Raw genomic sequence first — 57,671 nt, 5'->3', positions numbered from 1 at the left:
CTCCGGTGACGTCGAAGGCGAAGATGCGGCCGTTCTCGCCGTCCGGTGCAGTGAGGTCGTAGCCGGCCAGCAGCGGTACCACGGCCAGGCCCTGCATGGCCTGCCCGAGATTCTGCCGGACCATGGTGGCCAGCCGGGTCGCCTTCGCGTTGAGGGACATCGGAATGCCCTCGACCTTCTCGAAGTGGGTCAACTCCACCTGATAGAGCTTGACCAGATCCTTCGCCAGCCCCACCGTGCCCGCGAAGGCGACCGCGGTGTAGTCGTCCGCCGGCTGCACCTTCTCCAGATCGCGCTGGGCGATGAGGTGCCCCATCGTGGCCCTGCGGTCACCGGCGATCATCACTCCGTCACGGTAGGTGAGCGCCAATACCGTGGTGCCGTGCGGGAATTGACCGGGCGCGGCCTGGACTCCCTCGGGCAGCAGTCGGCGCGTGCTCAGCAACTCCGGGCGGTGCGCCGTCAGGAAGTCGAGGAAGGAGGAGCTGCCCGGGGTGAAGAATTCCTCCCCCAACAGGCCGTTGGTGTTACTCCGTGCCATGCCGCGCCTCCCTCAGCCGTATGTCCACCGTCAACTACTACCATGATCAGGCTGTGCGAAAACTCCCGTTGGGCAGAACCTGTCGGCCCCGGAACGGGGCGAGGCGCCCACCCTCCCGGTACGCGGTTGCCCTGCCCCGCGTGCGCTTCCCCCTTCTTCCCCGGCGTCTTCCCCGCACCCCGCTCGACCAGGACCCCACCCGGCTTCGTGACCGCCGGGCGAAATCCCGGTATGCGCGGAGCCGGTTATCACGCGAAGTGTTCCCTTGCATCGACAAAGTGCGTTTGAACATGTCCCGGTTTCTCGCAAATAGTTGGGCCAGGTGATTCGGGCGGTGCACGCCCGATGCCCCTGTGATGACGCCCGGTCACGCTTTGTCAGGTGACGTGGACAGCCTTCGTTGCTCAGACCCGCCGAGGAACAGATATGCCCGCTGCCCCCGGTTCACACGGTTTTCCCGCGATCGACGATTTTCTGAATTCCCGGCTCGAGGCCCTGCTCGGTGTGCCGCGCGATGACGTGGACCGCTGGGCGCCGCTGCACCGGTACGGGCTGGACTCGCCGAAGTCCGTGGCGCTCGCCGCCGACCTCTCGGAGTTCCTCGCCCGGCCGGTCCCCGTCACCACGGTGTGGGACCACCCGACGCTGGAGTCGCTGAGCCGGGCCCTCGCCCACGGCCCCGGCGCCGGCCCCGGCAACGGATCCGGACCGGCCGGCCGGGGAACGCACGGGACCTCCCGTCCGCCGCGGGACCCCGGCCCGTACGACGAGCCCGTCGCGCTGGTCGGTATCGGATGCCGGCTCCCGGGGGCGCCGGATCCGCAGGCGTTCTGGCGGCTGCTGGTGGACGGGCGGGACGCCGTGCGCACCATGCCCGCCGAGCGGCGGGACCTCCTGGAGGACGGCGGCCGGAGCATGGGCACCGCCCCCTACCGCTGGGGCGGATTCCTCGACGGCGTCGACCTGTTCGACCCGCTGTTCTTCGGGATCTCACCCCGCGAGGCGAGAGCCATGGATCCCCAGCAGCGGCTGGTGCTGGAGCTGGCGTGGGAGGCGCTGGAGGACGCCGGCATCCCGCCGGGCGGCCTCGCGGACACCGACACCGGCGTCTTCCTGGGGTCGAGCTGGAGCGACTACGCCGCGCTGGCACATCACGGCGGAGTACCGCGGGACATCGGTTCCCATGTGGCGACCGGGACGCACGACAGCATCATCGCCAACCGCGTCTCCTACGCCCTGGGGCTGCAGGGCCCCAGCGTGACCCTCGACACCGCCTGCTCGTCCTCGCTCGTCGCGGTCCACCTCGCCTGCCAGGCGATCCGCACCGGCGACAGCGGGCTCGTGCTCGCCGGCGGAGTCAACCTGAACTGCTTCACCGGCCACTTCGAGGCCATGGAACGGATCGGCGCGCTCTCGCCCGACGGCCGGTGCAAGACCTTCGACGCCCGCGCCAACGGCTATGTGCGCGCCGAGGGAGCGGCGGTCGTCGTCCTCGCCCCGCTCGGCACGGCGCTGGAACGGGGGCTGCCCGTCTACTGCCTCATCCGCGGCAGCGCGGTCACCAACGACGGCCTGAGCAACGGCCTCACCGCTCCCAGCCCCCGCGCCCAGGAGGCCGTGCTGCGCACCGCGTACCGGCGGGCCGGCCTGTCGCCGTCACTCGTGGACTACGTGGAGTGCCACGGCACCGGCACCCCCCTGGGGGACCCCATCGAGGCCAGGGCCATCGGAACCGTACTGGGCCACGGCCGCGGGCCCGGGGACCCCGTACGGATCGGATCGGTCAAGACGAACATCGGGCACCTGGAGCCCGCGGCGGGCGTCGCCGGGCTCGTCAAGACGGCCCTGGCGCTGCGCAACGGCGTACTGCCCGCGAGCCTGCACTACACCAGCCCCAACCCGCGGATCCCGTTCGCCGAGGCGAACCTGGCGGTCCAGGACCGGACCACCGCCTGGCCCCGGCGGTCCGACGCCCGCCGGGCCGGTGTCAGCGCCTTCGGCTTCGGCGGCACCAACTGCCATGTCGTCGTCGAGGAGTTGCCGCACCCCGACGGCACCGTGCTGCTCCTGGCCGAGGACTCCCAGCAGGCGCTCGCCGACCGGGTGACGCGCCTGCGCGCGGAGCTGGCGGACCCGGCGCGGGTGACGGACGCGGAGCTGCCCGCCTTCTGCCACCGTGCGCTCCGCACCCGGGGAGCGGGCCCGTTCCGGCTCGCAGCGGCGGCCCGCGGCGTGGCCGAACTCCGCGAGCAGCTCGACGCGTTCGGCGCCGGACGGGCCTGCCCCGGTCTGGCCACGGGGGAGAGCGGGACCAGCCGGCCGCGGGTGGCGTTCCTGTGCTCCGGAACCGGCTCCCAGTGGCTGGGCATGGGCCGGCAACTGCTCGCCGGGCTGCCCGCGTTCCGCCGGTCCCTGATGCGCTGCGACGCGCGGATGCGGGAACTCCTCGGTCTCTCCGTGGCCGACCGGCTGCTCGCCGCCGAGGAGCACGCCGGGCTCGACGACATGGCCGTCGCCCAGCCCCTGCTGTTCAGCATCCAGGTGGCCCTCGCGGACGCCTGGCGCTCCCTGGGGGTGGTACCCGACCTCGTACTCGGCCAGAGCATCGGCGAGTTCGCCGCGGCCCACCTCGCCGGAGCACTCGACTTCGACGACGCGAGCCTGCTGGCGGCGCGCCACGCGCGGCTCGTACAGCGGCTGGCCGTCGGCCGCGGGGACACGGCGGTGGTCGCCGCCGGCGCGGATCTCGTCCGGCCCCTGCTCGCCGCCGCGGACGGCCGCCTCACCCTGGCCGGCCGCAACGGACCGGCGTCCACCCTGGTCTCCGGCGACTCCCCGGCGCTGGACGAACTGGCCGAGCGGCTCGGCGCGGACGGCATCGCCTGCCACCGGGTCCGGATGGGGTACCCCGCGCACTCCCCGCTGACCGAGCCGGTCCTCGCCCCGCTGCGGGCCGCACTCGGCGGGATCACCCCGAGCGCGCCGCGCACCCCGCTGATCTCCACCGTCACCGCGGAGGAGATCACCGACGACTCCCTGGGGCCCGACTACTGGGTGCGGAACGTCCGGGGGGAGAGCCGGCTGATGGACGCCGTGCGGACGATGGCGGCGCGCGGCATCGACGCCGTCATCGAACTCAGCCCCCACCCCGTCCTGCTGAAGCCCGTCCGCGAGACCCTCGAAGGGCGCCCGGTCGCCTGCCTTCCCTCGCTCCAGCGGGGCACCGACGACGCGTGGAGCCTGCTCTCCTCACTCGGCGAGCTGTACGCCGCCGGACACCCCGTCACCCCCGGCCCCCTCCTCTCCGGTGTGCGGGGCCGCCACCTCACCCCGGACCGCGGCGGGGCGCCGCTCCGCGCCGTACGCGCACCCGAACCGGCACCCGGACCGGACGAGCCGGTGCACCTGGTGCCGGTGACCGCGCACTCCGCGGAAGCCCTGCTGGACACCTGCCGTGAGCTGTCGAACCACCTGGAGCGCGAGCCCGGCCTCCCGGTGCCCGACCTCGCCTACACCCTCGGCACCAGGCGCACCCACCGCGGCCACCGGGTCGCGCTGCTGGCCCGCGGCCGCCAGGACCTCCTGGACGGGCTCGCGCGGGTGGCCGACGGGACCCCGCACCCCGACCTCGTACGGGGCGCGGTCACGGGGCACCGCGACCGGCGGATCGCCTTCGTCTTCTCCGGCAGCGGTACGCACTGGCCGGGAATGGGGCGCGACCTGCTGGGGTGGCACACCGGTTTCCGGGAGCGGATGGAGGACTGCGACGCCGCCGTACGTGCCGTGGCCGGCTGGTCGGTACTGGACGCACTCGCGGCCTCCCCGGAGGCGTCACGCCTGGACGACGTGGACGTGCAGCAGCCGGTGGTGTTCGCCCTCCAGGTCGCGCTCGCGGGACTGTGGACCGACCTCGGCGTCACCCCGGCGGCGATCCTCGGGCACAGCCTCGGCGAAGTGGCCGCCGCGTGCGCGGCCGGCGCGCTGTCGGTCGAGGACGGCGCCCGGGTGTCCGTCGCCCGCTCACACCTGCTGCGGCACCGGGCCGGCCCGGTGCCATGATCGCCGTCGAGCTGCCCGAGGCGGACCTCCTCCCGTGGATCGCCCCCTACGACGGACAGGTGGCCGTCGCGGCACTCAACAGCCCCACGAGTTCCGCCGTATCGGGACCGCCCGAGGCGATCCGGGCCCTGGAGGCGGCGCTGCGGCGGGCCGGGACACCGACCCGGGCGGTCCGGATCAACCGGCCGTTCCACAGCCCGGCCATGGACCCGCTTCTGCCGCCCCTGCGGGACGCGCTGAAGGACATCGAGCCGCTCCCGTTCGCCGTACCGTTCCACTCCACGGCGCTGCCCGGCGCGGTCGACCCCCGCCTCGGAGCGGACTACTGGGCGCACAACCTCCGCGACCAGGTGCGGTTCGGGCCCACCGTCGCGGACCTCGTGGCGGACGGGGTCGACACCTTCGTCGAGATCGGCCCGCACGGCGCTCTGCGCGGCGCCGTCGAGGAGACCGCGCTGGCGCACGGGACCCGGGTGCACGCGGTCGGCTCCCTGCGGCGGGGCGAGCCCGGCCCCCGCGCTCTTCTGGGCGCCGCGGCCTCGCTGTTCGCACAGGGCGTGCCGGTGTCGACGGAATCGCTGTTCCCGTACGGCGGACAGGTGGTCGACACACCGCTCGTCCGCTGGCAGAAGGACCGCTACTGGCTGGACGCGCCGCCGCGGAGCAGCACCGGGTCCGGCACCGGCACCGAGGCCGCAGCCCCGGCGGCCGGTGCGGCGGAACCGGCGGCCGTCCCCGCCCCCCGGCCGCCGGAGGAGATCATCCTCGGGGAGATCGCCGAGGTGCTCGGCGTACCGGCCGGGAAGTTCGGCGAGGGGACCCGGCTGCGGGACTTCGGCCTCGACTCCATGCTGGCCATCCGCCTGAGCACCAGGGTGCAGACCCTCTTCGGCCACCGGATCTCGCCGGCGGAGTTCTTCGGCGACGGTACGCTCCCCGAGCTCGTCGGGCGGCTCGCGGACCTCGTCGCCCGGCCCGGGGACCCCGGCACGGGAACCGGGCCCGGCGCGGCGCACGCCGTCGGAACGGACCGGACCTCTCTCCTCGAAGAGCTCTCGGACATGGACGCGGAGGACCTCCTCGACGAGCTCGCCGCGCGGCAACTGCTGGATCCCCCGGAGGCGGCGGACGGGGCGGCCCCGGCACGCGAACACCTCCGGACGCTGCCGGCCCGCGAGCGGTCCTTCCAACTGGCGCCGTGCGCGCACGGACAGGCCGGGATCTGGTTCATGCAGCAGCTGGCGCCCGAGGCCGTGCCGTACAACCTCATGATGGCCGCGCGGATTCCCGGGGAGGTGGACGAGCCGGCGCTCCGCCGGGCCGTACGCGCCGTGGTGGAGCGGCACCCCGCACTGCGCACCGCCTTCGTCGAGGCGGGCGGGCGGCCGTACCAGCTCATCCTGGACGAGCCGGTGCACGAGTTCCTGGCGGTCGACGCCACCGGGCTCGACACCGAGGCGGTGCACGAGGCCCTGGCGGAGCACGGCCACCGTCCGCTCGACCTCGACCAGGGCCCCCTGCTCCGCGTGGTGTTGATGTCCCGCGGGCCGCGGGACCACCACCTGCTGCTGGTGATCCACCATGTGGCCGCCGACGCGGCGTCCGTCGACATCGTCGTACAGGATCTCCAGGAGCTCTACGAGGAGGCGCGGCGCGGCGACCTGGCGCACCAGGAACCGGCGGCCTGCTACACACGTTTCGTCGAGTGGGAACGCGAGTGGCTCGGCGGCGCCGACGCCGAGGCGGCGCTGCGCTGGTGGTCCGAGCGCCTGGCGGCGCCCCCGCCCCACCTCGACCTGCCGCGTCCGGCCGAGATGGGCACCCCGGGGGCCGGGCGGCCCGCCGCGGACCGGCCCGCCGGGGTCGTCTTCGAGGGCGAGGACCTGACGTTCCGCTGGAACGCCGACGAGGCGCGCCGGCTGAAGGCCTTCGCCGTACAGGAGGGCGTCTCGGTCAGCACCCTCGTCCTGGCGGGCTTCTTCGCGACGCTCCACCACACGGCCGGTGCCGAGGACGTGGTGCTCGGCACGGCCGTCGCCCAGCGCGGCGAGGCGGGCCGGGAACGTGCCGTGGGCTACTACCTCAACACGGCACCGGTGCGCGCCCGGCCCGCCGCGCACCGTACCTTCCGCGAACTGCTCCGTGAGGTCCACGAGTTCACGCTCGGAATGCTGGGCCATATGAACTACCCGCTCGACCTGCTGGCCTCGAAGCTGAACCCACCGCGGGCCGAAGGCCGCGCGCCCTGGTTCGACTTCGCCGTCAACTGGCTCTCGGACGACGCGTTCACCCACGTCAACTCGCTCTTCCACGGGATCGGCGAACCCGAGCCCAGCGGCTCGCTGCGGCTCGTCCCCGTCCCGCTGCGGCGGCGTATCGCCAAGTTCGACCTCGAGATCACGATGAGTGACGTCGCCGACGACGTGGTCGGCCATGTCCAGTACAAGCCGAGTTTCTTGGAAAGGGACACCGTGACGACACTGCTGGAGCACTTCCGCTCCGTACTCCTCACCTCGGTCCGCCGGCCCGATCAGGCGCTTGAGCACCTCGCACCCGTCTCCCGGCCGCAGGAGGCGGACCAGTGACGGCGACGACGGAGGGCACCCTCCACGAGGGGTTCCTGGCGTGCGCGGCGAAGGACCCGGACGCGCCGGCGATCCTGCACGACGCGGGCGTGGTGACCTACGGCGAACTGGACGAGCGGTCGCGGCGGCTGGCCGAACGGCTGGCGGCCCGGGGCGCCGGCCCCGGCGTCCCCGTGGGCATCTGCGCCGAGCGCACCCCGGACCTCCTGGCCGGCATCCTGGGCATCCTGCGCTCGGGCGCCTGCTATCTGCCGCTCGACCCGAAGTACCCGGCGGAGCGCCTGAGCTTCATGGTGGAGGACAGCGGCACCCGCCTGCTCCTCACCACGCGCGCGTCCCGCGACCGCTGCCCGCCGGGCCCGGCCGTGCTGGCCGTCGACGACGAGACCGCGACCGCGTCCGGCGCGCCCTCCTCCGCCACCTCCGCCACCGTCACCGTCCCCGCGGACGCGGCCTACGTGATCTACACGTCCGGCTCGACGGGACGGCCGAAAGGTGTGGTGATCCGGCACGGCAACTGTGCGGCGATGCTCTCCGAGATGGACCGCGTCTTCGCCGGATGCGATCTGAGCGGTGTCGCGGCGGTCACCTCGGTCTGCTTCGACCTGTCGGTCATGGAGATCTTCTCCGCCCTTGCGCGCGGGGGAGCGGTGGTCCTGGTGGAGAGCACGGTCCACCTCCCCGAGAGCCCGCACGCCCACCGTGTCACGCACCTCAACACCGTCCCCTCCGCTATGACGGGCCTGCTCGACGCCGGGGGCCTGCCGGCCGGCCTGCGGACCGTGGTGCTCGGCGGGGAAGCGGTGCGCCGCCGGCTGGTCGACCGGGTCTACCGCGAGACGAACGCGGACCGGGTCTTCAACGGCTACGGCCCCACCGAAGCGACGGTCTTCGCCACCTTCAAGCTGGTCGCCCGGGACGAGACCGGCGAGCCGACGATCGGCACCCCGTCGTCCACCGCCCGCGCCTATGTGCTGGACCACCGGCTGCGGCCGGTCCCGGCAGGCCGAGCGGGCGAGCTGTACCTCGGCGGCGCGGGCCTGGCCTGGGGTTACCTCAACCGGCCGGCGACTACCGCGGAGCGGTTCGTACCCGATCCGCGCGTGCCCGGGGAACGCATGTACCGGACCGGCGACCTCGTCCGGTACACCCCGGACGGCGAGCTCGCGTTCGTCGGGCGCGCGGACCACCAGGTCAAGGCGCGCGGGTACCGCATCGAACTCGAGGAGGTCGAGGCCTGGCTCGCCAAGTGCCCCGAGGTGCGGGCGGCGGCGGCCACGGTCCGTCGGTACGGCGGACCGCAGGACGCCGGCCGGCTGGTGGCCTACGTCGAGCCGCACGACGAGGCGTACGACGGGGCGTACGGCGAGCCGCACGGCGCGACGAGTGCGGCAGCCGACGCCGGGCCGTGGCTCGATGCCGGACTCCAGGCCCGTATCACCCGGCAGCTGGCCGAGTCCCTGCCGGACCACCTGGTCCCCGAGACGGTGGTGTTCCTGGCCGCGCTGCCCCTGTCGCCGAACGGCAAGCTGGACCGCGCGGCCCTGCCGGAACCACCGGCACCCGGTGCGGCACCGCCGGCGGAGCCGGCCACCACCCCGACGGAGACCGCGCTCACCGAGATCTGGGGCGCGCTGCTCGACCGCGAGCCGGAGACCATCGGCGTGCATGACGCGTTCTACGACCTCGGCGGGAACTCGCTGCTGCTGGTGCGTCTCGCCAAGCGGATGAGCCAGCGGTTCGACCGGAAGGTCGGGGTGTCGGACCTGTTCCGCTTCCGCGACATCGCCTCGATCGGCCGCTGGCTGGACGACGGCCAGGGGAGCACCCCCGAAGCGGTGGACCAGGCGCGGCGCCGCGCGGCCGCCCGCCGCTCCGCCCTGCGCGGCCGCGGCGGCCCGACCGGCGCTTGACGCCTGCCGGAGAGACAAGCCCGTGCACCATCCCTGCGTGAACCATCGATCAGAGTGGGAGGCCCGGAGCCCGATGCATACCGCCCCCGAGCAGGAGTACGACCCCGGCGACGTCGCGATCATCGGCATGTCCTGCCGGTTCCCCGGCGCTCGCGACAAGGAGCAGTTCTGGGACAACCTCGTCCATGGCCGGGAGTCCATCACCTTCCTCCAGCGGGACGAGATAGCGGTGGACGAGACCGTGATCAACAACCCCGCCTACGTACGGGCCGCCGGACTGCTGGACGGCTATGACGAGTTCGACCCCTCGGTCTTCGGCATCTCGGACCGCATGGCGCGGGCGATGACACCCGAACACCGCCTCTTCCTGGAGAGCGCCTGGGAGGTACTGGAGGACGGCGGTTACGACCCGGAGCGCATCCGGGGCGAGGTGGGCGTCTACGCGTCGGCCAACCCGCAGACCGCCGCGCTGTACAGCTCGCCGCCCGACTGGGTCTCCGTCGGTCCCGATGTGATGGACCGCAGCAACGCCTGGTTTCCGGACACCCTCACCTCGAACGCCCTGTTCCACCTGGGGCTGACCGGTGAGGCGTTCACCGTCCAGGCGGTGTGCTCCGGGTTCCACTACTCGGTGCACCTCGCGTGCCAGTCGTTGCTGCTCGGCCAGACGGACCTGGCCATCGCCGGCGGCGTGATGGTGCGCCTGCCGCATCGCCGCGGCTACCTGTGGGAAGAGGGCCGCATCCTGTCCCGGGACGGCCACTGCCGCGCGTTCGACGCCAAGGGCACCGGTACGACGCTGGCCAGCGGCGTGGCGACGTTCCTGCTCAAGCCGCTCACCCGGGCGGTCGCCGACCGCGACCACATCTACGCGACGGTCAAGGGGACGGCCATCAACAACAACGGCGCCAGCGCGGTCGCCTACGGCCTCGCCCAGCCCGAACGCCTCAGCGCCTGCATCGCCGGTGCCCTGCAGGCCGGCGAGGTGACCCCGGACACCGTGACCATGTACGAGGCCAACGGGTTCGGCCTGCCGCTCACCGACGCACTGGAGGTCCGCGCCGCGCAGCTGGCGTTCGGCAAGCGGACCGGTACCTGCTCCATCGGTACGGTCAAGAGCAACATCGGCCACGGGGGAGTGGTGGCCGGCGGCTCCGGCGCGGTCAAGGCCGCGTTCTCCCTCTACCACCGCCGGCTGGTCCCCACGATCAACCTGACCGAGCCCAACCCGGACATCGACTTCCCCGGCACACCGTTCGTCCCGCAGCTGGCGGGCGCGGACTGGGAGCCGGAGTGCGGCATCCGCCGGGCCGGCGTCACCGCGCTCGGCGGGGGCGGGTACAACTCCCACCTCGTACTGGAGGAGCCGCCGGCCCGGCACCCCCGGACGCCCGAACTCGGCGCACCGCGGATCGCGACCCTGTCCGGGCTCGACGACCGGGCGCTGGGCAGGCAGCGGGCGGCCCTGCGGGAGTGGATCCGGCAGCGGCCGGAGCTCCGGCTCGACGACATCTGCTTCAGCCTCAACCTCGGCCGCAGGATCATGGCACGGCGCTGGGCGGCCGTCGTCAGCACCAGGGACGAGCTGATCGAGGCCCTCTCGGACGACACCGCCCACGAGTGGGTGTGCGCGAGCGGCGAAGCGCGGCAGGCGGACCCGGCACGGTTCCGGCAGACCGACGACGGGCTCGCTCCGGCCGGGGCCGGCGAAGTCCGCGACGAACAGGCGCTGTTCCGGCTCGCCGTGGCGTGGACACAGGGCCGCCGGGTGGACTTCGCGGCCCTGCACGCCGGGGAGGACAGCCACCGCGTCCCCCTGCCGGGCTACCCGTTCGAGCGCCGGCGCTTCTGGCGCACGGACTGGTGACCAGGCCCCATGCCGCCGTCAGAAGCGCCCCGACCCACCCGAACGGGAGCACCGGAATGAACCCCACCCGGACCACCGCCGGCACGATCGACCTGGCCGACCCCGACACCTTCGCCGAGCACGATCTCACCGAGTTCTGGCGCACATTGCGGGACACCGGTCCGGTCCACTGGAACCCGCCGTCCCAGGACCGCCGCGGATTCTGGGTGCTGTCGCGCTACGACGACATCATGGCCGTCTACCGCGACGACACCACCTTCACCTCGGAGCGCGGAAACGTGCTGGTGACGCTCCTGGAGGGCGGCGACTCGGGAGCGGGCAGGATGCTCGCCGTCACCGACGGGCCGCGCCACTACGAACTGCGCAAGATCCTGCTGCGGGTCCTGTCGCCGCGAGTGCTCCGCGAGGTCGGCGCCGCCGTCCGCGACAACACCCGCCGCCTGCTGCGGGAGGCCACGGAGCGCGGTGAGTGCGACTTCGCGCTCGACATCGCCGGACGGATCCCGATGACCACCATCTCCAACCTGTTGGGGGTGCCCGAGGGCGACCGCGACTTCCTGCTGGAGCAGACCAAGACCGCGCTGAGCGCCGACGACGCCGATGTCGACGCGCTCGACTCCGAGATGGCGCGCAACGAGATCCTGCTGTACTTCCAGGACCTGGTCGAACAGCGGCGCAGGCACCCGGGCGAGGACGTGGTGAGCATGCTCGCCGGCAGTACGCTCGACGGGGTCCCGCTCAGCGACGAGGACATCGTCCTCAACTGCTACAGCCTGATCATCGGCGGCGACGAGACCAGCCGGCTGACCATGATCGACAGCGTGTACACGCTCGCCGAGCACCCGGAGCAGTGGCGGCGGCTGAAGAACGGGGAGTGCGCGATCGGCACCGCCGTCGACGAGGTGCTGCGCTGGGCGTCCCCGTCCATGCACTTCGGCCGGGCCGCGGTGCGCGACACCGTCCTCCACGGGGTGCCCATCGCCGCGGGCGACATCGTGACCCTGTGGCACGCCTCCGGCAACCGCGATGAGCGGATCTTCCCCCGGCCCGAGGTCTTCGACCTGGGCCGCACCCCCAACAAGCACCTGTCGTTCGGCTACGGCCCCCACTACTGCATCGGATCCCACCTCGCCAAGATCGAGATCTCCGAACTGCTCCTCGCGCTCCGCGACTTCACCGCCGGATTCGAGCGCACCGGACCGGCGCCACGGATCCGCTCCAACCTCCTGACCGGGTTCTCCGGTCTGCCGGTGCGGTTCACCCCGGACCCCGTCGGACTGGCGCACGCCGAGAGCTGAAGCCCGAGAGCCGAAAGCCCGAGAGCTGAAAGAAGGACACGATGACCGGCAACCCCTTCGACCCGGACGACGGCGACGACTGGCAGGTCGTGGTCAACCTCCTTGGCCGGCACGCACTGTGGCGGTCGTTCCTGGAACTGCCCGCCGGCTGGCGCGTCGTCCACTCCGGTACCGACCGGGACGGCGCCCTGGCCCATGTCGAGCGGCACTGCTCCGGTCCACGGCCGGCGGACCGTGACACGGCCGAGCCGGCGGCGCCGTAATGCCGTTCGTCTCCGTCAACGGGATCCGGCTGCGCTACGAGGAACACGGTACGGGCGACCCGGTGGTGTGCGTCGGCGGCGCGGGCAGCACCGCGGAGTCCTGGCTGCTGCACCAGGTGCCCGCCCTCGTGGAGGGCGGCTACCGGGTGTACGTCTACAACAGCCGGGGAATGCCGCCGAGCGACGAGTGCCCCGAAGGGTTCACCGTGACCGACCTGGCCGCCGACCTGGCCGCGCTGATCGAGCGCTTCGGCCTGGCGCCGGTGCGGCTGGTGGGCACGTCGATGGGCGCGTACGTCGTACAGGAACTCGCCCTGGAGCGGCCGGAGCTGGTGCGCCGGGCGGTGCTGATGGCCGGCCGGGCCCGCCCCGACGCGGTGCGGTCGCAGCTGGCGCGGGCCGAGGTCGAACTGGGCGGCTCGGGCGTGGTGTTGCCCGCCTCCTACCGGGCGGCGGTGCGGGCGCTGCAGATGCTGTCGCCGGCTTCGCTCGACGACGAGGCCGCCGCCCGGGACTGGCTGGCGCTGCTGGAGCTGGCCCCTCCCGACGGCCCGGGGGTCCACGCGCAGCTGGCCCTGCAGCCCATGCCGGACCGGCGTGCGGCGTACGCGGGTATCACGGTGCCGTGCCATGTGGTGTCCTTCGCGCACGACCTGATCGCTCCGCCGCGGTACGGCAGGGAACTCGCCGAGACCATTCCAGGAGCGACTTTCGAACTCGTCGAAGATGCCGGGCATTTCGGCTACCTTGAGCGGCCGGAACGGGTGAACGAACTCATTCTGGCGCACTTTGCGGGGAAGGATCCCGCCGCGACGGGGGCTGCAATACCCAACGGCAGGTGAACGCAAACCCGCTGACGTGGCGTCCGCCGGCCGACTGTGTCATGAACTGGACTGCCGCGAGTTCCCCTTCAGTCGTCTGACAACTATCGACTTCGTGGCTAATTCCGTATACCTTTCACAACATGGGCACGACGCCGCATCTGGTTTCGTTGACAACAACGGTTATATCGGTAACTACTTTATTCGACGGACTTCCGGAATCGGACACTCCGAAGGTGGGGCCGGAGTGTCGTGTTGACACTGAGGCAGGTCTGGGTCCTCCGCAAGGGGTGACGGTGGATATGGCCTTCCTCGGGGGAGTGCGGCGCGAGTGACCGTCGTGCCGAGATGGGGCGCACCGCCAGGTTGCGCGACTCGACGACGCCATCCGCTGCCACGGACGACACCACTCCACTCCCCGCCTTCGACATTCTCCGAGGTCAATTGCGATGACCCATCATGCCGATTTCACCCTGACCCAGCTCCGGTATTTCGTCACCTCTGCAGAAATGGGAAACATCTCGGATGCGGCGCAGTTTCTCCATGCCTCACAGTCCGCGGTATCCATGGCGATACAGCGCCTGGAAAAGCAGTTGGGTACTCAACTGTTCGTCCGGCACCGGACCAAAGGCGTGAGTCTGACGCCCTGCGGACGCGCATTCTTCGTCGATGCGCGGTCCTTGCTGCTGCACGCACAGGAAGTACAGGTCCGCTGCCGGGAACGGCAGGGTGAGGTATGGGGAAAACTCAGCGTCGCTTTCCTCCATTCGATAGCCTCGCCGGTCGTTCCCGCACTGCTGAGCAAACTCCGCCGGCTGCACCCGCAGCTCACCGTCACCGTGCACGAAGGAACCGTGGACGAATCCCTCGACCTGCTCCGCTCGGGAACCTGCGAACTCGCGGTGACCGGCGAGATCGAGGACCAGTCGGTCACGTTCACGCGGCTCGCACGCGTCCCCCTGGAAGCGCTCGTGTCGCAGACCGACATGCTGGCTCCGTCGGGGCGCGCCACGTTGAAGGAGCTCGCCACCCGGCCGCTCCTGGTGGTGGACACACCCGCCGACCACGCGGTGGTCACCGCCGTACGGACGCGGTTCGCCGCGGCCGGCGCCCCCGTACCGCAGGTGGTCGAGACATCGAGCGTCGGCACCATGCTCGGCCTGATCCGCGCGGGGGAGGGCTTCGCGCTGATGCCCCGGGGCGTGGCCGACACCATCCTGCTGGGCGACTGCATCGTTCCGGTCAGCATTCTGAGCGAACGCCCCTGCGCGTCCGACATCGGTGTCACCAGACTGCAAGGCCTCCCGGCCAGCAAGCGGGTGGAGGAGTTCGTCCTGGCCCTGTGCGACACGGTGCGGGAGATCTACGGGGCGGCGGACGACGAACCGGAGCCCGCCCGCCGGGCCGCATAGCCACGGGCCGCGCCACCGCACAAGGCACGCAACCACCGCACAAGGCACGCACCGACGCAACGCCGCCGGTGCGTGCCGCGGTGACGCTGACCGGGCCGCGGCTATGCGGCCCGGCGGGCAGGTCACAGGCAGATGGTGCCGCGGACGCAGGTCACGCTCTCGCCGCCGACCCACACCTCGTCGTCCTGCGCCCGCACCGTGAGCACCCCCCGCCGCCCCAGGCGGGTGCCCTGCCCCGCCCGGTAGGCGCGCGGAGCGGTGCCGTCGCCGATCAGCCACTGGGCGATGCCCGCGTTGAGGCTGCCGGTCACCGGGTCCTCGCGCACCCCGGCCGGCAGGCAGAAGGCACGGACCTCGTACTCCAGGGGCGAGCCCGCGGGGTATGCGCCGACCACGCCGAGCATGAGGTCCCGCATGTGCTGGTCGTCCGGTTCCAGGGCCAGTACCTCGTCCGCGGAGGCGAGTCGGACGGCGGCCCAGCCGGGTCCGTTGTCCACCCACCGGCCGGCCACGATCCGTTCACGGGCGATGCCCAGGCCCCGGGCGATACGGTCCAGGTGTGCACCGTCCAAGGGGCCGTCGCGCAGCGGCCGGGGAGCGCGGAAGGCCAGCCCGGCACCGGACCGCCGCACCTCGACGAGCCCCAGACCGCACTCCTGCACCACTCTCTCCGCCGACCTGGGCGCCCCGCCGGCCTCGAGCCAGGCGTGCGCGGAGCCGAGCGTCGGATGGCCCGCGAACGGGATCTCCCCGCCGGGAGTGAAGATGCGCAGGCCGTAGTCGGCCCCGGCGGACGCGGGCGGCACGACGAAGGTCGTCTCGGAGAGGTTGGTCCACCTCGCCACCGCGGCCATGTCGCGGTCGGACAGCCCGTCCCCGTCGAGCACTACCGCCACCGGGTTGCCGAGGTACGGCGTGCCGGAGAACACGTCGACCTGCGAGAAGGAGCGGGTCCGCCGGCCGGGCGCGGCGGCGGACGGACGGGACGGCGCTGTCATGATCCCTCCACCAGGATCAGGTCCATGGGGGTGCCGTCGCGGAGCGGAAGGATCTCGCGGTACTCGGGCGAGGAGTACCAGCGGCGGGCGTCCTCGGCCGACGGAAAGCCCATCACCGACAGGTGCGTGGGCCGCCAGTCGCCCTCCAGGACGGAGAACTCGCCGCCGCGGATCACGAACCAGCCGCCGTACCTCTTCAGCGTCCCCTCCACCTTCGCGCGGTACTCCGCCATGCCCCGCGGATCGGCGAGGGCGCCGACGTTGCCGATCAGTAGTGCTGTCATCAGAGAGCCTCTGTTCCCGGTCGGTTGCTGCTGCCGTCAGAAGTCGCCGCTGCGGTCAGAAGTCGCCGCCGCGGTCGGAAGTCGCGGCTGCGGTCGGAAGTCGCCGCTGCGGTCAGAAGGAGAAGTCGGTCTCGGTACCGATGCCCAGGCGCCGGGCGGCGCGGACGATCGCGAAACCGGATGCCACGTCCTGCGCGGCCATGCCCAGCGACTTGTACAGGGTGCGTTCGGCGCGTCCGGTGCGTCCGGGGCGGGTGCCCAGCAGCACCTCGCCGATCTCGGTCAGCCTCCGGTCGGCGGGCACCAGGCCCTCCTCGGCCGGCATGGTCACCTCGGACGACTCGCGCAGCGCGCCCTCCCGGCTGTCCACGAAGACCGAACAGGACGCCACCGCCGCCGAGTCCAGTTCCCGCTTGCCGGGCACCGACGATCCGACGGCGTTGACATGACACCCCTCGGCCAGGTCGCCGGTGCCCACCACCGGCTCGGTGGTCCCCAGCGTCGTGCACACCAGGTCGGCGCCGTGCAGCGCCTCCGCGGGAGTGCCCGTCAGCTCCACATCGATCCCCGCTTCGGCCCGCGCCCACGCCCGGAACTCCTCGGCCCGGCCGGCACTGCGGTTCCACACCCGTACCCGGCGCAGCGTCCTGATACCGCGCATGGCCAGCAGGTGGCTGCGCGCCTGTGTACCGGCGCCGAGCAGCGCCAGATCCCCCGCGTCGGGCCGGGCCAGCGCGTCGGACGCCACGGCGGACGCGGCCGCGGTACGGATCGCCGTCACCGCCGCCCCGTCCATCATGGCCAGCGGCCGGCCGGTCTCGTCGAAGACCGTCACCAGCCCCACGTGGGTGGGCACTCCGCGCCCCTCGTTGCCGGGCATGTGCAGCACCGCCTTGAGGCCGTAACCGGCGTCGTCCTCGCCGGTGACATGGCACGGCATGGCGGCGAAGAGCGAGCCGTCGCCGCTCCCCAGCACGGTGCGCACCGGCTGGACCACCTGCCCCCCGCTGTAGCGGCGCATCACCTCGGCCACCACCTGGTGGGCCGCGGCGGGCGGGAAGACCTCCCGTACGTCCTTTCCGCTCAGCAACAGCACGAGAACTCCTTTCTCGGACGAATCTCTCGGACGAATCTCTCAGGCGAATTCCGCAGGGGAATTCCTCAGGCGAACCGGTCGTACCGGCCGGTGGCCGCCGGTCCGGTGAACACCGACCAGACCATCCGGATCGGTCTGGTCCGCGAGACGAACTCCAGCCCGTGCAACCGCGCGGCCGGTGCCGTGGTGAGCGCGAAGTCCGCCGCCCCCGCGGCCGCGGCGCGCGCGGCCGCGCTGGTGGAGTCGGCGGCCAGCACGGTGTGCGAGGTGTGCTCCGGCGGCAACAGCTCGGCGATGAGCGGTACGGGCGACGGGTGGCTGGCGATGACCGGCGTGCCCGGTGCCGGTGCGGCGTCGCGGCGCCGGGCTATGCCGTACAGCGGGGTATCCATCACGAACACGTCGGCCAGGGCCAGGGCCGGGTCCATGTAGAAGTGGTGCACCGCCTTGTATGCGTTGGCCACGACGACATGGGTCACCAGGCCGGCCCGCAGGGTGTCGCCGGCCTCTTCGTAGGTGTCGAAGAGGCGGACGGCGGCCGGCTCGCCGCCGGACGGGGCGAGCCGGCGCGCGAGCAGGCCCGCGGCCAGCTCGCTGCTGGTGCCCTGCGGCCCGAGCGTGCCCACGGTCGCGAGTACGCCCAGGGTCGACAGCCCGCCGGGATCAGGGCCTGGAAGGTCGAGGAAGTGGGGCAGCGTCATAGTCGTGTCCTCAGCGTCATCATCGTGTCCTCAGCGTCATGGTCGTGTCCTCGGATCAAGGGGGCGAAGGAGTGGGTGCCGCGGCGTCCGCGTAAGCGAATGGCGCCGGAACTCAGCCGGCGGCGACCGGGGTGCGCCACTCCGGATGGGCGCCGCCCCCGGTGCGGGTCGCGGTGTCGTAGAGCGCGGCGGCCCGCGCCGTGACCGGCCCCGCGGTGCCGGGGCCGATGTCCCGGCCGGAGACGGCGAGGACGGGCACCACGCCGTGGCCGGTGGAGGAGAGGAAGACCTCGTCGGCGGTGAGCAGGTCGGCCGGGCTCACCGGGCGTTCCGCCACGTCCAGGCCCGCCTCCCGGCACAGGGTGAGCAGGGTGTCCCTGGTGATGCCGGGCAGCAGGTCACCGGTCGCGGGCGGGGTGACCACGCGTCCCCCGAGGACGGCGAAGACGTTCGCGGTGCTCGCCTCGGCCACCCGGCCGGCGCGGTCGAGGAGGATGGCGTCGTCACAGCCGGCCGCACGGGCCTCGTCGGAGGCCAGCGCGCTGTTGACATAACCGCCGGTGATCTTCGCCTGTACGGGCAGCGCGTCGCGGGCCGGACGCCGCCAGGAGCTGATCGCACAGCGCACGCCCCGCGTGGGTCCGCCCGCCGGAAAGCCGAACGTGGTGACCGACAGGGCGTCCGACACGCCGGCGAGGGAGACCCCGGGCGGCGTGCCCGGCAGCAGGGAGAGCTTGTGCGCCACCGGACGGATATAGGTGTCGTCGCCATGGCCGTTGCGCCGCAGCAGGTCGACGGTGATCCGGACCAGCTCCTCGGCCGTCGCCGGTACGTCGATCCGCAGGACGCGGCAGCCGCGCAGCAGCCGCGCGTAGTGGTCGTGGGCCCGGAAGAGGGAGAGCCCGGTATCCGTGCGGTACGCCCGGATGCCCTCGAACACGCCGGTTCCGTAGTGCAGTCCCTGGGTGCTGAGCGGCAGACTCGGGCCGGCCGACGGGACGAACCGGCCGCGGTCGTAGGCCCACGCCCCCGGACCGAGGACAGCGGCCGTGGTCCCCTCGGGGGCGCCGGCGTCCGGATCCCGGCCGGTCTCATGGCGTGCGGTCGTCATGCCCGCGCCGCCGCGATGCGCTCGGCCGCCGAGTCCTCGGTCGACCGGCCGGCCCGCAGGTCCACCACCCGCGCCGCCTTCCAGCTCACCATCGCCCCCGTGGTGGTGATGGAGCCGGGGACGCCGAACCGCACGGACAGCGGTGTGCCCAGCTCGTCCAGGCACCGCCCGGCCGCCTGCTCGATGCCGTCGCGGCAGTCCGCGGGGTCGGCCCGCAGCGTCAGGGTGAGCCGGTCCCGGCCGAGGTCGTCACGTTCCACGGTGATCTGGTAGTCGCCGTAGCCGCGGAACGAGGCGAGCAGGAGGTTCTCCAGGTCGTAGCCGTTGACCAGGCGGCCGTTGAGGAGGAGCCGGTCCCGCACCCGGCCCACCGCCGCCACGGCCGGTGCGGGCACCGCGGCGCCGGGCGCGGGGTCGGTCATCCGTACCAGGTCGCCGGTGCGGTACCTGATGAGCGGCTTGGCGCCCAGGTACAGGTTGGTGACGACGAGTTCGCCGTAGCGTACGCCGGCCGCGTCGGGCCGCACCGCTTCGAGGGTGTCGGGGTCGATCACTTCGTACAGGTTGATCAGCGGTGCGGTGCGGAGCGCACCGTCGGCGGTGGCCGCGGCGAGCACGGACGCCTCCTGGGACGCGTAGAGGACGTTGTGCACCTCGCAGTCCCACAGCCGCCCCAGATTCTCCAGCAGGCTGGGGGACATCAGCTCACCGGTGAGCAGCAGCACGTCCAGCGCGAAGTCCTCCCGTGGCCGCAGTCCCGCCTCGGTCGCCTTCTGGAAGAGGCTCATGGCCATCCCGGGGGTACAGAACAGCCCGGTCACCGGCAGCAGCCGCATGACCTCCAGCGCACGGTCGAAGCCGATCACCGGCGAGTGCGGCCACATCTTGGCGACCGCGTGGCCGAGGTTGCGGCAGACGTCCCCGAAGGTGTCCCCGGTGGCGTGCAGCTCGCTGGGCCCCGAGACGCCGATCACCTGGCGGTCGCCGTGTGGTGCGAGGACACCGCGGTAGTACTCGGTGAGTACGGTGTTGTTGTACACGGAGTCCACATTGGTGCGCGGGCAGGGGGTCGCCGCGCCCGTCGTCCCGGTGGTCTCGTAGAAGACCCAGGCATCGGAGACGGGCCGCGACAGAATGTCGAACTGGGCTGTTCTGAGGTCGTCCTTGGTGGTGAACGGAAGGCTCCGCAGGCCGTCCAAGGTCAGTGCGGAAACCGCCGTGTCCGTGAGCCCGGCCAGACGTTCACGGTAGAAAGGAGAGCGGGCACGTGCATAGGCGACGACCGAACGGAGCTTTTCGGTCTGGTGGGACACCAGCGCCCGGGCATCCCACTTCCCGGCGATGAATGTGGCGAACTGATCGCGCAACTCCTGAGTGAGAGCCGCTGATTCCTGGTCGTACTGCGTGAACACCCGAGCCTCCAAAGGTGAATGGACATCTGTCGCGCGGGGACAGGAGAGCCGGTCAGTCGTCGGTCAGATCCATGACCACCCAGTCGGAGATCGCCCGCCATTTCTCGGCGGACTGCTGGTGGAATGCGTTCTTCTGGTAGCGCTCCAGCGCCCCCAGGCCGGGCAGCACGCCGATCACGGCGAAGTCGTAGCCGATATCGCGGTCGACCGCGTTCCACCCCACACGCCAGGTGAGAAGCTCCGGGACATGGCGGCCGACAGCCCTGGCGAACTTCTCGGCCTCGGTCACGGCCGGCGAGTTGCGCTCGATTCCGTCCTTGAGTTTGAAGAGCACGATGTGGGTAATCACCGTCGCCTTTCACGCACCACCGTCCGGCGGTCCGCACACAGCGCGCCATGCCGTCCAGGAAGTCGGCAGGGCGTCGTGGCGAACCGCGGGGCCGGCGTACGGTTTGATCGGTCCATGCGCAGGCGGTGAGGGCCGAGCGGCAATGCACCGGCAATACGCCGTCCGACTGCTCATCGGCGGACGACGGCACTGCCTCGCGTCACCACTCTCCTCCACCTGACGAATCCGCGAGCCGAATAGATCCGCGTCTCCTCGGCTCGATCCTGCCCAGGAGGCGGACGCCGTTCAATCGCGATTCTTCAATGCGACGGATCGAAAAAACTGATGGGACGGCAGACGGACGCCCCTTCCTGCCCAGGCCTCATACCGCGGCCCCGGGCAGCCGCACCCCGTCGAGCCGGTCATGACGGATGTGCCCGGCGGGCACCCCCGCGTCGGTGAGCCGGGACACCGCGGCGGCGACCGCCTCCGGCGGGCCGCTGACGAAGGCCCGGTGCCGTGACCAGTCGCGGCGCCGGAGCGTGTCCTCGGCCTCCGGTCCGTACCCTCCCGCTCCCGCTCCCGGCCCCGGTCCCGGTCCCGCGAGCGGAACCACGGTCAGCCAGGGGCGGCGGCGCGCCGAACCGGCCAGGCACTCGCTGTCGTACGGCTCGGGACCGGGGCCGAGGAGCAGATGGGCCCGTCCCCCGCGCGGCCGCCGGGCGTCGACCTCCTCCAGCAGCGCCTTCACCGCCGCCCAGCCGGTGTCGTACGCCAGGAACAGCAGCTCTCCCACCGGGCCGTCGTCCAGTGTCAGCGCCCCGCGGGCGGGGCCGAGCCACACGGTGTCCCCGGGGCGGGTGCGGCGTACCAGCGCTTCGCTCACCCCGCCGCTGCCGACGGCTCTGACGTGGATCTCCAGTTCACCGTCCGGGCGCGGGGCACCGGCGAGGTAGTACGGCCGCCAGGTGTGCTCCAGCAGCGGGGACGCCACGGACGCGTACTGCCCCGCCCGGTACGGGTAGGGCTCGTGCGGCCGCAGCCGGAGTACGGCCAGGTCGGGGGAGCGGAGGTGGTGCTCCACCACGGTCGCCTGCCAGCAGGGCGGTTCGGTCAGGGCGGACTCCGCGCCGTCGACCATGGCCGCGACGGCGAACCGGAGCATGCGCAGCCACGCCTGCTCCAGACCGTGGTCCCAGCGCGCGCCGCCGCGGCGCCACAGCGCCTCGCACAGCGCCTCCTCGAACGCCTGGTAATGCGCGGGCCGCACCCCCAGTTTGCGGTGGTCGCGGCCCAACTGGGCGAAGGTGGTGGCGATTTCGTCCGGGCGGTCCAGCCGCTCGACCAGATAGCGGAGGATCTGTGCGAGATGGTCCTGCTGGAACTCCATCGAGTCGGGGAACAGCGACCGCAGGTACGGGTGGCGCGAGAACATCACCTCGTACAGCTCGTCGATCAGCTCGTCGAACGGCGCCACCAGGTCGAGGAAGCGGGTGATGACCCGCTGGTCGGACGCCCCGTCGTACGGGTCTCTGCCCTCGGCGGGCCGGGGCCGGGGGACGTGTCCGGGCGCGAGGAGCCGGCGGCGGAGCCGCATCGCCTCGTGCCGCGCGAGCAGTGCGTGGTAGTCGTCGCCTGGGGCGTTCACGGTGGGCAAGCCGCCTCCTGTGGGGGTGCGGTGCGGGCGGGCGGCGGCGTACGAGCGCCGAGGACCGGCCCGTCCTGGCATGGGGGCGCGCCCACTATGGCATCGCCCGGGTATGCCCCTTCGGCCCTACTCCCAGGGGTCTTTCGGCCCTGGCGCCTGTCCGATGGGTCCGCGTGGGCCCATCGGACAGGCCCTAGCGCCAGGGCGCGACGGGTCGTCCGGATGCTGGGATTCTTTGTCTTGCGGATTGATCAGCGGGTGGATGTGCTGTACACCGGCACATCTGTCAAGGCATGTGTCGCAGAGGTGAATCGCCGTCTGGTCACAAGAGGTTGGAGGGTAAGGGTGAAGGTCTTGGACCGGGCCGTCGCGGTGTTGACGGCCGTTGCCGAAGGGGAGAGAGACGTGTCCGGTATCGCCGCGGCCACAGGGGTGCCGCGGTCGACGGCGCACCGATTACTCCGCTCGCTCAGAGAGCACCGGCTGGTCGACGAGGACGAGGAGTCGGGCCTCGTCGTCGGCTCGTGGGTCCACGAGCTCGGGGCCGTCGCCAACAGCGGGGCGCTCGCCCGCGTCGCCCCGGACGTCGTCGAACTGCTCTGTGCGCACACCAGGCTGAGCGTTCAGCTCTACCAGCGCCGCAGCGACCGCGTCGAGTGCCTGGTCGCCGCCAGTCCGGTGAGCGGCCTACGGGACGTGGTGGAAACCGGGACGGTCATCCCGCTCGGCGGGGACGCGGCCAGCCAGGTCCTGACGGCCTGGGACGACCGGCCGGCCGTCGCGGGCGGACCGGGGGAGGCGCTGCGCAGGGTGCGGAGCCGGGGCTGGGCCCTGACCGAGGAGGCGGACTCCCACATCGTGCTGTCCGTGCCGGTCCGCGCGGCCTCGCGCAGGGTGGTCGCCGCGCTGAGCCTGTCGGGACCACCGAGGCTGCGCAAGGACGCGGCCCGGCTACGGGGGCAGCTGCGGAAGGCCGCCGAAGCCCTGGAGAACGAACTGCGCGGCGCCTGGCCGGAGTGAGGCGCCCGCTCCGGTGACGACGCGTCCGGCCGGCCGGCGGTCATGGCCGTACTCCTGGGGTCTCGCGGCTCTGTGGACGTTCAGATCGTGAAGTAGGGGAGCAGCCTGATCTGGTTCAGGACACCGTCGGTGCCGCCCAGTTGCGGAAACTCCTTCGCCAGGTCCGGGTCGGTGCACAGGTCCAGCAGGGCCTGCTGGGGCGGTACGCCGTTGAAGTCGTAGTGGCCGAAGGTGGGCCCGGCGTGCTGCCCGGCGTACTGCCCGCTGGTGAGGGGGGTGCTCACCAGGATGCCGGCGACCGGGGAGAGGACTCCCTGCATGGCGGCGATGAAGCCGCGTTCGAGGGCGTACCGCTCGGACGTCGGGGCCGACTCGTGCTGTCCGGGAGCGGAGTCGGGGGCGGGGTCGTCCGCCGGGGTCAGGTAGAGCTTGTCCAGCAGCGCCAGCACATAGCAGTAGACCGCGTCGGAGAGCACTGCCAGCTTGCCGAGCGCGCCGGGGAAATCGGTGGCCTTCGGGTCCGTCACCACCGGCCAGACGGCGGCCCCGGTGTCGTCGTCGATGGTGTACTTCTGCTGTCCGTTGTCGTCGTACACGACACCGATGCCGTCCACGTGGTCGCGGATGCGGGTGAACTTCTCGTAGTGGGAGTCCTCCTGCTCGTCGGGGGCGCCCTCGCCCTGGGAGACGATGATGTAGAGGGCGTCGAGGGCGCTGCCCTGGTCCACGACCGGGATGGGCTTGGGCGGCCCTCCCCACTGGTTCCAGAACGCCCGCAGGTACTGCTGCTGCCAGCGGCACTCCGTCAGCCCCCAGGTGATCTCCTTCGCCTTGGTCAGGTCGGTGATGCCCTTCCCGATCGCGTCGTACAGCTCGCCGAGCGTGTGGTACGTGTAATCGTCGGCGGAGGGGAGGATCTTCCTCTGCTGTTGCACCGTCTCGGGGAGTTCGACCTCCATGAATCCCTCCACCGCGGGGGTGGAGATGCGCTGCATGTGAAGCTTCAGGGGCGGGGTGCGGTGGCTCATGTCGCCGGGGTAGGTGGGGATGCTGTCCGGGTCGTAGAAGCGGAACGGCTTGCGTCCCTGTCCGTTCTTCGTCTTCACCGTCTCGCAGCGGGTGGCGACCATCACGTTCCGCACCAGGGCCATGTGCAGCATCTCCTCGATCGCGATGCCGATGAGGGTGCGCTGCGCCGCGGCGCCCTGGGCCCACTGGGAGTAGCCGGACGTTTTGATGGAGTACGCCGCGTAGAGGTAGGGCGGGATGGTCGAGAGCTCGATGCGTGCCGCATCGCCGAGGTGATCGGCCAGTTCGTCGAGGGTGGTGATGCCGTCCATCGCCCGGACGGCCAGGGGGGTCGTGAGGTGGGGCATGGATTCCTCCAGTGCGGACGTCATGCGGCGGGGGACGGCTGGTGTGCCGTCCGGGGGTTCCCGTGGTGGGATGCGGTGCGGTCGTGGACGACGACGGTGCCGTTCCGGCAGGAGAGGGCGAGGCGGACCGGTTCGGCGGTGGGCGGTGCCGGGTCCTCCCCGCGGCGGACGGCGGCCGCGTAGCGGTGGACGGCGAAGCGGGCCTCGAAGAGCTGTGTCCGGGAGCCGGAGCCGGGGTCGGAGCCGGAGCCGGAGTCGGGGGCGGGGTCGGGGCCGGGGCCGGAGTCCGGGTCGGCCTCGGGGCCATCGAGCACGGCCGCGAAGACCCGCTCGTACCGGGCCAGATCGATCAGCAGGTCGATCCACTCCTCGTGCGGCGTGCCGCCCGAGTCGGCGTCCGGGCCGGTATCCGGGCCGGTATCCGAGTCGGCGTCCGGCCGGGTACGGGCCAAGTGGCCGGGGAAGCCGGCGCCGAGGCCGTCGAGGCTCGGTGAGCGGGACGGGTGCGCGTCGAGGTAGTCGAGCGCGAACCGGTCGAAGAGTTCCCGGCCCAGCAGATGGACCATCCCCGGGTACTGGCCGCGCATGCAGCGCAGCAGCCGGAGGCGGTAGCCGCGGTAGTAGATCCGGAAGCACTCCTCGGCCGTCAGCCGCCCGGAAGCGGCGACCACGTCCGCCACGTCCGCCATGGCCGCCACCTCCGCCATCTGTGCCCCCGTCGGCCGCGCGGACCCGCCCGGTGCCAGCAGCGCGTCCTGCATCCACCGTTGTATCGCCGCGAGCGAGCACGGGACGTCAGCCATCGCCACCGCCTTCCTGCCCGAGGGCGGCTGTGGCCACTGCCCTGGCCCTGTCGAGTTCGGCCTGGAGCACGGGGAAGGGCGGGAGTCCGTCGTCGCGTTCGATGAGGGTGGCGGCGCCCCCGGTGAGCTCCACGGCGAGCCGGTACAGCTCCCAGACCGGGTCCGGCACGTCCGCGTCGTGGGTATCGATCAGGTGCGTGCCGTAGTCGGTGTGCCCGGCCAGGTGCATCTGCGCCACGCGGTGGTGCGGCAGGGCCTTCAGGTACGTCTCCGGGTCGAAGCCGTGGTTGACGGCGGAGACGTAGACGTTGTTGACGTCGAGCAGCAGTCCGCAGTCCGCGTCGTCGGCCAGTCGGCTCAGGAACTCCCACTCGGTGAGTGTCGAGGCGCGGAACTGCAGGTAGCTGCTGGGGTTTTCCAGGAGGAGGGGCCGCTCCAGCATGTCCTGCACGGTGCGGGCGCGCTGGATGACGTGCCGCAGTGACTCCTCGGTGAAGGGCAGCGGCAGCAGGTCGTGTGTGTGCACGCCGAGCACTCCGGTCCAGCACACGTGGTCCGACACCCACGGGGCGTCCACGGCGTCCGCCAGCTGCTTCAGGCCGCGCAGGTAGTCGAGGTCGAGCGGGTCGGTGCTGCCGATCGACAGGGACACCCCGTGGGGGACGATCGGATAGCGCTCGGCGATCTCGTCCAGGGCGCGTCGCCGGGCGGTCCGGGGCGTCAGGTAGTTCTCGGAGATGATCTCGAAGAAGTCGACGGGCGGCAGGTGGTCGCGGATATACGGGATATGGGGCCCGCGCAGTCCGAGCCCGAACCCCAGGTGGGGGGTGGCGGGTTGGGTCGCGCCGGCCCTCCGCGTCGCCGTGCCGGCCGCCTCTCCCGGCGCTATCGCTGCTCCTCGGGTGCCAGGACCGTCACATGGAATTCGCAGGTGGCGGGGGACCCGTCTTCGTAGGTGGGGCCCGTGGCGGTCACGGTGACCCATTGGTCGCCGGGGCTGGTGGGCCCGGCGTAGAGCGGCTTGGCGGTGGCCACCCCCGTGCTGTCGGTCAGGGCACTGCAGCTGGACTTCGGCCCTTGGTCCGTCTTGAAGTACAGGAGGGAGGAGGCGCTGTCCGGGATGGTGAAGGTGAGGGTCACGTTCGGCAGGTGCCGGCCGACGCTGTTGCGGGCGATTGCCTGCAGACTCGGGAATGTTTCGCCCTCGTGCCGACGAGGATTGTCCGCCGAGGCCCGGAAGAGAGCGGTGGCCTTGTCGGACGATCCCGGCACCGGGGTGCGCCGGTCCAGCCGGTCGTAGTCGGGGAAGCGGTGGTCGGGGACGCCCTGTCCGGGGGACGGGCCGAATGCCTTGCCCGCCGCGTACATCCGTGCTTCGAAGAGGCGGCGCGCCTGCTGCCAGACGCTCTTGCCCTTCATCGGGCCGGCCGAGAAGACCCGGCTCTCGTTGATGGGGCTGGCGCAGCTTCCGTTGTACCGGCAGGACTGTTCGCCCGGGTGGAACTGCTCGAAGTCGTCCCCGGCGTAACCGCAGCCGCCCTGGCCACGGCAGGCTCCCTCACCATGGCAGACGTGTTCCACCGTGGCGCACTGGCCGGTGCCGGCCATGGATGCCTGCCCTCCGGCGTCCAGGTTCGCGCAGGCGTTGAGGCCCATGCAGACGTGGAGTTCCTCGCTTGTGGTCGGCCGGTCACGGCCGTTTTCCGGCGACTCTTTGGTGGCCATGATGTTCCTCCCCTTTCCCCTGTCTTTCCTGTCTTCTCCGAGGTGTTGTCGGTGAGGTCTTGTCGGTGAGGTGTTGGCGGTCGGACGTGAAAACGAAAAACCCTTGAGGCCGGGATTTTCGGCGTGACTGGAGTTTCTCCCCCTCGGATGGCGGGTGCTCAGGTTCCCGGACTCCGCTGCGGCCGTTCAACCCCGCGTCGCGGCGCGGGGAGGGAGAACCAGCCACCTTCCTTATGGCGTGAAAATGCTTTGCGGCGTGAAAGACTTGTGCAGAGCCGGAAATGCTTTCATGACGTCCGGTCGGATTCCCGGGAGGGAACCTGCCGGATGGCGGCGATGATGGTCCGGGCCCAGTCGGCGGGGGACGGCGCGGTGAGCAGAGCGGAGAGGCGTGCGAGGTGCGCCTGTCGCTGGGCCGGTGTCATGGTCAGTGCCCGGCGCAGGGTGCTGACCAGGTCCTGAGGGGTGTGCGGATCGGTGAGCAGGGCGGCGGCGCCGAGGTGTTCGGCGGCGCCGGTATGGCGGGACAGGACGAGGGTGCCTGCTCTTCCGGTGGCGGCCTTGGTGACGACGTACTCCTGGGCCGTGAGGTTCATGCCGTCGGCCAGTGAGGTCACCCAGAAGACATCGGCTGCCAGGTAGTGGTCGACGACGTCCGGGAACGGCAGGGAGCGGGGAAGGTATTCGACCGGTGACCAACCACCCTTGCGCCAGCGGGTGTTGACCGCGTCGATGGCGCCCTCGAGCTCGGTGCGCGTGGCGTCGTAGGCGCGGATGCCGGGCTCGGGCGGCGGGCAGATCAGCCGGAAGTGCAGCCGGCCCCGCAGTTCCGGGCTCTGGTCGAGGAGCGTGGCGATGGCGCGGACCTTCTGGACCGGCGCCTTGGCGTAGTCGAGGCGCTCGACGGACAGGACCAGCACGGTCCCGTCGGCGGCGGGACGGCGCCGCGGGCGGGAGCGGGCGACGGCGGCGACGGCGGGGCGGTCGATGCCCAGGGGGTGGACCGCGGTGCGCGGCGGACGGCCGGAACCGGCGAGAAGGTGCCGGAAGTTGCGGGCGGAGGCGGCGGTGTGGAAGCCGGCCCAGTCCAGTTGGGCGAGGGAGGAGCGCAGCTGCCCGGCGACCGGCAGCCGCCGGAAGGTGTCCGGGTGGGGGAAGGGGGTGTGGTGGAACAGGCCGACACGCAGGTCGGGCCGCCGGGCACGGAGGATGCCGGGGACGAGCCAGAGGTTGTAGTCATGCAGCCAGACCGTTCCCCGGTGGTCCGCGTGCGCGCTGATGTGGTGGGCGAAGGCCTCGTTGACCTCCTGGTAGTCGGACCACTGGGACACCGTGTGCCGGATGAGCTGCGGCTGGGACATCAGCGCGGGCCACAGCGTCTCCTTGCAGGCGCCGTGGAAGTAGCCCGCCCACCGCCGGGAGGACATCGGCAGCAGCGCCAGGGGGAGCCCGGCGGGAGGCTCGGGGAGGCCGGCGGGCCCGTCGTGGACGAGGGCGGCCGCCCAGACGGTGCCGGGGGCGCGGGTGCCGTCGCCGAGGGCGGATGTCAGGGTCGGCAGGATCCCATTGGGGCTGGACGGCCGGTGCCACCGCCCCTGGGACCAGCGCAGGGGCGGGCGGTGGTATCCGATGACGACCGGTGCAGTGCGCCGCCGTACCCAGCCGAGACGTTCCAGGGCGGAGAGAATCGCGGCGGCGCCATGGAGAGCGGGCCGGAAGACGCGCGGGCCGGCCGGAACCCGGGCGTACAGCGCCGGTTCGGCGTTGCCCACGATCACGCCATGGGTGCCGAGACGGAACATCGACAGGTCGTTGAGCGAGTCGCCGGCCACCAGGATCCCGCGGTCGGGCCACTGGAGTTTGCGGGTGAGCTGCTGTACGGCCGGGCCCTTGCCCGCTCGGGGCGGGAGCACGTCGAAGTACTGACCCGCCGAGTACGTCCAGGAGCATCCCAGGGCCTCGACGGCCGCCGTGATGTGCGCGGTGAGGTGCTGGGGGGACAGGAAGAAGGAGCAGCGGCCGGACTGTGCCACACCGTCCTGGTGGACGAGCTGCGGGAAGCGGGACATGGCCGCCCGGACCCGGTCGTGCCCCGGCCAGCCCGCCCTCAGCTGGGCCTCCAGGACGTCGATATGGCTCATGTCGAGGGCGTCCACGACGCTCGCCCCGACGTCCGCGACGATCCACCGGGGCGCGGGGAGCAGGGGATCACGGTCCAGGAGGGCCTGGACGGAGGGCAGGCCGCGGCCGGTCGCGAAGACGACGGTGATCTCCGGGTGCCGGTCCAGTGCCCGGCGTAACCGCAGCCGGCCGTCCTCATCGCCTCCGAGCAGGGTGCCGTCCAGGTCGGTCACCAGCACCTTGACGTCCGTACGTGCCGCCCGGATGTCCGTACCCGCCGCCCGCATGTCCGTACCCGCCGTCCGGCCACCGGCGACGTCCTCGCGTGCTTCCCCGGCCATGGCCCCCCTTGTCGTCGTGTGGCCGCTGTCGGTCAGCAGGCCAGGTGTCACAGCATGTCGTGCGCGTGCTGAACTCAGCACGGATCCGGTGAACGCAGCCGTCGTTCCGCGGCGAGTGGCGTGATCCATGGGGTATCGGTCCAATTACCCTCTCGGAAGCGGCTCCACGGCTCCGTCCGGTGGCCCTGATCCCCACGACACGGCCTCCTGCTGACGAGAGGCCGCCGGTCAGGCGGAAGCGCAGTTGGGCAGGGTGAACGAGGACAGTCTGGTGTGCCAGTTGTAGGTGCCGTTGGACGGGATGTATTCGTTCGTGTACCAGAACGTGCAGTCGTCTTCCGGGTCCACGGCCATGGAGGTGTAGTCACCCCAGCGGTGGGACCCCGTCTGGGAGCCGCCGCCGGTGATCGCGGTGCCCTCCCCCTGTGTCATGAGCCCGGAGGTGTCGCCGGCCAGCCGCCCGGTGTAGCGGATCGAGGGGTGCGCGGACGACGAGGACTGCGAGTAGCCGAGCGCGATATTGCCGGCCTTGTCCTCGGCGATCGAGCCCACCCAGCGGTGTGTGGCGTCGGGCGCGTAGGTGCCCTGCTGGTGGACGGTCGGGTTGCCGTCCGACAGGCGTAGTTCGTACCAGCGCACGCCCGCCTGACTTCCGGCGGCGACCGTGTGGTTGACCACCAGCGACTCGTGTTCGCCGTAGTTGCGGTAGGCCAGCCGGTACATCAACCGGTCGGAGAGCGCATCGAGTTGCTGGGTGGTCTCGCCTTGTGGGACACATGCGCCCGAGCCGCCGCAGGCGGTGGTGTAGGGGGCGACGGTCAGCGTCGACGGGCCGGTGAACGAGGAGCTGGCGGGGGTGTCCCAGTCGACGTGGAACTTCCAGTACGCCAGGGTCGTGCTGGTGGTCCCCAGGCCCACCAGTAGCTCCGGCTCTCCGGACGGTGGCGGCGTCTGGCCGTCCAGGTCCGCGCCGAGCAATCCGCCGTACGAGGAGGGGGTGGTGAAGCACTGCTGCGTGGCGGCGCCGCCGGCCAGCATGGCTGTCCGGTTCAGCGCGCACGCTTCGGCGTACAGGAAACTGCCGGCAGGGTTGAACACGTTGTACGTGACGTAGTAGGCGTCGGGCCACACCGCCAGCTTCGGGTAGTCCGCGACGTCGGCGTACTGGAACGCGTACCGATGGTAGCCGCCGGTGGCATCCTCGCCGGAGGAGACGGCCACGCACGCGTAGTACGGACCGGAGGGTGAGTGGACGTTGGCGATCTGGGTGATGACCCAACGATTGGCGAGGGTGTCCCAACGGGCCTTGGCATCCCCGTCGTTGGTGGTCTCGCAGGGGCCGCCCAACCCGGACCACAGGATGTTGGTGTCGGTCGGCGCCAGGATCGTGGACCCGGTCTTCCCGTACACGGCGAAGGCGGTGTTGACGGTCTCGACGATCTGGCTGGAACCGACGGCGGCGGTCGGGTCCGGCGGGACCTTGGTGACCGCGTAGTTCCCGGCACCGATGCCCTCGAAGCTGACCCCCGTGGCGGGGGCGAACGGGGTGGGGCGGGAACCGGACTGGACGACCGGGTCCCGCTTGCCGGAAGCGGGCGGATGGGGCAGCCGCGCGACCTTACGGCCCTGCTCCTTCTTGCTCTTGTCGCCGTGCCCGGGCCGGCGGCCGTGTGCGGCGGCCATGGAGCGCAGGGTGGGAGAGGTGTCGTGCCGTACGGCGGGGCCGGTGTCGGCCGAGCGGTGCGCCGTGGGTCCGGGGTGCGCGGCGTGGCCTGCGGGGGCGGAGAGCCAGAAGCCGGGAATCGCCATCGCGGTCAGTACGGCGGTGAGCGCCGCCATCAGGCCGCGTCTGCGTCTGGAGCGGGACACTGCACATCCTTTCGAGCGGTCAGGGGTTCCCGGCATGCCACGCCATAGGAGGGTCACAAGGGGACAAGGGGACAAGGGGACAAGGGGGCGAGGGGGAGCGCTGGCATGACAAGTGTCGATAAGGGGGTGACGCGGCAGGGCTAGGCGCTCGGATAAATCGGCTTTATCGCCGTAATGGGGGAGGGGTGAAGCACCCATCCTGCCGAGAGCGCCCGGGCCGGTGCGGATCCGCCGCGAGGAGGACCCCGCCCGCCTCGACGGCCGCGTGTACCCCCCTCGTGCTGCCCTGCCGGCCGCCGGGCTCGACTGTGTCCGGCCGCGATCCGTATGTGATCATTGGCCCGCAATCTCCGCCTGAGCAGGGGATTCGCGGGAATCACGACCAATATGGGGGAGTAGGGGGGACGTACATGACATATCGTCGCGCGGCGCTACCGGCACTCGTCGGAGGCCTGCTGCTCACGGTTCTTCTGTGGTGGGCGGGGAGGAGCATGGACGCGCTGCACCTGCCGGGCGCCGGCGACGTGCTCGGCGGCCGGCCCACCGCCGAGCTCCAGTCCTGGCTCATGCCCTGGTCCTACGATCCGCCGGCCTCGGCTGAGTTCGGCACCGGGGCGTCCGGCTGGCCCGGGGGCACGGCCGGGACCGACCACCTCCGCTATCTCTCACTGCACCACACCGCGATGCAGATCCGGTTCGGCGCGGTCCTCGCCTTCTTCGTGACCGGGGCGCTGCTCCTGGTCCGCAGGCTGCCGCCGGTGCGCGGGCGGATGCCGGCCGCACTGTGCGCGGTATGGGCCTGGGGCATGGTGGCCGGGACCCTGGCGGTGGCCGTCTCCGCGCCCTGGGCGATCGCCGCGGGCGGGCACGGCAGCTTCCGCTTCCTGGCTCAACTGGCGAGCGAGATCTCCTCCGGGCGGCAGGTTCTGGTGGCGGCCGCGCTGGTCGCGGCGGCGGGGACCGTGATCACCGCACGGATCACGGCCAAGGGCGCCGGTCCGCTGCCGCAGGTGGTCGTCCCGGCGCACGCCGCCCGCCTGGCCGCCACTGTCGGAACCACGGTGATCGCACTGTCCCTGGTGGTGCTCTCGTACGAGCCGGTCGCCGCCGCTCTCCAGCGGGTCTCCCCGAACGTCGGGCTGCTCGCCGAACCCGGCGACCTGCTGCGCCAGTGGCTGCTGCTCGGCTTCTGGTCGGACCCGACGGGCGCGGCGCTCGGCGACTGGCTGCTGTACCGCGCCGCCGATGTGCTGCTGCTCGCCGTGGTGTGGTGGGCACTGCGGCGGCTGCCCGGACTGCTCACCCGGGCCACTGTCCCGGCGATGGCGGTGGGCGCGGTCTGCGCGACCGTCCTCGGGCTGCTGGCGAGCCGGCTGCTCCAGGTGGCGACGGGCGGAGCGGGCGTGCGCTGGGGGCTGCTGCACCTCTCCGCCGCCCTCGGTGGCGGTGTCCCGGCCGCCCTGACCTGGGGTCTGGTGGCGGGAATCGCGGCCGCCGTGACGCTCCGGGTGGCCGTGGGCCGCGCGGAGACCGCCGACGCCACGGCCTCCGACTGAACGGCATCCGGCTGAGCCGGAGCGGTGACCTCGCCGCCCCGCCGGGGCGTGGTACGTCTCCAGCGGGGCGGCGGGGGAAGCTACTTGCGGTAGCCGAGGACCGTCATCATGCCGGACTCGGCGTGGTAGACGTTATGGCAGTGGACCATCCACAGGCCGGGGTTGTCGGCGTCGAAGTCGACATCGAGGGTCTGCCCGGGGAGGACGATCGCGGTGTCCTTGCGCGGTCCGCCGGCCCCCAGGGAAAAGGTGTGGCCGTGCAGGTGCATGGGGTGCCACATCTGGGTGCTGTTGACGAAGGACAGCCGCACGCGCTCGCCGGAGCGCACCGGGTACCGCTGCGCCGGGTCGTACTTCCTGCCGTTGATGGCCCAGTCGTACGCGGCCATCGAGCCGGTGAGCTTGAGGGGGATCGTGCGGTCGGGGCGGCCCGGCTTCAGGCGGACCGAGCCGTCCGCCGTCAACTGCCGTGCCTGCCGCAGCTCCCCGTCCAGCTCCTTCGGACGTACGGACGGCCCGGGTGCCGAGCCCCCTCCGGTGCGCAGGACCGCCATCGCCGACTGCTTCTTGCCTTCGGCGAGGGCGGTGAGCGGGAACGCGCCGTCCTTGGCGGTCACCAGGACGTCGTAGCGTTCGCCCATCCCCAGCAGCAGGGCGTCCGTCTCCGTGTGGACGACGGGGAATCCGTCGGTGTGGGTGACGGTCATCCTGTGGCCGCCGAGAGCCACGCGGAAGGCGGTGTCGCCGCCGGCGTTGATGAAGCGGATGCGGATACGGTCGCCTGGCCTGGCGCGGAAGGTCTCCGGATCGTCCGCTGTGCGGCCGTTGACCAGGTAGTACGGGTAGGCGACATCACCCGCGTCGCCGCCGAGCAGCTCGCTGGTCGCGCCCATCATCATCCGGGAGGGCCCGGAGGGCTTGGGGGAGGGGTTCTTGCCCGCGGCCGTTCTGCTGGTCGCCGACGAAGGGGACATCTGGTGACCGCCGTGGCCGCCATGGTTCATCCCACCGTGGTCGTTCATACCACCGTGGTCCATGCCGCCGGACCCGCTCTCGTCCATGCCGTCGTCGTGGTCCATACCGCCCATGCCCTTGCCGAGTTCGGCGAGCACGGCGTCGGGCGTGCTGCCGTCCACCCCGTCGACCCAGTCGTCGAGAACGACGACCCACTCCTTGTCGTACTCCAGCGGCTCCTTCGGGTCCTCGACGATCAGCGGGGCGTACAGCCCGCGGTCCTGCTGGACACCGGAGTGCGGATGGAACCAGTACGTGCCGGGGTGGGCGGCCGTGAAGCGGTACTCGAAGGAGGCACCGGCCTTGACCGGCGCCTGGGACAGGCCGGGCGTGCCGTCCATGTCGTTGCGCAGGGCCAGTCCGTGCCAGTGGACGGAGGTGGCCTGCGGGAGGTGGTTGGCGAGGGTGAGCGCGAGGGTGTCGCCCGCGGTGACGCGGACTTCCTTGCCGGGAAGTTCGCCGTTGTAGGCCCAGGTCCGGACCGTACGGCCGCCCAGGTCCAGGCCGGCCGGGGTGGCGGTGAGCTTCACCTCGCGGACGGAGCCGCTCACGGATGCCGCGCGCTTCGCCTCGGCGGCGGCGACCTCCTTGCCGTCGGGGGAGACATAGCCCGTGGGGCCGGCGGCGGGCTTGCCGCTGTGGCCGGAGTGGTCCGGGCCGGAGCCCGAGCAGGCGGCGAGCAGTCCGCCGCCGGCGAGCGCGATTCCGGTGCCGAGCATGGTGCGGCGGGTGGGTGTGCGCATGGTGGGGTGCACCTCGTATCGGTGTGACGCGGAGAAGGAATGGCGCGTGTGCCGCTTCCGGTGGGGCGGCACGACGGCGCTCCTATACGCGCAGCACCGACAACTGGGCGAGGAGTGTTCCGCGGGGCGGCGGCGGGATCGGCCGCAGGGCATGCGGCAGCCGCGCGAGGACGGTGGCCGGCACATCCGCCGGCCGGCGCGCCAGGACTCCGCAGAACAGCAGGGCAAGAGTGGCTGCGCCGAGTACGGCCAGACAGACGGACATCGGGTCCATCCCGCCGAGGGGAGCCGGGTGATGCGCCCGGGGAGCGTCCCCATCGGCTCTGGGCGCATCGGTCACGGACACATCGGTTACGGATGCCGCAGCGGCGTGGTGCGCCGGGGCGGATGCGGCGGTCCCGAGGCCGCCGTCCGCCATGGACGGTGCGGAGTGCTCAGCGGGATGGCCGAGGGTGTGCATCGTGACGATGCCGAACAGCAGGGCGGTGAAGAGCAGCAGCCGACCGCACAAGGCGGTGGATCTCCGCTGCCCGGACACTGTGCGACCTCCCGTACGTGGATGTACCGCTCGGGATCGTACCCGGCAGGGGTATCGACCCGGGGCCCCGGGGGCAGGTACCCGGGTCCGCCGCAGAAGATCACCGGGGGCAGGATGATCCCCATGCCGAGAACGAACACGCCGGAGACGGCGACGCCCCACGACGCTCCACTGATCGGCCGCACCCTGGCCCGCGCCTTCGACGACGACCCGATGATGCGCTGGTTCTTCCCCGACGGTGCCTCGCGCGAGGCGGGGCTGGGCCGCTACTTCACCACGATCTTCGCCCGGCAGTACGTCCACCACGGGGTGTGCGAGCGCACCGAGGCGGCGGCCGCGTTCTGGGTACCCCCGGAGGCGCAGGCCAAGGCCGTGCCCGATGCGGAGACCATCCGGCAGCTCCAGAACCTTCTCGGCGACCGGGCCGGGCTGTTCCGGGACGCCGTGGAGACGGCCGCCCAGCACACACCCCAGGAACCGCACTGGTACCTGGCGGTGATCGGCGCCGACCCGGCCGCCCAGGGGCAGGGACAGGGAGCCGCTCTGCTGCGCTCCGGCCTGGCCAAGGCCGACGCGGCGGGTCTGCCCGCTTATCTGGAGTCCTCCAAACCGTCCAACCTCCCCTTCTATGAGCACTTCGGCTTCACCGTGCGTGCGGAACTGCGGCTGCCGGGGGAGGGGCCGGTGCTACGGGCGATGTGGCGCGAGCCACGCCGCCCGGCCGACGGCTAGCAGGCCAGGGCCCGCAGGGTGCTCCGGCGGCCACATGGACGCGAGGCCGAGCCGCCGTTCCGTCTCGCGGACTCAGCTTCGGTACCGCGTGGTGCACACCCAGGTGATCGCACTTCCGCCGCCCGCATGGGATATCGCGTTGCGCTGGGCCTCGGCCGGGGTGGCGCCGTGACCGCCCCAGTAATGGTTGGCGCTGCGGTTGTACGCGACGGCCCCGCAGCCGTTGGCGAAGCTGGTGAGGACCTTGCAGTCGGAACTGGGGCACCTGTTCAACGCTGCCTGCCTGGCGGCGCTCCGGGAGCGGTAGTCCCAGGCTCTGCCGAGGCTGCCGTTGCTCCCCACGGCGATGGCGCCGTAGTGGTCCGGCCGTGGCGGCGGCGGGGGCGGAGCCGGGGGCGAGGGAGGATCGGGTTCGGGGGAGTAGGTGGTCGGATCGGGGTCGGGCGTGTCGTACGTCGGATCCGCCGTGTCCTCGTCGTCTTCCTCGCTCGGCGTCGGGTCCGGTTCGTCGGACTCCTCGTCGGTGGGGTACTCGGACTCCGTCCCGTCACCGGGCCCGGACCCGATGGTGGAGTAGGTGGAGTAGGGGGACTGAGGGGAGGAGCCGGAGGCGTTGTGGGAGGAACTGCCGCTGTCCGGCAGTGTCAGCGCGAGGATCCCGGCCACGATGACGGCGGCGACGGCGACAGCGGCCTTGCCGGACCCGGACGGCTGCCCACCTGTGCCCGTGCCTCCCGCCGGGGGCGTGTGGCGCGGCGGGCCTCCCGCGCCGGGGCGCTGAGCCGATGGTGCGGAGGGCCGTCGGGGCGGCCGGCTCCGGGCGGCGGACGGTGCGGCGGGGGCGGCCGAGGCCGTCGCACCGGCCGCTGTGAGCTGCTCGGCCCAGAGGGAGGGCGTGGGCCTTCGGGCAGGATCGGCGGTGAGGCTGGTACGGGCCAGAGCGCCGAGTTCCGGGCTGAGCGCTGCCAGCGCGGCGGGATCGGTGGCGGTCTGCTCGCGGGCCAGGAGCCGGATGGCGAGCAGGGCGAACTTGTAGATGTCGCTGGTGCGGGTCGCCTTCTCCTCGCCCGCGGGCACCTGCCAGTCGGGTGTCTCGGCCTGAGGCAGCACGGTACTGCCGTGCAACCGCATGGCGTCGCAGTCGATGAGGAAGCACTCGGGCTGTGGCGTGGTGGTGAACAGCAGGTTCTTGGGGGAGAGATCGCCGACGGTGATGCCGATACGGTGGAGCCGGGTGAGCGTGGCGGCCAGGTCGGCGAGGAGGGCGAGCCGGTCCCGGTCGCTGATCGTCAGGCCGATCCCGGCGACGTAGGAGTCGTCGTTGAGCAGGTACTCCAGGTTCGCGAGCCGCTGTGTTCCCGCGGTCCCGCCGGCCAGACTCCGAAAGGTGAACCGGAAGCGATCGGGTACGGCCCGCATGAGGAACCCGCAGGTGCGGCCGTGGCGTTGGACCACGGCCGCGGGCCAGGCGGTCTTCTCGCACAGCCACCGGCCTTCGGCAGCGCCCAGCGTGCCGGTCAGAGCCACTCTCGACGCCAGTGCGGCGGGATCGAGGTGGGGCAGTACGGCGGCGGCGTACTCCTTGTAGACCACATCCCAGCCGCCGCCGACGGCCTCGTTGATCTTCTTGTTGGCGACCTGGTACACCGTGCCCTGGCCGCCCTGGCCGAGTTGACGTCCCAGGGTGAGCGTGCCGTGTTCGACAGTGGGTATGCCGGGCGCCGTCATCGCGGCTCTGCCGTGGCCCGGGGCCAGATCGCCAGCAACGACCGGTCGTCGTCGAAGGTCTCCCGCGAGAAGTCCAGTACGTGGGCGAGCCACAGCGGAGGGGGCGGTGCGGCGAGTTGGCGGGCGAACAGCGAGCCGACGTGGCCGTCACCGTCACCGAGTGGGTCCCCGAAGCCGTCGGTGCCGACCAACAGCACCTGCCCGACGCCCAGTTGGGCGCTGATCTCCGCCATCCGGTCGGGTACGTGGGGCAGCGGCGCCACCTCGTTCGAGACCAGCAGGGCATCCGAACCGGTCTTGGAGTCGAACAGCGGCTGATACCGGCCGTTCGCCGGGGCCAGCAGCCAGGCCCCCGAGTCCCCGATCCGGCAGACCTCCACGGTGCATCCGGTCGAGCCGGGTCGCACCGCGCCGGCCACCAGCGTCGTCGCGTACAGGCGCGCCACCTCGGCCGGCTCGGGGGCCTTCCCGCACAGCCGCCACTGTGCCACCTGCCGCAGCCGTTCGGCGGCGTGGCGGGCGGTGTCCTGGAAATCCAACGGCTTCCGCTCCCCGTTCCCGGAGAGCAGGTGGAGCATCCGCTCCAGGGCGGCCCGGCATGCCTCGACAGCGCCGAGTTCGGAGTTCGCGGCGCTCGAGACGCCGTCGGCGACGGCGAACACGATGCTGCCGGTGGCCTCGTGTACCGCGGCGCGTGCGGCGTCCTGGCGCGGCTGCCGGTAGTAGCGGTGTTTGGCGCCGCGCACCGAGGCGAAACGCAGGCTGAGTAAGGGGGTTGACCAGCCGTCGCATTCGGTGTCCGGGAAGTCGAAGGCGTACTGGCCCGGTGCCCTCGCCTCGAACTCGGGTCCGGGCACGCCCACGGTGACCGGACGCCAGGGGGCGGGTTCCGGCTCGGGCGGGGTCGATGGGGCCGACGGGGCCGACGGGGCCGACGGGGGCGGAGGGGGTGGTGGCGGTGGCGGTGGCGGTGGTGGTGATGGCAGCGGCGCCGCGGCAGCGCCGTCTCCGCCCCGAGGGGTCACTGCCCGACCTCGTCGATCGCCATGGTGAACTGATCCGGCCGGTTGACCACAAGCTGCGGGCTGGCCGAGCTCAGCGCCTGCCCGGAGGCCACCAGGCTCGCGGTGAGCGCCTGGAAGAACTCGGAGATCGCCCGGCCGAGGTCGGTCCCGGGCTTGGCGACGAAGGCGAATTCCGGACGGGTGGCCACCTCGACCATGGTGGCGGCCTGGGCGTCGCCGATCCCGCAGGCGATGATGTTCGGCGCGGTCGGCGTCCGGGACTTGTCGGTCAGCCTGCCGTGCGGCTTCCGCCAGCCGCTGCCGTCGGTGGGCTGCCCGTCGCTGAGGAAGAACACCACAGGACGGTGCACCTTGTACCCCTCGCCGCGCAGCCACTGCACATCGGACGGGATCCGGGTCAGCAGATCGTCGAACACCGCCCCGTAGTTGGTGAGACCCCGGATGGCCACCTTGGGCAGGCTGGTCTCGGTGCGCATATCGGCCACGGCGAGACGGACCTGCACGTCATCGGAGAAACCCAGGACGGCCAGCCGCAGTTTGGCCGCGATCATCGGCTCGGCCCGGAGCCCCTCGCACAGCGAGACCAGACCGTTGGACAGGTCCTGCTGGTACGGCCCCATCGAACCCGACTCATCGGCCAGCACATAGGCCGGGAGCAGCACGCCCCTCGTATCCGCCATCCGAACTCAACTCCCCCGTTTTCAACGCTGACTTGCTCGGCTTGCGTATGCCGGGCGTCACTCCCTGGGAGTGCGTCCGGTGATGCCGTATCTTCCCAAAGAGCGGGTACCGACGGAAGCGACTCGGGGGAGTCACTGTGGGGGACGATCACTGGCGGACCGGATCCGACGAGCAGCCGAAGCTGCCGACGTGGCGGCAGACACCCCGAGCCGTGCCGCCGCCCCTGGGAGAGCCGGTGCCGGTGCCGGTGCCGGAGCCGGAGCCGGAGCCGGGGTCAGGGCCAGGGCCGGGGCCGTCGCCGACGCAGCCGCCGTCCGTCCGGCCCGGTCCGCCGCCGAAGCGACCACCGGCCGTATCCCCCGTATCCGCCGGATCGACGTGGACCCACGCGTCACCTGCGCAGCCCGCCACCGCGCCGCCGCCCCTAGGAGTCCAACGCTCTCCCTCAGGGCAACTTCCCCCGCAGAAGCGGCAGTTGCTAAAGAATAGCCATCGCGGAGGGCGCTGGGCCGCAGTGCTCGTCGCCCTCGGCTCGGTCGTCGCTGTCGTCGCGGGACTGCTGGCCGTGCTCAACGGACCGGAGGATTCCCGCGATTCCCACGCTTCTCGTGATTCCCCCGAGGAAGCCGCGCGGCGGATACGGAGCCGGGCGCCCTTCGAGCAGGCTTTGGCCCACCTGGCGACGGCCCGGGGCCTGCACTACAAGGACCTGGCGAGCGCCGGTACCCCCGGGCACGACATCACCGTCACTCCGTCCGGCACGCTGTTCGGAACCCTCAGCGGTGGCGCGGAAGGACTGGACCAGGACGTCCTCAGGATCGGCGGCGAGACCTTCACCCGGCGGAAGCGGGGCCCGGACGACGAGGTGTTACCAGACGGACCGCAGGGGAACCCGGCCGCCCAGGGCCAGTGGACCATCCAACCAGGCGAATCCGGCATGCTGGCACCGGTTCTCGCCCGCTTCCGGCCTCCGGCCGTGCTGGCACTCGAACTCCGGGACGCGGTGGCCGGGATGGAGAACCTGCCCGACCCGGACGACCCGGACGCCCCGGATCCGCGTGCCCTGAAGGTCCACGGGGTACCCGCACTGCGAGCCGACACCCCGGTGGGACGTCTCCTCGTCGCCAGGAACAAGCCGTACCGCGTCCTGCGCCTGGCACCCCACCCGGAGAACGGCTCCGCGAGGATGGACCTGTCCCCGGTCTCCGGCGACCGGGCCGACGCGATGTACGACACCCTGGAGGCGGCTGCCGAGCAGCTCGCCGGTGCGGTGGACGGCGGCGTCGACTTCACCCTGAGCGCCGACGACCGCAATGTCAGCTGCGGCACCGGCGGGTGCACCGTCAGCCAGAACTTCACCGGTGAACTGACCTCGGATGCCAAGGCCCGGCGGCGCACCGGCGGCACGGTCACCGCCGTCATGCGCGCGACCGTGACCATAGACGGCCGGGACGCCGGCGGCTGCACCAGTGCGCGGAGCACCTTTCCCCTCACCGGGGACACCGTGTCGGGCACCCTGTCCTGCTCGGTTCCCGGCGCCGGCCCGCTCTTCGCCGCCGCCGACGCGCAGTACCAGGCGCGGGCCGCAGCGGAATCCCGGGCCTCCGGCGGGCGGCCCGTCCACTACCTCGTCCCCTGTACGGCCGGCTCCGCGGTCCATGCCGTCGCCCTGGCCACCGGCGATGTCGACAAGCTCGTCGCACAGGTGCGGCGGGAGCGCCGCGCGCACGTGGTGCCGAAGAGCGGTGAACTCGTCATCGGGAGGAGGAACCCGTCATCGGGAAGGCCCGATTGCCGAGCCCGATGGCGAGTGCCATCACGAGGACCCAGGCGTCGAGTGTGAAGGCCGCGACGCGTTCCAGGCCGCCCATGCCGATCCCGGGATCGTGCTGACCGAAGAACATCCATGCCGCGAGCACCGCGGTGGCGGCCATGGCGAGGGTGATGAGGCGCAGTTTGCCGAACAGGGAATCCACGGGGGCGAATCCGGCGCAGAGCAGACCCAGATTTCCCAGCCCCATGATGAGCATCGCGCCCAGCACATGAAGGTTCTCGTCGACATCTGCCGGCACGAGACCGACCAGCACCCATCCTCCGGCGCTGATGGTGAGCAGAACGCGGGCACCCACCGCTATCCGGCCGCGGCCCCAGCAGGCGCCGGTCAGCAGGGTGCCGGCGAGCAGCAGGACGCCATGGACGACGAAGGAGGCGTTCATGGCGCCGTGCAGCGGTGAGCACACATAGCGAAGCCGGGTGTCGTCCCAGTCCTGGCAGTGGACGTTGCCGAGATCGCTGATGTTGTACTCCGCCCAGCTGTAGACGGTGTCCCAGCCGGCCGCCACGACCAGTTGGACGACGAGGATCTGCACGGCGGCGACGAGCCAGCCGGCCGCCCCGATCCTCGCTGCCCTGGAGGCGGAGACAGAGGCGGGGGCGGTGGCGGAGGCGGAGGCGGAAATGGACGCGGAGGTGCGGTTTTCGGGGTGCGATGTGGAGGGTGAATTCACGATTGCCTTTCAGAGCGCCGAAGCGAGTCGCTTTTCTTCCGTGAACGCTCTCAGCCGCCGGTGGTCCGGTGCATCGCTGCGACGGGGGAATTCGGAATCCCCGTGCGGGGGGAGCCGGTACTGGCTCTTTCGGGGGAGGTGCTCCCCACAGCCCGGAGGTACTGTGCGGGCCGTGAGCACAATAATTCGTTCGCTTTTCGGCAGAGCCGCGTACCGGGCCGGGATGCACGCCTGTATCGGCGCGGTCATGAGTCTGCCGCCGGTGGTATCGGCGCTCGTCGTGGCGTCGCCGAAGTGGCCGGCAGCGCTTCGTGTCCTGGGGTTCCTCCTCGCGCTGTGCGCGGCGCTGGTGGCCATGGGCGCTCCTCGTGCGGCGCGTCACGGGTGCGTCCGGCTGGCCAACCGGCTGTTGGGCACCGGCCTCCCCGCCCCGCCGGAATCCCCGGTGTCCCCTTGGGGAGACCGGCTCCGGACCTCGGTCTTCCTGGCCGCACATGCGGCGGTCGGCGCGGTGGTGACCGCCGTGCTGTGCCTGTCGGTCTTCACGGCCTTCGTCCTCCCCTCGGTGTGGCTCAGTGGCGGTGGCCCGGTGGAGAGTTGGGGTTGGGCCCTCCACGTCGAGCACGGCTGGCGGGGCGTGTGGACCGGGGTCGTCTCCGCCGGATGTCTGGCGCTCGGCGGATGCGTCGTCGCAGGCGGTGCGGCAGCCATGCGCCCGCTCGCCGCGTTCCTCCTCGGCCCGCGGCCCGCCGAGCGGCTGGCCGCCGTGGAGGCCCAGCGGGATCTCCTGGCCCAGCGCAACAGGCTGGCCCAGGAACTGCACGACTCGATAGGACACACCCTGACCGCCTCGACCATCCAGGCCGCCGTCGCCGGCGAACTGATGGACAGCGACCCGCAGGCGGCCCGACGGGCCCTCAGCAGCATCGAGGAGACGTCCCGCGCCGCGATGGACGACCTCGACCATGTCCTCGGCGTCCTGCGCGCAGGACAGTCACCCACCGCCCCACAGCACACTCTCGCCGACCTCGGCCCCTTGACGGACCGGGTCCGGCAAGCCGGCGCCAGGCTGCGCACGGAGACCGTCGGCGACCTCGCGCAGGTACCGGCCACCGTGTCGCGGGAGGCCTACCGGATCATTCAAGAGGGGCTGACCAACGCCCTGCGGCACGGCGAGACGGCCGAGATCGGTCTGCGGGTCGCCGCACGGGACGGCTGGCTGGAGGTGGAGCTCGTCAACCCGCTCCCCGCCGCCCGGGTCCCGTTCCGCCCGGGCAGGGAGCGGGGGCAGCACGGGCTGACCGGAATCGCCGAGCGGGTGCGGCTGCTGCGCGGCGAGGTGTCCGCGGGGCCCACGGACGAGCACGGCACGCACTGGCGGCTGGCGGCACGCATACCGCTACGGTCGGTGCGGTGAACACGAGTTCCGGCGCCACCACGCCCACCCCGTCCAACTCCCCGTCGTACTCCCCATCCGCGCCTCCGCCCCCGCCCCCGTCCCCGTCCCCCGACCCGGCGGTCACCGTCCTGATCGTCGACGACGAGGAGCTCACCCGTACGGGACTGCGGGCCCTGTTGTCGGCCAAACCCGACCTGGACGTCGTCGGTGAGGCCGCTGACGGTGCCGAGGTGCTTCCCCTGGTCGAGCGGCTACGCCCCGATGTCGTACTGATGGATGTGCGGATGCCCGGTATGGACGGGATCGAGGCGACCCGGCGGCTGCGGTCCGCGCTGCCCGAACCGCCGAAGGTCGTCGTGATCACCACGTTCGAGAACGACGAGTACGTCTATGACGCGCTGCGGGCCGGCGCCAGTGGGTTCATCCGCAAGCGGGCGCCGTCCCAGCAGATCGCGCACGCCATCCGGCTGGTGGCCGCCGGTGACTCGGTGCTGTTTCCGGACGCCGTCCGCCGGCTGGCCGTCGGCAGGCCCGTACGGCGGAGGGCCGCCACCGGTGGGGCGGCGACGCTCACCGCGCGGGAGACCGAGATTCTGCGGCTCATGGCGAAGGGGTTGTCCAACCAGGAGGCCGCCGTACAGCTGCGGGTGAGCCTGGAGACCGTCAAGACGCATGTGGGCAATGTGCTCGCCAAGCTGGGCGCGGGCAACCGCACCCAGGCGGTCGTCCTGGCCTATGAAGAGGGCCTGGTGGGCCCCGGGGCGGACGACGGGTAGCCGCCGTTCCGGCGGCGAGGGCATCAGCGCTCCGAGGAGTACAGCGCGCGGTCGCGTCGCGGCTGGACGGGGCGGTTGCTCAGGGGGAAGAGCGTGCGGTAGCGGGCGGCCTCGCCGGGCGAGACGGTGACGGGCTGGGCCAGGACGGTCCACACCACGCCTTCGGTGCACGGCGGAGTGGTGAGCGAGCCCGCGTACTGGAAGTAGGCACGGCCCCTGGGCAGCAGACGGTTGAGGTCGAGGGGCCGGTCGGTCGTCGTGGTCCCGCCCTTCGCGGCAGGGAGCGCTCTCCACAGCGGCGCGAAGGCGGACTCGCCCGGCCTCTCCCGCATCAGGACGGCCAGCACGGCGAGTTGGCCCCGGGCATTCCGGTGGACGAAGTGGAGCTCTATCGCCGTGCCCTTGCCCTGGACGGTGTGCTCGCTGGGCAAGTGGAAGTGGAACTGCCGCAGTTCGTACCGGCTGCCACCGACCCGGAGCGTGCCGCCCCCGGGCGCGGTGGCCTGGATGGTGTGCCCCCTGTTCTCCAGTGTGACGGTGGCCGGCCGGTATCCGATGGACACCTCGGCCGGGTGCGTGGTCGCGCTGTTCTTCGTGAGGTCGATGGGTGACTGCCGGCGCCCGGCCTTGCACTGCGTGAAGGAGGGATCGAGGTCTCCCCACTTCTCGGGGCCGTCAGCACCCTCGTAACTCCACCGCGTCCCCGCCGCCTTGTCCTTGTTCGCGTTCCCGTCGTCCGTTGTGAGCCCGTGCGGGGTGCGCGATGCGGTGGCGGACGGCTGCGGGCCGTCGTCGGTGGTGCGGGTGCCGGCAGCGAGGGCGGACGCCAGGGTGAGGGCGGCGAGGGCGGTGAAGGCACCCGCGGCTGCGCTGTAGTTGCTCACGTCCGCAGCAGCCTAGGACATTGCGGATTTGAGCAGCATAAATGCCATATGCCGGAAATCAGAAGAACGGGCGCTACCCCTTGCCGCCCTTGCCGCCCTTCTCGCCCTGCTCGCCCTCTCCCCCTTCCTTCTTCTCCTGTCCCTTCCCCTCCCTGAGCTGGGACGTGATCGTCTTCAGCGTCTCCGCGACGTACCGCTCGCTCGCCTCCTTCGTGACGCCGAGCTCGGTGAGCGGGCCGTCGCCGCCTTCCTGTTCCAGGAGGGCCAGCAGGATGTGCTCGGTGCCGATGTAGTTGTGGCCGAGGCGCAGGGCCTCGCGGAAGGTCAGCTCCAGGACCTTCTTCGCGGCCGCGTCGAACGGGACCAGGGTGGGAACCTCCTCCGCGCCGGGCGGGAGCCGGCGTTCCGTGGCCGTGCGCACCTGGTCGAGCGCCACGCCCTGGGCGGCGATCGTCATCGCGGCGAGGCTGTTCGGGTCGGCGAGCAGGCCGAGGACGAGGTGGTGGGTGGTGATCCGGTCGTGGTGGGCGGCGATCGCCTCGTTCTGGGAGGCCACGACGGCGGTGCGGGCGCGCGGGGTGTAGCGGCTGAAGGACTGGTCCGGGTCGGGTTCCGGCTGGTCCTTCGGTACGAAGCGCTTCTGGGCCGCCTGCTTGGTGACGCCCATGCTCTTGCCGATGTCGGTCCAGGAGGCGCCGGAGCGGCGGGCCTGGTCGACGAAGTGGCCGATGAGGTGGTCGGCCACGTCGCCGAGGTACTCGCCGGCGAGGACCGCGTCGGTGAGCTGGTCGAGCGCGTTCGAGTGGACCTTCTTGATGGCCTGGATGAGTGCGTCGAGGCTGACGTGCTGGGACATCTGAACGGCGGGAGCGTCCCGCTCGGGGTTCTTCTCCATGCGTCAACCGTAGGTTGACGGCGCCCGGATCGTCAACCCTTGGTTGACGTCGCATGGGGAGGGCCGACAGGCCGAGGGGGCCCGTAAAGCAAGATCTTGAACACTCGGGGTGACAAAATGGGGAGCGCCGGACCACTTCGTATGCCCTCCGGTCCTGCTCCCGCGGACACGCCGATCCGCTGTCACAGCCGTTGTCGGGCGACATGCGGCCCGATCACACCCCTCGTACGATGATCCATGGAGGCTGGGCGCATGGATGAATCCCCCGTAAGCGACACGGTGTCACCACGGTAGGACGGTCCATGATGGCTGCATCAACCGACCGCTATCCCTATGCCTTCCATATCGCCCTCGACGGCAACGGCTTGAACGGCCTGGAGGGTGCGGCCGGCGTCTGCCTCTTCCGCTACAACCCGGACAGCGGCGAGTACGCCTACCGCGTGCAGTACTACGACGGAGTGGCCGGCGGCCATGCCGTCAGCGTCACGCCCGACCGGAAGTTCGGGTTCCTCGGCAACGCCGGGCAGCAGCTCCTGTTCTACGACGCCCAGTCGCTGGACGAGCGCGAGCGGGTCTCCACCTTGCGGTTCGAAACCCCGGACGCGTCCCTCAAGAGCAGCACGCACATCGTGTGGCTGGACAACACCCAGGGTGTCACCGCGATCGGCGACGGCCTCTGGCTGGTGGACCTCGACCGCCCGACCAAGGCCGAGCGGATCGGCGATCACCTGCTCAAACTTCCGCATGCCATGAAGCGCACCGCCTCCGGCCGCTACCTCGTCTACGGAGGGATGGACCACCCGGGGCAGGGAGAGGCCGCCGAGGTCGGCGTCTTCGATCTCGACAAGCAGGTCGCCCGGCGGATCCCCTTGCCGACGACCTGCTGGCATGTGGCCTGCCATCCGCAGGAGGACATCTTCTACGCACTGTCCTTCCGGGTGCATCCTCAGGAGGGCAGGGACTGGCACGAATGGGCCATGGCCTACTTCAAGGAGTACGTGTTCGAGATCGACGCCGGTACCGGGCAGATCCTGCGGCACTGGACCTGCGGTCAGAGCGTGCCCGCGCACATCAACTCGGACGTCTGCCTCTCCGACCGTGAGCTGATCTACTGCAACGGCGGCAGCGGCACCATCGTCATGATCGACCTCGACGACTTCATCTCGTACCGTGTCATCGACGAACGGCCGGCACTGTCCGCGCAGATGCGCTCCGCCCGGCAGGCCGCCCGGCAGGTCACCGACGCGTTCACCCGGGGATCCCTCGCCCCGAGCAGCAGGCACTTCGTCGGCGCACTGCGGGTCACGCGTGGCACGCTGCTCGACTCGGTCTACGCCTGCCAGCTCTCCGCCGACCAGAAACTGCTGTTCACCGCCAACCGCGGACTCAACACGATCACCGTGTACGACTATCCCGCCAATGCCGTGCGGCTGCGGGTCGAGATGCCGGAGCTGCGCGCGTACCTTCCCGATCTGCCTGTCTGGACCGATCCCCGGCTGGGGTTCCACCACAGCACCCTGTTGAGCCCGGTCCCGGCCCCTGCCGGGCCCCGATCTGAGGAGTGTCCATGAGCACCGAGACGACCGAAGAGCTGAACGCCGAACTCCGGCGAAGCTGGGAACACTTCCGGACCACGGCAGTCCGGATCGCCGAGCTCCAGAGCGCGATGTGGGGTGACTACGCGGAGCTGATGACCGGGCTGCTCAACGGCAAACCCACCTGGGGCGGCATCAACCGGACGTACTGGAAGTTCGTCGGCGACGAGGGCATGAAGTTCGCCTCGGCGCTGGGCGGACTCGGCGTCGACTACGCCCGGGGCGTGGTGGAGCTGACCCGGGAGCACGAGCAGCGCCTGTGGGAGCAGTTGCGCGCGTCCGCGGAGGAGAGCGGGCCGGACGACCGGGCCGGCGGCGGAGGCGGGGGACCGAAGGCCGCGAAGACCGGTCCGTCGCCCTCGCCCCGCTCCAGGCGGACGAAGCAATGAAGCACATGCAGCACATGCAGCAGATGCAGAACATGCGGCAATGATCGGCGGGGGGGGGGACGCCCTGCCGGGCAGCGGGGTCAGCTCAGCGCGCCGACTGCCTCGTCCAGTTGCCGGGGAAGCAGCTCCCGGGCACTCATGACCTCCGGATGCGGCCGCAGCCCGGACCTGACCCGGTCGGGCAGGTGCGGGCTGGTCACCAGCCAGCCGAGCGCCTCGGCGAGGGCCTGGCGGGCCGGCCGCGGCGTGTACCCGAGGGCAGCGGCCTTTCCGTGCCGGTACCAGTAGTACCGGCCCATCGTCCGGGCCTCCGCGCGGGTGGTCGAGGGCGGCCGGGCGTTCAGTACGGCCCGGATCTCCGCCACCGTCGCCGCCAGGTACGCGCCGGTGTGCGTGGCGGTGGCCCACGGCCCATGGGTGCCGCACAGCTCCGAGACGGTCTGGTGGATGGTCCGCCACGCCCAGTTCTCACCGCCCAGCAGATAGCGCTCCCCGGCGGCCCCCTTCTCCGCGAGCAGGACATGGCCGTCGGCGATGTCCCGGACCGAGACGATGTTGCAGCCGCCCGGGTAGGTGGTGCGCAGCGGATCGGCCAGATACCGGGTGAGCAGCGCGTTGCTGGGTACCAGCCGCCAGTCGGGTCCGCCGACCACGATGGTCGGACAGGCGGCCACCACCTCCAGCCCCAGTTCGGCGCCCGAGGCGAGCGCTGCCCGCTCCTGCTCCAGCTTGGTGAGGAAGTAGTCCGGCAGATACTCCTCGCCGGGCAGCCCGGTCTCGTCACGGGTCGCCGGACCGTCGGACGAACCGCAGGTGACCGACGACGAGGTCACCACCACCCGCCGGACTCCCGCCGCCGCTGCCGCCCGCAGCACCTCGCGGGTGCCGTCCACATTGGCCCGGGCCAGTTCCTCCCGGGTGATGTCCCAGTACGCGAAGACGGCGGCGCAGTGGAACACGGTCTCGCAGTCCTCGAACGCGGGCCGCAAGGAGGCGGGAGTACGGAGATCCGCGTGGACCACGGGTACGCCGAGCGCACGCAGGTGCCGCGTGTCGCTGCTTCGGCGGACCAGCGCCCGCACCTCATGGCCGGCGCCCAGCAGGGCGCGCACCACCTGGGCACCGACGAGTCCGGTGGCTCCGGTCACACACGCTTTCACAGTGACTACCTCGATCGCCTGTCCCGGGCCGCGGCGTCGCGCAGCCCCTGCCAGAAACCGGTGACCGCGGGACGCAGCGCCTCCCGGAACTCCTCGAACAGCCCGAAACGGGACGGGACATCGCCGGGCGCGACATGCCGGAAGCCGTCCGGCCCCAGCTGTCCCGGCAGTCTCGGCACGGCCAGGGCCTGCGAGGCGAGGCTCCGTACGAGCCGGGCGGCCGCGGTCAGGCGCTGGGTGGGCAGTTCGGCGGCCAGCATGTCGTCACGCTCCTGCCAGGGGCGGCCGATCCGGAACGGCCGCCCCTCGTACTGCGCCTCGAAGTTGTCGAGCGTGCGGGTGAAGAACCGCTGATAGGAGTCCTGCACCAGCGGGTCCCTGAGCTTCGGCCGGGTTTCGGGACGGAAGACCTGCCAGGTCAGCGGCAGCGTGAACCGCTGGCGCACCCGGACCACGATCCGGGTCCGGGCGCCGCCGTCCGCCGGGAGGAAGGCCACCGAACCGTCGTCGTACTCGGCGGAGCCGTTCGGGCTGTGGACCGTCCGCCAGGCGATCCGCTGCGACCGCTCCCCGTAGCTGATCGACTCGAGCTTGCACACATCGATGGGCGGACCGCCGTAGAACGCCATGTAGTTCGGCTGTGCCAGGTACAGGTTGCGTTCGATCTGGCGGGTGGGCCGCCCCTGCGCGTCGCGGGACACCACATGGACCCGTCCGCCCAGGTAGTCGGTCATGTAGCTGATGGTCCGGCTGATGTCCACCCGGCGCACGAACTCCGCGTACGGCGCGCTGACGGTGCGTTCGCAGCCGAAGAGGATCGAGCTGCCCAGGTGTTGCCACCGCATCAGCCAGGCATCCGGGGGGAGCGCGTCGATCACTCCTTCCAGCGGCTGGAGGAGCGCGTCGATCCGGTCGAAGTCCCGGTGGGTATAGGCGTCCGGGTCGAGGGCGAGGGAGACGTCCCGGCGCCGGATCTTCTCCTTCCCGTACCCGGTACGCCATGCCCGTACGGTGGACGACGCGGAGGCGGCCGCTCCGATCACCGCGCAGAGGGCGGCGGAGGCCGCCGGGTTCTCGTCCGCGACCCGGATCAGCGTGGTGAGGATCCGGGACAGCCGCGCCAGCGCGGGATCGGTGATCTCCGCCGCGTCCGGCGCCACCTGCCAGGAGGCGATGCTGAACAGCCGGTGGGCCCGGCCGTCCGGGTCGAGCCGGCGCACCGCCTCGACCAGGGCTCTCGGCGGATTGCGCCACCCCTGGTACGGCGTCAGGTCCCCGTCGAGGCGGTAGCCGTCCGGCAGCCCGCGGTCGTTGAGCACCCGCGCGTTGAGCGGCGACGAGACGGGGTCGACGCGCATGAGCAGGGCACCGGCCATGTCCGCCAGCGCCCCGTCCGGCGAGGCGATGACCGTCCCCGTCTCCAGCGGTTTGCCCACGTACGATCCGGCGCACCCGTGACTGCTCACCACCGCGTCGATGAGGTGGAAGTCCGGTGCGTGGGCACGGAGCAGATCCACGACGACCTCGGCGCCGTCGCGCCGGGCCCGGTAGTGATGGTGTTTGTCGGCGTGCGGCAGCACACCCAGCAGATTGGCCAGGCAGAGGGCGTACCCGAACTCCGGGTGGGTGCAGTTCTTCGCGATGTTGATCCGGAAGCCCGCCGCCAGCCAGCCGCGCGCCATTCCGCTGCCGTGCAGCACGCTGGACGAGGGGAATCCGGCCGGTTCGATGTCCTCGGACAGGTCGACGACCCGGTAGGTGTTGCCGCGGTGGGTGCGCCCGCCGTAGCCGAGCCGGCGACAGGCCGCACGGAACCCGGGGCCCTCGAGCCATACATCCGGGCCGCAGCGGGCGGCTCCGACGGCGATGTTCCGGTAGCCCCTGTCACACAGCAGGTCGATGAGGTGCTCCACGAGCACGGCGCTGACCGCGGTCGTGGGGTCGCCGTACGCGGATGTTCCCGGCGTCAGTATCACCGCCAGCCCACCCGGATCCCCGGCCGCGCGTGCGGCGAGCCGCTGCCAGAGCCCGGCCCGGGCGACCGCGTCCGCCAGCAGGTGTGCGGGCGGCAGCGGCCGGGTCCGGGTGGACCGGACCACGGCGGCGACGGTGGTCGTGTCGTCCTCGGTGCGGATCTTCTCCATGGCCTCCACCCAGGGGCGCAGCGCCCCGTAGTGCGCCCGGTCGGCCCGATGCTCTCTGCAACGCCATCTGCAATAAAACGACCAAAAAGGTGCAAACGTGATGCTAATGCAGAGAAGGTGCGTGTCAGTCGGGGCGCGCCTGTGTCACACGCATATTCATGCCTTGTTTTCACCGTGAGTGTGTGCGGGTGTGCGGTAAGTGGCTGTGCGGTGGGTGGGTAAAGGTGGATATCTGGAAAATGTCTGTATTGGGTGTTCTGCGGGGGTTGGCCGTAGTATCCTGAAGACCGGCCTACGGGGCGAGCGAGGGAGTTCGATCCGACTGGCCTCGGGGAAGAGGGCTCTGGCTCTCGCCGAGGACATATGAGGAAAGATCGGGCTGAGAGGCTGAAAGGTCGTAAAGACCGGACGGCGACCCCCAAGCACCTGATCCGGACAATGCCGGCGAAGGGAGCCCACCTCGTAGGTCTCTGCTGTGCTCACCCGCCACCGGCTGTGGTCACCCCGCCTTGATCAGGTCCGCGCACTTCTCCCCGATCATCATCGTGGTGATGCACGGGTTCACCGCCGTCAGGAACGGCATCACGGAGCCATCGGCCACCCGCAGGCCCGTCACACCCTTGACCCGGAGCTGGGGGTCGAGCGGGGCCGCCGGATCGTCGGGGGCGCCCATCCGGACCGTGCAGGCGGGGTGGTAGACGGTGTTGTGGGTGTCGCGGAGGTAGGCGAGGAGTTCGGCGTCGGACTGGACGGCGGGGCCGGGGGCGAGTTCGGCGGCGGCCCAGGCAGCCATCGGCGGCTGGGAGACGATCTCGCGGGCGAGGCGGAGACCGTGGGTCATCACCCGTACGTCGTGTGCGTCGGTGAAGTAGCGCGGATCGACCTTGGGCTTGTCGCGGAAGTCGCGGGTGCGCAGGCGTACGGTGCCCAGCGAGCGGGCGCGGGTGACGTTCGGGGTGAGGCAGAAGGCGTTCTCCGAGGTGGGGTAGCCCCGGCGGTAGGTGTTCATGTCGAAGGGCACCGAGCCGTAGTGGAACATCAGGTCCGGGCGGTCCAGGCCGGGCTCGGTGTCGGCGAAGATGCCGATCTCCCACCACTGGGTGGAGGCGGTCACCATCGGCTGTGCGGCCTCCCACATGATCACGCCCTCGGGGTGGTCCTGCAGGTTCGCGCCGACGCCGCGGGAGTCGACGAGCGGTTCGATGCCGGTGGCGACGAGATGGTCGGCCGGGCCGATACCGGAGAGCATCAGAAGCTTGGGGGAGTCGATCGCGCCGCAGGAGACGATCACCTCGCGGCGGGCGTTCACGGTACGGGTGTGGATCAGGTCGGGGGCGAGGTAGTCCACCCCGGTGCAGCGCCCGGAGGAGTCGATGTTCAGCCGTTTGGCCTGGAGGCCGGTGCGTACGTCGAGGTTGCGGCGGGTGCCCATGACGGGGTGGAGGTAGGACACCGAGGAGGAGGAACGGGTGCCGTCGGGGCGGCAGTTGATCTGGAACCAGTTGGCGCCGCGGACGACGGTCTTGCCGTTGTTGAACGCGGTGACGGGGATGCCGGCCGCCGCACAGGCCTCCAGCAGGGCCGCCCCGCACGGGTCGCGGGGCGGGACGGTGCGCAGGGTGACCGGTCCGGAGCGGCCGTGGTGGTCCCCGGGGGCGTCGTTGGCCTCCAGCCGCTGGAAGAGCGGGAAGCAGTCGGCCGCGCTCCAGCCCGTACAGCCCAGACCGGCCCACTCGTCGAGGTCCTCGGCCGGGGCCCAGAAGGCGATGCAGGAGTTGTGGGACGAGCATCCGCCGAGGACTCTGGCGCGGGCGTGCCGCAGATAGCTGTTGCCGTTCTCCTGGGGCTCCACGGGGTAGTCCCAGTCGTAGCCGGACTCCAGCAGTCCCATCCAGCGGTCCAGGCGGAGGACGGCGTCGTCACCGACGTCCGACGGGCCTGCCTCCAGCACGCAGACGGTGACCGCCGGGTCCTCGCTGAGCCGGGCCGCCACGACGGCACCGGCCGTGCCGCCGCCGACCACGACGTAGTCGAACGCGTCCACGGGTGCTTCCCCGTACCCGGGCGTTCCCTGGGGACCGGACGTTCCTTGGGACATCGCTCCGTCTCCTGTCAGGCGGTGGGGGTGGTGGAGGAGCCCGGGGCGTCACCTTCGGGCACGATGGCGGCGTGCATGGCCAGTACGCCGGTCTTCTTCCGCTGGACGCACCAGTAGTAGGTGAACCCGCCGATCGCCACGACACCGATGAACAGGAACGCGCCCCAGCGCAGATACCAGTGCTGCGGCCCGGTCGCGTTGTAGACCGCGGCGCGCGGCCAGGCGAGGTTGAGGGACATCCCCAGGCCCCAGAGGACCGCGAGGATGTTCACCGGGAGTCCGAACGCGCCGAGGGAGAACCGGCCCGGCACCGGCGTCCACTTCCCGCGCAGCCGCTGCACCAGCATCGGCAGGGTGACGGACACATACGCCAGGTAGATCATGATGATCGCGATGCTGGTGATCACCGAGAAGATCTGCGGCTGGTTGACGTTGAGGACCAGGACACCGATCGCCACCAGACCGATGATCACGGCCGGCAGCACCGGCGTCTGGAAGCGCGGGCTGACCTTGGCGAGCCGTGCCGAGGCCGGCAGGTTGTTGTCCCGGGCCATCGCGAACGCCAGCCGGATGGCCGCGGTGTGCACCGCCAGCTCGCACACCGTGATCGCGATCACCACACACCACAGCACCATCTGCCCCACGGCCGAGCCCAGCGTCGCCAGCACCACGTACTGCAGCCCGTCCACCGACAGCTCCCTGGCGTGCAGATCGGGCACCGCGAGCAGCGCGAACAGCAGGATCAGCCCGCCGATGAGGAAGGACGCGAGCAGCGCACGCAGGATCGCCCGCGGCGCGTTGCGGGCCGGGTCCTTGGACTCCTCGCCCAGGGAGGAGGCCGTGTCGAATCCGTACATGACGTACGCCGAGGCCAGCGACGCGGTCAGGAACGCCCCGAAGTAGCCGAGGGACTCCCCCTTGCCCAGGCCGTACGTCTCGGTGAGCGCGGCGGGACTGCGGATGATGTGCGCGGCGAGCAGCAGCACCAGCACGACGGCGGCGATCAGCTCGATCGCCACACCGGCCGAGTTGATCCGCGCCATCAGCCGGACGCCGAAGGCGTTGACCAGGGTGGTGAAGGCGACGAGTACGGTGCCGAGCACCACGGCGTTGGCGGCCGCCGACTTCCCCGTGCCGTCGCCGATGAACTGGAACCACGACGAGATCTGCGGCAGCGTCACCTGGTACGCCAGGGCCACCGCGGCCAGCGACACCATCGACGCGGTCAGCATCATCCAGCCGCCCAGCCAGCCGATGTGCGGGCCGCCCAGCTGCTTCGCCCAGTTGTAGATGGAGCCGGCCACCGGGTAGCGGGCGGCCAGTTCGCAGAAGCAGAGCGCCACCATCAGCTGCCCGGCGAAGACCATCGGCCAGGACCACCAGTACGCCGGGCCGCCGTGCGCCACACCGAAGTAGAACAGCTGGAAGGTACCGGTGAGGATCGAGATATAGCTGATACCGGCCGCGAAGGTGTGGAAGTTGCCCAGGGTGCGCTTCAGTTCGGGCTTGTAGCCGAGTTCGGCGAGCGACTCGTCGTCGTGGCCGGGACCGGTCACTCGAACCACCTCTGCGGCCGCGGCGCGGTGTTGCGCCAGATGTGCTTGGCCTCCTGGTACTCCGCCAGTCCCGCCGGCCCCAGCTCCCGCCCGATGCCCGACTGCTTCATCCCGCCCCACTCCGCCTGCGGCACGTACGGGTGGAAGTCGTTGATCCACACCGTCCCCGCGCGCAGCCGGCCGGCCACCCGGTGCGCCCGCTCACTGTTCTGCGTCCACACCGCCCCGGCCAGCCCGTACACGGTGTCATTGGCGAGCGAGACCGCCTCGTCCTCGTCGCGGAACCGCTCGACGGTCAGCACCGGTCCGAACGACTCGTCCCGCACCACGGACATGTCCGGCGTGCACTCGTCCAGCACGGTCGGCAGGTAGTAGAAGCCGTTCGACAGCGACGGGTCGTCGGGTGCCGCGCCGCCGCAGAGCAGTACCGCGCCCTCCTCGAGCCCCGCCGCCACATACGCCTCGATCTTGGCGCGGTGCTCGGCGGAGATCAGCGGGCCGCTGCGGGCGAAATCGTCGAACGGTCCGCCCAGCCGGATCCGCTGGGCGCGGGAGACCAGCTCATCGACGAAGGCGTCGTGCAGTTCGTCCTGGACCAGCAGCCGGGCGCCCGCCGAGCAGACCTGCCCGGAGTGCAGAAAGACCGCGGTCAGGGCGTAGTCGACCGCGGTGTCGAAGTCGGCGTCCGCGAAGACGATGTTCGGGTTCTTGCCGCCCAGCTCCAGGGCGATCTTCTTCACCGTGGGCGCCGCGGCGGCCATGATCCGTCTGCCCGTGGCCAGACCGCCGGTGAACGACACCATGTCCACCCGCGGGTCCTCGGTCAGCGGGGCGCCCACGACGGGGCCGGTGCCGAGTACCAGGTTCGCGGTGCCGGCCGGCACCCCGGCCTCCTCCAGTAGCCGCATCAGGTGGATCGCGGTGTGCGGAGTCAGCTCGCTGGGCTTCAGGACGAACGTGTCGCCCGCGACCAGCGCGGGCGCGACCTTCCAGGCGGTCTGCAGCAGCGGATAGTTCCACGGCGTGATCAGCGCGCAGACGCCGACCGGCTCGTGCCGCACCGTGCTGTCGGTCTCCGCGATACCGGTGTCCACCACCCGGTCGGTGCCGCCGGCCGCACCGAGGTTGCCGAAGTAGCGGAAGCAGTTGGCGATGTCGTCCATGTCGTATCCGCTCTCCACCAGCCGTTTGCCGGTGTCGAGGGACTCCGCCCTGGCCAGCTCCTCCCGGTCGCGCTCCAGCAGCTCGGCGACGCGCAGCACCAGCCGGCCGCGCTCGGCCGCCGGGGTGCGCGGCCAGGAACCGTCGTCGAAGGCCGTACGGGCCGCGGTGATCGCCGCCGCCGCGTCCTTCGGCCCGCCCTCGTCGACGGTGGCGACCAGCGTGCCGTCCGCGGGGCAGCGGATCTCCCGCACCTGCCCGTCGGCCGCCGCGGTCCACTGACCTCCGATGAACAGCTCCGGCATGGTGGTGCCTTTCGGTTCCGGGCTCGTACGAGGCGGCAGCGGTGGGCGCGGCGCCTGGCCGCGGCGCACGCCCGCCGGACCTCCGTGACGATCACTGCACCGAGCGTAAGGCGGCCGCTGCGGGTCCGCACGGCGAGAATGGGGGGATGTCATCGAGCCGACGGGGCCCCGTCCCGCACCCGAACCCGTACCCGGTACCGGACGCCGCCGCCTACCTCACCGGCCGGTGGAGCGTCGAGCGGACCGTGTCCGACCTGCGGGCCGGGGTGACCGGCGGCTTCCGCGGGACCGCCGAGTTCCGGCCCGCCGTGGCCGGTGACGCGGTGACGGGTGACACCGTGGCCGGTGCGGCCGCGGCGGGCGCGCCGCCTGCCGACGCCCTGCCGGCGGACGCCCTGCTGCACGTGGAAGCCGGGCAGCTGACCTGGGACGGTACGACCTACCCCGCGCAGCGCACGCTGCGGCTGTGCCCCCGCCGGGACGGGACCGCCGAGGTCCGGTTCGCCGACGGCCGCCCCTTCCACGACCTCGACCTCCGCACCGGCCGCTGGACCGCCGTCCACCCCTGCGCCGAGGACCGCTACGAGGGCACCTTCACCGCGGTCGCCGCCGATGAGTGGCACCTGGAGTGGCGGGTCGCCGGTCCGGTCAAGGACCAGGTGCTGCGGTCGGTGTACCGAAGGGTCTCGCCTGACGAACGACAGAGGTGATCCTGCCCGCCGCGAGCGTCGCCAGCCGCGGCGCCCGCCGGGCGAGCGCCGCGTCCTCGGTCGCCACGACGCAGCTGAGCCGGCGCTCCCCCCACAGCCGCTCGAACAGCTCGATGATCTGCGCCCGGGCCGCGGCGGTCAGGCCCGCGGTGGGCCGGTCCGCCAGCAGCACCGCCGGACGTTTCACCAGCGCCCGGGCCAACGCCACCCGCCGCCGCTCCCCGGCGTCCAGCTCGCCCGGCAGCCGCCCCAGCCGATGCCCCAGCCCGACCTCCTCCAGCGCGGCCGCGGCCAGCTCACGGCAGTCGTCGGGGCGCAGCCGCAGCGACACCAGCACGCTCGCCACGTTCTGCTGTGCGGTGAGGCCGGGCCAGAGCGCCGCATACCCCGGGAGCCCCGCATGCCCCGTGGGTCCCCCGCCGTGCACCATGCCGATCGACTCCACCCGGATCCGGGCCAGCCGGCACTCCGTCACCGTGGCCA

At 71.6% G+C, this 57,671-nt stretch carries 45 protein-coding genes, 1 pseudogene and 1 riboswitch (2 of these 47 cut by a window edge); of the genes and pseudogenes, 17 read left to right on the top strand and 29 right to left on the bottom strand.

Going from position 1 to position 57,671, the window contains the following annotated elements; translation table 11 throughout:
• A protein-coding gene (gene prcB, locus AZE13_RS05140) for a proteasome subunit beta (RefSeq protein WP_066927428.1) crosses the window boundary here: on the bottom strand, positions 1-541 show its 5' portion. Its footprint begins 320 nt before the window's first position; only the first 541 of its 861 coding nucleotides appear in the window; it begins with the start codon at positions 539-541; its stop codon lies off the left edge, out of view.
• Between the two features lie 426 nt (positions 542-967).
• On the opposite strand from prcB, the pseudogene AZE13_RS37810 reads away from it, so the two are divergent.
• The 8 genes and pseudogenes from AZE13_RS37810 to AZE13_RS05105 all read left to right on the top strand — a co-directional run.
• Positions 968-5,496: pseudogene (locus tag AZE13_RS37810) on the top strand (acyltransferase domain-containing protein); the annotation flags it as partial.
• A 165-nt stretch (positions 5,497-5,661) separates the two neighbouring features.
• Complete coding sequence (locus tag AZE13_RS39205; RefSeq protein ID WP_398780115.1) at positions 5,662-7,185, top strand: condensation domain-containing protein; 1,524 nt, start codon at positions 5,662-5,664, stop codon at positions 7,183-7,185.
• Positions 7,182-9,098, top strand: coding sequence for a non-ribosomal peptide synthetase (locus AZE13_RS05130; RefSeq protein ID WP_066927426.1), 1,917 nt, complete (start codon positions 7,182-7,184; stop codon positions 9,096-9,098). Before AZE13_RS39205 ends, AZE13_RS05130 begins: the two co-directional genes overlap by 4 nt.
• 37 nt (positions 9,099-9,135) lie before the next feature.
• Positions 9,136-10,965 carry a type I polyketide synthase gene (locus tag AZE13_RS05125; protein WP_258527590.1) on the top strand — a complete coding sequence of 610 codons (1,830 nt, stop codon included), beginning with the start codon at positions 9,136-9,138 and terminating at the stop codon, positions 10,963-10,965.
• Between the two features lie 56 nt (positions 10,966-11,021).
• The gene (locus tag AZE13_RS05120) at positions 11,022-12,263 is read left to right on the top strand and encodes a cytochrome P450 (RefSeq protein ID WP_066927423.1); all 1,242 of its coding nucleotides are present in this window, start codon (positions 11,022-11,024) and stop codon (positions 12,261-12,263) included.
• 41 nt (positions 12,264-12,304) lie between these two features.
• Positions 12,305-12,526 (top strand): MbtH family NRPS accessory protein, encoded by a 222-nt coding sequence (locus AZE13_RS05115; protein ID WP_066927421.1) that lies wholly within the window; start codon positions 12,305-12,307, stop codon positions 12,524-12,526.
• The gene (locus tag AZE13_RS05110) at positions 12,526-13,368 is read left to right on the top strand and encodes an alpha/beta fold hydrolase (protein ID WP_066927419.1); all 843 of its coding nucleotides are present in this window, start codon (positions 12,526-12,528) and stop codon (positions 13,366-13,368) included. The genes AZE13_RS05115 and AZE13_RS05110 overlap by 1 nt, the downstream gene beginning before the upstream one ends.
• Positions 13,369-13,796: 428 nt before the next feature.
• Positions 13,797-14,759: a LysR family transcriptional regulator gene (locus AZE13_RS05105; protein ID WP_066927417.1), complete on the top strand. Its 963-nt coding sequence runs from the start codon at positions 13,797-13,799 to the stop codon at positions 14,757-14,759.
• Positions 14,760-14,881: 122 nt separating this feature from the next.
• Here the strand turns inward: AZE13_RS05105 and AZE13_RS05100 are convergent, their stop codons facing one another.
• The 8 genes from AZE13_RS05100 to AZE13_RS05065 all read right to left on the bottom strand — a co-directional run bounded on the left by AZE13_RS05100 (position 14,882) and on the right by AZE13_RS05065 (position 22,337).
• Entirely contained in the window at positions 14,882-15,757 is an 876-nt protein-coding gene (locus AZE13_RS05100; protein ID WP_066927415.1) for a PhzF family phenazine biosynthesis protein, read from the bottom strand.
• A complete protein-coding gene (locus AZE13_RS05095) occupies positions 15,754-16,041 on the bottom strand; it encodes a DUF1330 domain-containing protein (RefSeq protein WP_066927413.1) in 288 nt (95 codons plus the stop codon). Before AZE13_RS05095 ends, AZE13_RS05100 begins: the two co-directional genes overlap by 4 nt.
• A gap of 112 nt (positions 16,042-16,153) precedes the next feature.
• A complete protein-coding gene (locus tag AZE13_RS05090) occupies positions 16,154-17,137 on the bottom strand; it encodes an ornithine cyclodeaminase family protein (protein WP_066927411.1) in 984 nt (327 codons plus the stop codon).
• Positions 17,138-17,202: 65 nt separating this feature from the next.
• Positions 17,203-17,838: a hypothetical protein gene (locus tag AZE13_RS05085; protein ID WP_258527589.1), complete on the bottom strand. Its 636-nt coding sequence runs from the start codon at positions 17,836-17,838 to the stop codon at positions 17,203-17,205.
• A 112-nt stretch (positions 17,839-17,950) separates the two neighbouring features.
• Positions 17,951-18,949, bottom strand: a complete 999-nt coding sequence (locus AZE13_RS05080) for an aminotransferase class IV (protein ID WP_079123713.1) — start codon at positions 18,947-18,949, stop codon at positions 17,951-17,953.
• Positions 18,946-20,361 (bottom strand): phenylacetate--CoA ligase family protein, encoded by a 1,416-nt coding sequence (locus tag AZE13_RS05075; protein WP_066927409.1) that lies wholly within the window; start codon positions 20,359-20,361, stop codon positions 18,946-18,948. Before AZE13_RS05075 ends, AZE13_RS05080 begins: the two co-directional genes overlap by 4 nt.
• Positions 20,362-20,413: 52 nt before the next feature.
• Entirely contained in the window at positions 20,414-20,710 is a 297-nt protein-coding gene (locus tag AZE13_RS05070) for a Dabb family protein (RefSeq protein WP_066927407.1), read from the bottom strand.
• Positions 20,711-21,071: 361 nt separating this feature from the next.
• The gene (locus tag AZE13_RS05065; RefSeq protein WP_309302175.1) at positions 21,072-22,337 is read right to left on the bottom strand and encodes a globin domain-containing protein; all 1,266 of its coding nucleotides are present in this window, start codon (positions 22,335-22,337) and stop codon (positions 21,072-21,074) included.
• A 345-nt stretch (positions 22,338-22,682) separates the two neighbouring features.
• Between AZE13_RS05065 and AZE13_RS05060 the strand changes: the two genes are divergently transcribed.
• On the top strand, positions 22,683-23,357 hold the full coding sequence (locus AZE13_RS05060) for an IclR family transcriptional regulator (RefSeq protein ID WP_066927403.1): 675 nt from the start codon (positions 22,683-22,685) through the stop codon (positions 23,355-23,357).
• A gap of 80 nt (positions 23,358-23,437) precedes the next feature.
• Here the strand turns inward: AZE13_RS05060 and AZE13_RS05055 are convergent, their stop codons facing one another.
• The 6 genes from AZE13_RS05055 to AZE13_RS05030 all read right to left on the bottom strand — a co-directional run bounded on the left by AZE13_RS05055 (position 23,438) and on the right by AZE13_RS05030 (position 31,592).
• Complete coding sequence (locus AZE13_RS05055) at positions 23,438-24,733, bottom strand: ferritin-like domain-containing protein (protein ID WP_181690257.1); 1,296 nt, start codon at positions 24,731-24,733, stop codon at positions 23,438-23,440.
• 20 nt (positions 24,734-24,753) lie between these two features.
• Complete coding sequence (locus AZE13_RS05050; protein WP_147264603.1) at positions 24,754-25,536, bottom strand: DNA-binding domain-containing protein; 783 nt, start codon at positions 25,534-25,536, stop codon at positions 24,754-24,756.
• Entirely contained in the window at positions 25,529-26,521 is a 993-nt protein-coding gene (locus AZE13_RS05045) for a DUF692 domain-containing protein (protein ID WP_079123710.1), read from the bottom strand. The genes AZE13_RS05050 and AZE13_RS05045 overlap by 8 nt, the downstream gene beginning before the upstream one ends.
• Positions 26,422-27,261: a hypothetical protein gene (locus tag AZE13_RS05040; RefSeq protein WP_066927397.1), complete on the bottom strand. Its 840-nt coding sequence runs from the start codon at positions 27,259-27,261 to the stop codon at positions 26,422-26,424. The genes AZE13_RS05045 and AZE13_RS05040 overlap by 100 nt, the downstream gene beginning before the upstream one ends.
• A gap of 287 nt (positions 27,262-27,548) precedes the next feature.
• A complete protein-coding gene (locus tag AZE13_RS05035) occupies positions 27,549-29,723 on the bottom strand; it encodes an HAD-IIB family hydrolase (protein ID WP_258527588.1) in 2,175 nt (724 codons plus the stop codon).
• Positions 29,724-29,951: 228 nt separating this feature from the next.
• Entirely contained in the window at positions 29,952-31,592 is a 1,641-nt protein-coding gene (locus AZE13_RS05030; RefSeq protein ID WP_220127559.1) for a hypothetical protein, read from the bottom strand.
• A gap of 410 nt (positions 31,593-32,002) precedes the next feature.
• Between AZE13_RS05030 and AZE13_RS05025 the strand changes: the two genes are divergently transcribed.
• Positions 32,003-33,148 carry a hypothetical protein gene (locus tag AZE13_RS05025; RefSeq protein ID WP_066927394.1) on the top strand — a complete coding sequence of 382 codons (1,146 nt, stop codon included), beginning with the start codon at positions 32,003-32,005 and terminating at the stop codon, positions 33,146-33,148.
• Positions 33,149-33,228: 80 nt separating this feature from the next.
• On the opposite strand, the gene AZE13_RS05020 is transcribed toward AZE13_RS05025, so the two are convergent.
• Both AZE13_RS05020 and AZE13_RS05015 read right to left on the bottom strand, forming a co-directional pair.
• The gene (locus AZE13_RS05020; protein ID WP_066928448.1) at positions 33,229-34,905 is read right to left on the bottom strand and encodes a multicopper oxidase family protein; all 1,677 of its coding nucleotides are present in this window, start codon (positions 34,903-34,905) and stop codon (positions 33,229-33,231) included.
• An 82-nt stretch (positions 34,906-34,987) separates the two neighbouring features.
• Entirely contained in the window at positions 34,988-35,416 is a 429-nt protein-coding gene (locus tag AZE13_RS05015) for a hypothetical protein (protein ID WP_258527587.1), read from the bottom strand.
• 150 nt (positions 35,417-35,566) lie between these two features.
• On the opposite strand from AZE13_RS05015, the gene AZE13_RS05010 reads away from it, so the two are divergent.
• Positions 35,567-36,175 (top strand): GNAT family N-acetyltransferase, encoded by a 609-nt coding sequence (locus AZE13_RS05010; RefSeq protein WP_066927390.1) that lies wholly within the window; start codon positions 35,567-35,569, stop codon positions 36,173-36,175.
• 72 nt (positions 36,176-36,247) lie between these two features.
• Here AZE13_RS05010 and AZE13_RS37435 read toward each other — a convergent pair whose 3' ends face one another.
• The 3 genes from AZE13_RS37435 to AZE13_RS04995 form a co-directional block, all read right to left on the bottom strand.
• Positions 36,248-37,903, bottom strand: coding sequence for a DUF4189 domain-containing protein (locus AZE13_RS37435; protein WP_066927387.1), 1,656 nt, complete (start codon positions 37,901-37,903; stop codon positions 36,248-36,250).
• On the bottom strand, positions 37,900-38,760 hold the full coding sequence (locus AZE13_RS05000) for a protein phosphatase 2C domain-containing protein (protein WP_181690256.1): 861 nt from the start codon (positions 38,758-38,760) through the stop codon (positions 37,900-37,902). The genes AZE13_RS37435 and AZE13_RS05000 overlap by 4 nt, the downstream gene beginning before the upstream one ends.
• Before the next feature lie 164 nt (positions 38,761-38,924).
• Entirely contained in the window at positions 38,925-39,608 is a 684-nt protein-coding gene (locus AZE13_RS04995; protein WP_066927383.1) for a vWA domain-containing protein, read from the bottom strand.
• Positions 39,609-40,123: 515 nt separating this feature from the next.
• Here AZE13_RS04995 and AZE13_RS04985 point away from each other — a divergent pair.
• Positions 40,124-41,452, top strand: coding sequence for a hypothetical protein (locus AZE13_RS04985; protein WP_066927379.1), 1,329 nt, complete (start codon positions 40,124-40,126; stop codon positions 41,450-41,452).
• Here the strand turns inward: AZE13_RS04985 and AZE13_RS04980 are convergent.
• Positions 41,364-42,116 (bottom strand): DUF998 domain-containing protein, encoded by a 753-nt coding sequence (locus AZE13_RS04980; protein ID WP_107288252.1) that lies wholly within the window; start codon positions 42,114-42,116, stop codon positions 41,364-41,366. The two genes, AZE13_RS04985 and AZE13_RS04980, sit on opposite strands and share 89 nt — an antisense overlap.
• A gap of 172 nt (positions 42,117-42,288) precedes the next feature.
• On the opposite strand from AZE13_RS04980, the gene AZE13_RS04975 reads away from it, so the two are divergent.
• Positions 42,289-43,533: a sensor histidine kinase gene (locus AZE13_RS04975; protein WP_258527586.1), complete on the top strand. Its 1,245-nt coding sequence runs from the start codon at positions 42,289-42,291 to the stop codon at positions 43,531-43,533.
• A 110-nt stretch (positions 43,534-43,643) separates the two neighbouring features.
• Positions 43,644-44,291, top strand: coding sequence for a response regulator transcription factor (locus tag AZE13_RS04970; RefSeq protein WP_066928444.1), 648 nt, complete (start codon positions 43,644-43,646; stop codon positions 44,289-44,291).
• Positions 44,292-44,314: 23 nt separating this feature from the next.
• Here the strand turns inward: AZE13_RS04970 and AZE13_RS04965 are convergent, their stop codons facing one another.
• Positions 44,315-45,175 (bottom strand): carbonic anhydrase, encoded by an 861-nt coding sequence (locus AZE13_RS04965; RefSeq protein ID WP_066927372.1) that lies wholly within the window; start codon positions 45,173-45,175, stop codon positions 44,315-44,317.
• Positions 45,176-45,248: 73 nt separating this feature from the next.
• Complete coding sequence (locus tag AZE13_RS04960; protein WP_258527585.1) at positions 45,249-46,070, bottom strand: Clp protease N-terminal domain-containing protein; 822 nt, start codon at positions 46,068-46,070, stop codon at positions 45,249-45,251.
• Between the two features lie 302 nt (positions 46,071-46,372).
• Here AZE13_RS04960 and AZE13_RS04955 point away from each other — a divergent pair, with 302 nt between their 5' ends.
• Complete coding sequence (locus AZE13_RS04955; RefSeq protein ID WP_220127558.1) at positions 46,373-47,641, top strand: hypothetical protein; 1,269 nt, start codon at positions 46,373-46,375, stop codon at positions 47,639-47,641.
• Positions 47,638-48,054, top strand: coding sequence for a hypothetical protein (locus AZE13_RS04950; RefSeq protein WP_066927371.1), 417 nt, complete (start codon positions 47,638-47,640; stop codon positions 48,052-48,054). Before AZE13_RS04955 ends, AZE13_RS04950 begins: the two co-directional genes overlap by 4 nt.
• Positions 48,055-48,134: 80 nt before the next feature.
• Here the strand turns inward: AZE13_RS04950 and AZE13_RS04945 are convergent, their stop codons facing one another.
• The 5 genes from AZE13_RS04945 to AZE13_RS04925 all read right to left on the bottom strand — a co-directional run bounded on the left by AZE13_RS04945 (position 48,135) and on the right by AZE13_RS04925 (position 56,478).
• On the bottom strand, positions 48,135-49,202 hold the full coding sequence (locus tag AZE13_RS04945; RefSeq protein WP_066927370.1) for an NAD-dependent epimerase/dehydratase family protein: 1,068 nt from the start codon (positions 49,200-49,202) through the stop codon (positions 48,135-48,137).
• Between the two features lie 17 nt (positions 49,203-49,219).
• Entirely contained in the window at positions 49,220-51,358 is a 2,139-nt protein-coding gene (locus AZE13_RS04940) for a DUF362 domain-containing protein (protein WP_066927369.1), read from the bottom strand.
• 295 nt (positions 51,359-51,653) lie between these two features.
• Positions 51,654-51,828: riboswitch (TPP riboswitch) on the top strand.
• Positions 51,829-51,857: 29 nt separating this feature from the next.
• On the bottom strand, positions 51,858-53,456 hold the full coding sequence (locus AZE13_RS04935; protein WP_066927368.1) for a GMC family oxidoreductase: 1,599 nt from the start codon (positions 53,454-53,456) through the stop codon (positions 51,858-51,860).
• A 14-nt stretch (positions 53,457-53,470) separates the two neighbouring features.
• A complete protein-coding gene (locus AZE13_RS04930; protein ID WP_258527584.1) occupies positions 53,471-55,012 on the bottom strand; it encodes an APC family permease in 1,542 nt (513 codons plus the stop codon).
• Positions 55,009-56,478 carry an aldehyde dehydrogenase family protein gene (locus AZE13_RS04925; RefSeq protein ID WP_066928436.1) on the bottom strand — a complete coding sequence of 490 codons (1,470 nt, stop codon included), beginning with the start codon at positions 56,476-56,478 and terminating at the stop codon, positions 55,009-55,011. The genes AZE13_RS04930 and AZE13_RS04925 overlap by 4 nt, the downstream gene beginning before the upstream one ends.
• A gap of 146 nt (positions 56,479-56,624) precedes the next feature.
• Between AZE13_RS04925 and AZE13_RS04920 the strand changes: the two genes are divergently transcribed.
• Entirely contained in the window at positions 56,625-57,188 is a 564-nt protein-coding gene (locus AZE13_RS04920; protein WP_066928434.1) for a DUF6314 family protein, read from the top strand.
• On the opposite strand, the gene AZE13_RS04915 is transcribed toward AZE13_RS04920, so the two are convergent.
• Positions 57,127-57,671, bottom strand: partial view of an ABC transporter ATP-binding protein gene (locus AZE13_RS04915; RefSeq protein WP_066927367.1) — the 3' portion only. The gene runs 211 nt beyond the window's last position; only the last 545 of its 756 coding nucleotides appear in the window; its start codon lies off the right edge, out of view; it ends in the stop codon at positions 57,127-57,129. The two genes, AZE13_RS04920 and AZE13_RS04915, sit on opposite strands and share 62 nt — an antisense overlap.

This window comes from Streptomyces sp. NBRC 110611, from assembly GCF_001590865.1.
Classification (GTDB): Bacteria; Actinomycetota; Actinomycetes; order Streptomycetales; family Streptomycetaceae; genus Streptomyces.
Note: the sequence above shows the minus strand (reverse complement) of the source record. Positions and strands in the feature narration are given on the sequence as shown.

Bases quoted from the DNA above. Each gene is read 5' to 3' on its own strand.
- AZE13_RS39205 (WP_398780115.1), top strand. From the start codon at position 5,662: ATGGACGCGGAGGACCTCCTCGACGAGCTCGCCGCGCGGCAACTGCTG.
- AZE13_RS05120 (WP_066927423.1), top strand. From the start codon at position 11,022: ATGAACCCCACCCGGACCACCGCCGGCACGATCGACCTGGCCGACCCC.
- AZE13_RS05115 (WP_066927421.1), top strand. From the start codon at position 12,305: ATGACCGGCAACCCCTTCGACCCGGACGACGGCGACGACTGGCAGGTC.
- AZE13_RS05110 (WP_066927419.1), top strand. From the start codon at position 12,526: ATGCCGTTCGTCTCCGTCAACGGGATCCGGCTGCGCTACGAGGAACAC.
- AZE13_RS05105 (WP_066927417.1), top strand. From the start codon at position 13,797: ATGACCCATCATGCCGATTTCACCCTGACCCAGCTCCGGTATTTCGTC.
- AZE13_RS05100 (WP_066927415.1), bottom strand. From the start codon at position 15,757: ATGACAGCGCCGTCCCGTCCGTCCGCCGCCGCGCCCGGCCGGCGGACC.
- AZE13_RS05095 (WP_066927413.1), bottom strand. From the start codon at position 16,041: ATGACAGCACTACTGATCGGCAACGTCGGCGCCCTCGCCGATCCGCGG.
- AZE13_RS05085 (WP_258527589.1), bottom strand. From the start codon at position 17,838: ATGACGCTGCCCCACTTCCTCGACCTTCCAGGCCCTGATCCCGGCGGG.
- AZE13_RS05080 (WP_079123713.1), bottom strand. From the start codon at position 18,949: ATGACGACCGCACGCCATGAGACCGGCCGGGATCCGGACGCCGGCGCC.
- AZE13_RS05055 (WP_181690257.1), bottom strand. From the start codon at position 24,733: ATGCCCCACCTCACGACCCCCCTGGCCGTCCGGGCGATGGACGGCATC.
- AZE13_RS05050 (WP_147264603.1), bottom strand. From the start codon at position 25,536: ATGGCTGACGTCCCGTGCTCGCTCGCGGCGATACAACGGTGGATGCAG.
- AZE13_RS05045 (WP_079123710.1), bottom strand. From the start codon at position 26,521: ATGGGTCACCGTGACCGCCACGGGCCCCACCTACGAAGACGGGTCCCC.
- AZE13_RS05040 (WP_066927397.1), bottom strand. From the start codon at position 27,261: ATGGCCACCAAAGAGTCGCCGGAAAACGGCCGTGACCGGCCGACCACA.
- AZE13_RS05035 (WP_258527588.1), bottom strand. From the start codon at position 29,723: ATGGCCGGGGAAGCACGCGAGGACGTCGCCGGTGGCCGGACGGCGGGT.
- AZE13_RS05025 (WP_066927394.1), top strand. From the start codon at position 32,003: ATGACATATCGTCGCGCGGCGCTACCGGCACTCGTCGGAGGCCTGCTG.
- AZE13_RS05020 (WP_066928448.1), bottom strand. From the start codon at position 34,905: ATGCGCACACCCACCCGCCGCACCATGCTCGGCACCGGAATCGCGCTC.
- AZE13_RS05010 (WP_066927390.1), top strand. From the start codon at position 35,567: ATGCCGAGAACGAACACGCCGGAGACGGCGACGCCCCACGACGCTCCA.
- AZE13_RS37435 (WP_066927387.1), bottom strand. From the start codon at position 37,903: ATGACGGCGCCCGGCATACCCACTGTCGAACACGGCACGCTCACCCTG.
- AZE13_RS04995 (WP_066927383.1), bottom strand. From the start codon at position 39,608: ATGGCGGATACGAGGGGCGTGCTGCTCCCGGCCTATGTGCTGGCCGAT.
- AZE13_RS04960 (WP_258527585.1), bottom strand. From the start codon at position 46,070: ATGGAGAAGAACCCCGAGCGGGACGCTCCCGCCGTTCAGATGTCCCAG.
- AZE13_RS04955 (WP_220127558.1), top strand. From the start codon at position 46,373: ATGATGGCTGCATCAACCGACCGCTATCCCTATGCCTTCCATATCGCC.
- AZE13_RS04950 (WP_066927371.1), top strand. From the start codon at position 47,638: ATGAGCACCGAGACGACCGAAGAGCTGAACGCCGAACTCCGGCGAAGC.
- AZE13_RS04940 (WP_066927369.1), bottom strand. From the start codon at position 51,358: ATGGAGAAGATCCGCACCGAGGACGACACGACCACCGTCGCCGCCGTG.
- AZE13_RS04935 (WP_066927368.1), bottom strand. From the start codon at position 53,456: ATGTCCCAAGGAACGTCCGGTCCCCAGGGAACGCCCGGGTACGGGGAA.
- AZE13_RS04925 (WP_066928436.1), bottom strand. From the start codon at position 56,478: ATGCCGGAGCTGTTCATCGGAGGTCAGTGGACCGCGGCGGCCGACGGG.
- AZE13_RS04920 (WP_066928434.1), top strand. From the start codon at position 56,625: ATGTCATCGAGCCGACGGGGCCCCGTCCCGCACCCGAACCCGTACCCG.